We start from the raw sequence: 40501 nt of genomic DNA, 5'->3' as shown, positions 1-40501 counted from the left end.
AGGGCCACCGGCGCCTCGCCGAAGTCCAGTCCGCCGTCTACGCCATCGAACAGCGCATGCTCGACGCGATCCCACCCCACCGCCTGCCGGCGCTCCTCACCGACCTCAACCACCTGGCGACAGCGCTGGAGGAATAGCCCGTCAGCTTTTCGAGGAAGCCCCCATGGAGCCGTAGCGCGGACCCGACCGCGGCTCAGGCCGGCGGCGGNNNCCCGCCGCGCCGTCCGCCGTCGGCTCGGTCGCGCGCACCGGGAGTGGGAGACCTGGGAGGTACGCCACGACAAAGCCCCCGCCCGGAGAACCCGGCGGGGGCTTTGATCTGCTGTGCGCTCGGCAGGATTCGAACCTGCAACCTTCTGATCCGTAGGCGGGTGCCGCACGTTGACTACATGCGCCAGTCAGGGGCTCCGCGGCCTAAATCGGATGCAGCATGAAGGGCCGAAGTACGCCGATGTGCGTGCCCGTTGATGTCAACCACTGATGTCGCCGACACTCAGGGCCAGCTCGCCAGCCCACAGGGCGCCATGCTGCAACCCACCCAGCCGCCGAGTGGCCGTCTGGGACCTGGAGCGGAGGGTATGCCCGATTGGTAGCTCTCCACAGACACCGATTGGATAGCTCGTTCAAGCTTCGAACGCCAGCTCACCCTTGGACAAGCAGCCTTTCAGGCCATGCCCCCCTGAAGGTTCTCGTAAAGTCGCTGCACTCTATGCATTTTCTCGGTATTCTGGAAAGCTAAAGACTATCCATCCTCACCATGAAGAGAATTAAAAATTGACCAGCATCTCCCACTCCACAGCTCGACTGTGGAGGTCGCTACAGAAATTCCAGCCCACCAACCAGGTATTAAGCATTGAATTCTCTGAATCTGCAGGATTTCCGCAACAGAGAGTGGACCTAAACCCCTTCACCGTGATCTGCGGGCTGCACGGTTCAGGAAAGAGTTCTCTACTCGGATACATCGCCGAGTGCCTCAGAAGAGACACCATGCATCCGGACAACCCGCCGTTCTACGGAGTTGGGTCAAAACGCTACGGAAGTGATCGCCCTTCCCTCAGAGGAAGGTGCCAGGTCTCGTTGCGCCGTGGCACTCAAACCGTTGATTATGCGATCGATTTAGGCACACCCCGCGAGGAAGACGAAAGAACGCCACCCGAAATCTCAGTATCCGGGAAAGAGATCTACCCCGAGATCCTTAACACCCATACGCTATCGTCCGAAATCAACATGTTCTTTCAGGATTTCAAATTTTCCGATTTGGACGATGAGGAAATCGGCCCCCCAGAGCCTCAGAATCGCAAAGACCTAGACGCACTCCGCGATATTCTAGGGATGACATACGATGAGGTCATCTACACCCCTGTCCTAACTGACACGTATGCCCCCGTCTGGCCCTACGTTAGAGCCAGACGGGGTAATGACTGGATCGACTCCCACTCGATGAGCCAAGGGGAACTGTGCGTCCACTTCATCCGATGGACACTCAAAGAGTCAGTGGATGGAATTGTTCTGCTCGACGAACCCGAAGCCAACATTGCACCCCGCGGACATGCGGCATTGCTGGATGAGCTGGCTCGGCTCGCTCGCATAGCAAATGCCCAGGTAGTGCTCACGACTCACGCACCAGCATTCCTGAGTCGAGTACCATTGGAATGGGTCAGAATGTGCGTCCGCCCCTCACTGACACCTGTAGTGGTCACCCCTTCGCGAGCGACAGACTTACGCGACACACTGGGCGTTGAAAACCCCCTTAAATCCATCCTCGTGGTAGAAGACGGCGTCGCCGAGTACACCCTGAGGATGATTCTCGCAGCCCACCATTTCTCCGCCATGGCCGAGATTGAAATCATCACTGCTGGATCATGGAATGACGTCCTGACAACCGTAAAAGCACTCTCTAATTCACGCAGAGTGACATCTATTGCCATTCTCGATGGCGATCAGCAGGACAAGGTTTCCGACGATCCCCTGACGCTCTCTCTACCAGGAGAGGAACCTCCGGAAAAGGTATTTTTCAAGTACGCCGCCACTCAACCCTCAAAGATGGCGACAGAACTTGAATGCTCTCTAGCTTCCATGAATGCATATCTTGCAGAAATGCTGGGCCTGGAGCACCATCGCTGGCTCACTGTTCTTTCTCGCCGGACCGGCCAGGACTGGAAATACTGCCTTCGGGTAATTTTCAAAATCTGGCATAGCGATCCGGTCCATCGAGAAGAGTGTGAAGCCCTAGCCAAGCGCATCGAGGATGCCGTCTTGCATCCTGCAAGGCGATAGCGGTTCCAGGTCGGCCGTCATTCGCTGCACGCCATCCTTGGGCCGGTCGCCAACCTGCCGACTTAAGTGGCCGGAGCACCGTAGGACAACAACCGGCGCCCGTCATGGGCGCGCACCTGTGGAGCGCCTGCACCGAGCGCATCAAGCACCCGCACTGCGTAAGCCTCCACCATGTGGCCCTCCACCTCTTCGCGGGTGAACCAGCGCACGTCCACGGACTCGTCCGACGTGCGCTCCTCGCCGCCGACCGGCCGGCAGCGGAAGACCAGGGCGATGACGCCGCGCTTCATGTTCTTGTAGACGCCGGTCAGGCGTTCCGTCTCGACCTTGATGCCGGTCTCTTCCAGGACCTCTCGGCAGGCGCCTTCCTCAGGCCGCTCGTCCAGTTCGAGGACGCCGCCCGGGGCTTCCCAGGCGCCGTTGTCAGCACGCTTGATCACGAGAACGCGGCCGTCCTCGCGGACCACCACTCCGGCCACCGAAACCGAGTGAAGCGACATTGACCGGCCCTCCCGGTTAGCGTTACTCATGTACAGGAGCATAGGAGGACTGAAGGACATGGGCACAGCAGCCTCTAGAGACTCGGGTCAACCACGGTACCTACAGATCGCGGAAGACCTAGCTCAGCAGATCAGGTCCGGAGTCCTCCCCGCAGGAGCCAAGGTTCCCAGCGAGTCGGAGCTCATGGCCCGCTACTCCGTGTCGCAGGGCACGGCGCGCAAGGCTGTGGCGGAACTCCGGCCCACCGGCTTGATCGACACCCACCACGGCAAGGGCTCGTTCGTGAAGAGCCAGCCGCCGGTACGCCGTAAGTCGTCCGACCGCTTCCGCCGGTCCCACCGCAAGGCCGGCAAGGCCGCCTACCTCGCGGAGTCCGAGCAGGCCGGCAAGACCGCGGGCGTCACCGTGCTGTACGTCGGCCCCACCGAGGCGCCGGAGGAGATCGCGGAACGGCTGGGCGTCATCACCGGCACGAAGGTGCTGGCGCGTCGGCGTCTGTACTTCAGCAACGGGACACCCACGGAGGAGGCGACGTCGTACCTTCCGTGGGACATCGCCGAGGAGATCCCCGAGCTGCTGGCGGAGAACCCTGGGGGCGGCGGCATCTACGCCCGCCTGGAAGAGAACGGGCACATGCTGAAGGAGTTCACGGAGACCGTTCGCGCCCGGCTCGCCACGAAGCAGGAGACCAGCGCGCTGAGCCTGAGCCCCGGCTCGCCCGTAATCCACCTGGTCCGGAACGCGGAGAGCGAGGACGGCCGGGTGGTCGAGGTCTGCGACACCGTCATGGCCGCTGACCAGTTCGTTCTCGACTACCGCATCCCTGCCGGAGACTGACGAAGCCTCACCTCCTCCAGCCCGTCGCGAAGAAAGCTCTCGCGGCGGGTTGACTCATGTACAGGAGTTGGGCATTCTCATGGCAGCAACTCCTACACATAAGTACATGAGTGCAGGAGTTCAGGGGCCACTGGTCCCGTGCATTGCCTGCCTGGACGCCTTCACCGGCGCCCAGGTGCACCACCCAGGAGCCCCGCAGCGGACGGGGGGAGGCGACCCGGCGCCTTGTCATTCACCGGAGGGCTTAGACCGAAAGGTCATGTCTCCATACGCCTTCGCCAGGCATAGCGGCTCTACCTCGTACGGGAGTTGCTGGCCTTAAGGAGACACGCACCACCACACCCACCCGCCGCGCTCCGGTGCGGCGGCCGGTTGCCTCCTCCGCCCGAGCGGCTCACTGCCGTGCGGACGGGGTTGAGGGGAGCCGGACAGTCCGGATCTATCTCCCAAGGAGCCTCGATGTCCGCTACCGCGTTCGCTGCCGTGTTCATTGCCCTGTACGTCGCTCACAGCGTGGGCGACCACTGGGTGCAGACCTCCTGCCAGTCCGCCGACAAGGGCAAGCCGGGATGGAGCGGCCGCCTGGCCGGCGCCCGGCACGTAGCCACCCTGACCGCTACCAAGCTCGCCTTACTCCTCCCCGCCGCCGCCCTGTTGGGCCTGAACCTCTCGGTTCTTGGACTGACCGTCGGTATGGGCGTGGACGCGGTGACGCACTGGTGGGCCGACCGCCGCAGCACGTTGGCGTGGCTGGCCAAGGTCACCGGCAAGGCCGAGTTCTACAGCCTCGGCACCGCCGCCCACCCCGCGCACCCCGTCACCGCCAAGGGCGGCCCGGCCGCTCACCTCGGCACCGGCGCCTACGCGCTGGACCAGTCCTTCCACCACCTGTGGCTGCTGGTCGCCGCACTCATCATCGCCACCGTCTGAATCCACCCCACACGACGGCGCGGCTCCGGTGCTGGAACACCGGAGCCGCTGTTGGGCCGTCACTTCGAGAGGAACCACGACCCATGAAGCTCATTCTCCCCGCCCAGGACCTTTTCACCGCCACCGCGATCGACCTGGAGCCGACCGCCGCCGAACTCGACCAGATCGAGCGGGAAATGCCGGTCATCTCCGCCGAGGTCGAGTTGCTGGACGCGCAGATCATGACGCTCGACCGGCTCCCGAACGAGCTGGACGCCCGCCGCATCCGCCGGGCCCGGCGCAAGGTGCTCGCCGCTCGCCGTGAGCTGGCCAACCAGGCCGGGACGGGGGACGTGGCATGAACGTCAAGACCACCAAAACCGTCCTTCCCGCCGTCGCGATGACGGCGGTGTCCATGGTCCTGACCCTGGCCGTGGTCGTGATGTGGCTCGGCACCTCGGTGCCCTGGCCCGTGGCCCTGGTCGTCGGCCTCGGAATCGACGGGGGATGGCTGGCCACCCTCGCCTACGAACGCCGCCTGGCCGCCCAAGGCGACCACAACCGCGCGGTCACCGCCGTCGGCTGGTGCTTCGGCCTCCTCGCCGCCGGCGTCCTGGTCGCCCACGCGCTCACCGCCGAGGAATCCGCCGGCGCGTGGCTGGCCGTGGCGTGGCTGCCGATCGCGGCAAAGGCCCTGTGGCTGGTGCACAGCCTGTGGGAGCGCACCGCGCTCACCCCCGGCGCGCTCGGAGCGATCCGGGGCATCCAGCAAGAGGCCCGCGATGATGCGGCGGTGGCTCGTGCCCGGCTGCGGGCGCACGCCACCACCGAGGAGACGCGCCTGACAGCTGTGACGGCGGCCGGTGCCCGCGTCGCACGCGTCCAGGCGGAGACCGCACAGACGCTCTCGCGAGCCTGGTCGACGCTGAAGACGACGAGGGACGACGAGGAGACCGGACCGGCGCTGACCAGCGTGACGACCCCCGTCACACCCGACGTCACACCCCGTTGGGAGCTGCCCATCTGGGGCCCCACCGAGTCGGTCCCGACTCTCACGTTGGATGCAGCGCCCGTGCTGTCCGATGAGGCGCTGGACGCACTGGTCGATCAGATCCGGCACAGCGAAGTCCCCGCCCTGTCCTACCGCGAGATGGCTACCCGCTTCCGCGCGGCCGGCCACTCCGCCTCCGAAATCCGCCTGCGAGCCGCATGGAAGCGCCTCGCCGCGTGATGCGGCTCAGCCCAGCCGCCTACCCCAAGCCCTCCGATTCCTTGAGGAGCACCTGACATGGGTAACTCCGACCTGCGCCGTCTGGACCGCGAGATCCAGGCGACCACGAAGAAGCTGGAAGCTGTGCGCCGGGGCGAGTCGTGGCCGATGAACGGCCGCGAGCGCCGTGCAATGGCCCGCGCCCTGGCCAGCGGCTCCTACCGCGCCGCCCGGGGCCGCAGCACCGGCCGTGCCGAGGAGCAGATCGACTCCACCGGCGGCGGCGCCGAGATGCGGCTCAACGCGGAACTGACCGCCCTGCACGGCGAGCGTCAGCGCCTCATCACCGAGGCAGCTCGCGCCAAGGCCCAGAAGAAGTCGTCCGGCTGGTTCTGACCAGCCCATTCCTTGCGTCGGGGTGGCCGCCTCTTTCCACGGACACGGCCACCCCGGCTCTCCCTTACTCCCGCCCCCAAGGGGGCAGTCAGGAGAGCTTCCAGCATGTCTGAGAACGTCGTCCACCTCCACAAGCCCACCGACCCCCCGCCCCCCGGCACCTCCCCCACCGTCCTCACGGTCGTGCCCGACGCGCCGCCGATCGGGCCGGTGCCGCTATGGGTGCGCTCCGGACGCGCGGTGAAGACGGCCGCCACGCACGAGCGCACCCGGGCGGCCGCGCGTGCGGCGGCCCGGCACAGCCTCTACACCCTCAACGGCGGGCGGATCGTGGCCCGTCGGGCCTGGGATGGCCGTACCGGGTCCCGGTATGAGCGGATGATCCGGGCGGCGGAAGCCGCGGGGAACCTGGAAGCGGCCGAGGAGTGGGAGGAGCGGTTGCAGCGCTTCCGCGCCGCCCGCCACCACCGCCGCATGGACCTGCTCCACTCACCCGTAGAGGCCGCCAAGGGCGTGGCCGTCGGCGCCGGTGTGAGCATCGGCGTGCTGGTCGCCCTCGGCGTCGTGATGGCCATCAACACCAAGGACGTCGGGGACGTCATCACCCCTCTCACGGCGACGATCGACTTCATCGCGCTCCTGATCCGGATCGTGCAGGTGGTGTGGGGCCCGGCGCTCTCCATCGGCCCGCTCCTGGCGCTGTTCGCCCTGTGGTCGGTCGGCCGCAAGCAGCACGCCGCCCCCGCCTGGGCGCTGCCCGCCAACGTGCAGTCGGGCGAGGGTGAGCCGATCACCCCGTCCATCGTGGTCAAGGCCCTGCGCGACCTCGGAGTCCCGGCCCTGGCACGAGCCATCAAGGAGATGGGCGACGCCGGCGCCTCCATGCTGGGCCCGATCCGGATCGCAGGATGCGGCGTGGAAGTCGACGTCACCCTCCCCTCCGGGGTGTCGACCAACGAGGTGCAGGGCAAGCGCCGCAAGCTCGCCGAGAACCTCACCCGGCACGAGCACGAAGTGTTCATCACCATCCCCCAGGCCGCCCGGACCGTGCGGCTGTGGGTGGCCGACTCCGGGGCGCTGGACGAGCCGATCGGGCCGTCGCCGCTGGTCACCGACGACACGATGACCGCCGACTACGCCAAGGGCCGGGCGCCTTGGGGTCAGGACCTGCGCGGGGATGCTGCCGCGCTGAGCCTGTACCAGCGCCACCTGCTCATCACAGGTCTGTCGAACCAGGGCAAGACCGTTGCCCTGCGCTCCCTGGCCCTGTGGCTCGCGCTGGACAAGTCGGTGCAGTTCCTCATGGGCGACCTCAAGGGCGTGGGCGACTGGGCCATGTTCGACGGGCTCGCCAAGACCCTGATCCAGGGGCCGACGGATGAGCACGTGATCCAGGTGACCGAGATGGTCGAGGGCGCGGTGACCGAGATGAACCGCCGCATCCAGGCCCCGCCCGGCACCGTGTTCCCGCCGCTGATCGTGCTGGTCGACGAAGCGCAGGTGGCGTTCATGTGCCCGGCCAAGGACGAGGACAAGCGCCCCTACGGCGGCTCGAAGGCCAACTCCCGGTACTTCATGGCCGTCCGAAAGATCCACAACCAGGGGCGGGCCGTGAACGTCCTGATGTGGCAGGGCACCCAGGACCCGACCAACGAGAACCTGCCCAAGCTGGTCCGCGAGGGCGCCCACACCCGCGCCTCCCTCGCCCTGGGCACCGAATCCCAGGCCCGCATGGCACTCGGAGACAAGGCCGTTGACGGCGGGGCGGCACCGAACCTGCTTCGTCCCGGCCTGGACCGGGGAACCCTGGTCGTCGCCTCCGACGGCATCACCATCCCGGCCGGACAGTCGTCCATCACCGTGCGCACGCACTACATCGACGACGACGCAGCCGAGGCCATCACCGACCGGGCCAAGGCCCTGCGCGACGGCGTCACCACCCTGCACGCCATCGAGCGAGAAGAAGAGCACGACCCGCTCGCCGACATCGCCGCCGTCGTCGGCGACGCGCCCCGCGTGCGGACCAAGGACGTGCTGGCGCGGCTCGCCACGCGGAACGCGGACGCCTACGGCGGCTGGTCGTTCATCGACCTCAAGCGCCTCCTGGACGACGCCGGCGCCGAGCCCTACAAGTCCGACGGCGTCATGGTCGTCTCCCGCGACCGCGTCACCCGCGCCCTCGCCAACCGCGACACGGACGGTTCCGCTTCCGCCGACGGATGACAGGGAGCGCACCACCGACGAGTCAGGGAGACAGGGAGAACTCCCTGACCGCCTCCCTGACCCGCATCCCTGGCCCTGACCTGCACAAATAATCGTTCAGGGAGTCAGGGAGGCACGCAGGTCAGACCCCCGAAGACCCCCTCCGCAGCGCCCCCTCATGAGGGTGTCTCCGCCTCCCTGGCCACGCGCCGGAAGGAATTCCGCATGTACCCCGACCACACCCCGCACGTGCCCGTACAGCGGCCCGGGGAAGTCCACCAACCCACCCCGCTCCCACCCGCTGTCCCCGTCCCGGCGCCGGTCGTGCCGGTGCAGCCAGGCAGCGGACCGGCGGTGGCGAGCATCGTCCTCCCGGACGGCCGCGTCATCACCGGCTACGTCATCAACCCCGCGCAGCCCGAACCGCTCGTCGCCAAGCCGGCCGTCTCGCGCACGGCCGTGAACGTCGCCCTCGGGGGCGTCGGCTTCCTCGCGGTCTGCGGCGGGCTCATCCTGCTCACCTCGTTCATCGCCGCACTCACCGCGTTCATCACCCAGCTCATCATCCTGGCCGCCGTCATTTTCGGCGGATGGATCGCCGTACAGCTCTTCAGCACGAACGGCCACCAGGGCGGCACCACCGTCAACATCCGCCGGGCCGTGATCAAGCGCAACCACTTCCACGGCTAGCTACGCCAAGGGCGGCCCCGTCTCGCCAAAGTCCGGGGCCGCCCTTGTCCACCTGCCATCAACAGACCTGTGGAGGTCTCCCAGCATGACTCAACAGACCCCTATCCGGCGAGTGGCACTCAGCCTCGCGGCGGCCGGCGTGCCACCGCTGCCCCTGCGGGCGGGAAAGGTCCCGTTCGGCAACTGCCGAGCATGCAAGGGGAACGCGTGCGGCGGCCGGCCGAACATGAAGAACGCCGGTCCCTGCCACTGCCCCGGCATCTGCCACGCCTGGGCCGCAGCCACCACCGATCCCCGCGTCCTCACCTCGCCGGCATGGGCGTCCGCATGGCGTGAGGCGGCGGCCGTGGCCTACCACCCCGGTGGGGCCGGGTTGACGGTCGTTGACCTGGACGACGCAGCGGCCGTCACGTGGGCCCGCGCCGCCCTGCCCGCCACCTGCACGGTGCTGACGACACGGGGTGAGCACTGGATCTACCGGGGTGCGATGCGCTCCGCGAACGCTGTGCGGCCCGGCGTCGACATCAAGTCGCTCATGTCCTACGCCCGCTATCTCGGGCCCGGCAACGGCACCATGACCGCCCTCCCGGACGCGGTACGCGCCCTGATCGTCAAGGAGCCGTCGCCGGTCCGGTCCGCGCGGGGCGCCGTCACCGTGCCCGTGCCGGTCAGGGGCGGGGGATGCCCCCACCGCACGCCCACCTATCTGGCCCGGGGCATCGCGATGGCCGAGCAGCGCATCAACGAGGCGAGCAGCGCAGTGCACACGACCGTCTACCGCACGTTCCTCGCCGTGCTGTCCGCGCACGGCCGGTGCGGCTGCCTCACCGACGCCCACGTCACGCGACTGTTCACCGCCGCGCAGGCCAAGGGCGAAACCGCCCGACACTGCACCGACGCGTGGACCAACGCCCGCACCGCCCTGGGGATGTGAGCCATGTCCGAGGACGACAAGACCCCGGCCCGCCAGATCATCACCGACTACGCACAGGCGCACTTCCGGTACTTCCGCACCATCGACGGCACCGTCTACGCACAGAAGAACGGCCACCCGGTGGCCCGGCCCATCCGCTCCCAGGGCACGACGGGAAGCCACCGCCAGGAACTCATGGTCGGCCTGTACAGGGACGGGGTCGGCGTGTTCAACGGCACAGCACTCAAGGAGGCGTTGGACTTGATCGAAGCACTCGCACTGACCGAGGACGTACAGCCCACCCACATCCGCGTCGCCCCCGGATTCGACGGCGCGACCTGGCTCGACCTGGGCCGCGACGACGGCAAGTCCGTCCGCATCCACCCCACCGGCTGGGACATCCTCACCCCCGACCCACAGGAAGTCTGCTGGCGACGCACCCAACTCACCGGCGAACTCCCCATGCCCGCCCAGGACACCAACGGCAAGGGCATCGACCTCCTGCTCCGCCTGTGCAACTTCGCCAGCGCCGAGACCGAGTGCCTGGCCATCGCCTGGCTGATCGGCTGCCTGGAGCCGTCCGTGCCCGTGCCCGCCCCGTTCCTCACCGGCCCCCAAGGCGCGGGAAAGTCCACCGGCGGCCGGATGCTGGTGCGGATCATCGAGGGGATGAGCGGTGACCTGCGCCGGGCGCCGAAGGACGAGGAGAACATGATCACGGCCGTTGCCGCCGGATGGGTCACCGCCCTGGACAATCTCTCCCACCTGCCCCCGGACCTGTCCGACCTCATGTGCTGCATCGTGACCGGCGCCGAGAGCATCAAGCGCGCCCTGTTCACCGACGGGGACGTCGTCCGCTCCCGCTACCGGCGCCCCATGCTCCTGACCGGTATCGACGTCGGCGTCATCCGCCCGGACCTCGCCGAACGCCTCCTGCCGCTCCGTCTCGTGCGGCCCCGGGTGCGGCGAACCGAGGCAGAGCTGTGGACGGAGTACGCGGAGATCCTGCCGGCCGTGCTCGGCTCCCTGCTGGACCTGACAGTCAAGGTGCGTGCCGCCCAGGCGGACACCCCCACCGACCTGCGGATGGCCGACTTCGCCCACCTGTGCGCGCAGCTCGACACGGCCACCGGCGTCGGCTCGCTGGCCGCGTACCGGGCCAGCCTCGATGACCTCAACGACGACGTCATCGAAGGTGACCTGCTGGCGCAGACGGTTCTGAACCACGCGGCCGGACTCGACGCGGGTACGGAAGTCCGCATGACGTCCTCGGAGTGGCTGCACTGCCTCACCAGCCTCTACAGCGGCGAGGAGTGCCGTCCCCTGCCCAAGGGCTGGCCCACCACCGGCAAGGTCCTCTCCGACCGCCTCAAGCGGCTACAGCCGACCCTCGCCGCACGCGGCGTCCTCATCGACTGGGGCCGCACCAGCGCCGCCCGCTACATCGAGATGACCCACCCCGCGACACTGCCCCTACAACAGCAGGAAGCGGCGTTCTGACCCGCGCCACCACGGCGCCACACTGAACAAGCAAGAGGAGCACCCCCGCGCGAGGCGTGCTCCTCTTGCTGTTCCGGCGGCTTGCCGCCACTGCGCAAGGCGCGCCGCGAAGCGGCTCCTTCTACACGTCCTTAAACCGCGCCGCACCACCACAGACACCACCCCTCTTTTCCTAAGAGAAGAGATCCTGCGTCACCCACGTCACCAGCCACCCGATCGCGGCCCCTGACCAGCGGTGACAGCGGTGACGCAAACGGCCAAACCTGCGTCATCCCACGTCACCCGCGTCACAGGTGACAGAACTCCGGACCCGCCCCGTGACACGCCCCGAGCTGCCAGCGTCACCTCATAACCACAGGCCAGAGCCACAAATGACGTGCGTGACGCGATGACGCAGAAATCCACACCTCGGACAGGCGCGGGCCCCAAGAAGCCCCCGAACCAACTCCATTCGCAGGTCCAGCCCTCTTCCGGAGGTCTCAACGTGCTGACCGTCGTCGCGAGCGGCCCCCAAACCCTCACCGTCCCGGAGGTCATGACCGCTCTGAGGCTCAGCCGCAGCAAGGTCTACGACCTGATCCGCTCCGGCACCCTGCCGAGCTTCACCGAGGGCCGTGCCCGACGCATTCCCCTCGACGCGCTCCGCACTTACATCCGCAACAAGCTTGAGGAGGCTGCCTGATGGCCAAGAGGCGCGCCAACGGAGAAGGCACCATCACGAAGCGCACCGACGGCCGCTATCACGCAGCCGCGTACGTCTACCGGCCCGACGGCACGCGAGTGCGGAAGTTCGTCTACGGCAAGACCCGTGAGGAGGTGAGCGGCAAGCTCATCGAACTCCAGGAGAAGACCCGGCAGGGCATCCCGGCCGCCACCTCCGCCATGCCATTCGGCGACTTCCTCACCTACTGGCTCGCTGCCATCGCGCCCACCCGCCTCAAGCCCGCAACGCTCAACAGCTACGAGGGGCTCTCACGGCTCTACATCAAACCCGCCCTCGGCAAGAAGAAGCTCAACCGCCTCTCCCCCACTGACATTCGGCTGTTCTTGGCGGAGTTCAAGGGCGGCTGCCTCTGCTGCCTGCGAGGGGTCGACGCGGCACGCGGCAAGGACGACCGGACGTGCTGCGCCGTGAACAAGTGCTGCAAGCGCCGGCCGTCGGCCCGCACCGTCCAGTACGTCCACGCCGTCCTCCGCTCCGCACTCCAGCAGGCCGTCCGTGAAGAACTCATCGCCCGCAATGTCGCTCGCATCGTCGAGACGCCCACCATCGAACGCCAGGAGGTACGCCCGTTGGACGCCACCGAGGCGAAAATCCTGCTCAGGACGGCCCGCGACCACCGCCTCTACGCCCTGTGGCTGCTTCTCATCTCCACCGGCCTGCGCCGCGGGGAAGCCCTCGGCCTCACCTGGTCGGACATCGACCTGGCCGCCGGCCAGCTCCGGGTCCGGCGCAACCTCCAGCGCATCAAGCGCGAACTGCTCTTCGGCACGCCGAAAACGGCTCGGTCGCTCCGGACGGTGTCGCTGCCCCGGAAGTGCGTGGCGGCCCTCATCGCCCACCAGGCGCAGCAGGAGCAGGAGCGGAAGGTGGCCGGCACCAAATGGCAGCCGGCCCCCGGCCACCCGAACGGCCTGGTCTTCACCACCGCCACCGGCCGGGCCACGGATCCCCGCAGCCTCAATCGCATGCTCACGATCCTCTGCCGGGACGCCAAGGTGCGCCGCGTACGAGTGCACGACCTCCGGCACACGTGCGCCTCACTGCTGCTGGCCCAGGGCGTCGACGCCCGCACGATCATGGAGACACTCGGCCACAGCACCATCACGATGACGCTGGACACCTACGCGCACGTGATGCAGACCACTCTCAAGGCGGCGGCCGACCGGATGGACGACGCCCTGGGGGTTGACGAGCCGACCGAGGACGAGGAGGGCGGTCCGGGGTGCGCGCCGGCCGCGTGATGGACACCGACGCCCGCGTTGATGTCACCCGCTGATGTCAAAGGCCCCCTCGCTAGAAGCGAGGGGGCCTTTGACCTGTGTGCGCTCGGCAGGATTCGAACCTGCAACCTTCTGATCCGTAGTCAGATGCTCTATCCGTTAAGCTACGAGCGCTTGGCTTTCCGGCGGTTTTTCTTGCCGGTCGGCGTTGCGGGAACAACATTACATGACCTGCGCCGTTAGGCGAAATCCGATTGCCGCACCCCATCTGACCTGCGGAAATGCCCTTTGCGGCCGAGGAGAGGGTCAGCCGGGCCGGGCGGGGTCCCCGATGATCCGGACGAACTCCGGGCGGGGGACGCCGAGGCGGGCCCGGTAACGACGACAGCCTCGCTGAATCTCCGCCGGCACAATGCCGCCGCAGCCGGCTCCGGGAGACAAGACCAGGAGACCGGGAGACCGGTGAGACCGGTGAGACCGGGTGCCCGGCGCCCAGGCCAAGCCCTCTCCAGCCGGTCCCCGATTCCCCGCCCTCGCCTCCGCCCAATAAAAAACCAGGCCCGATCGCGATTGATCGGGCCTGGGATGAAACGTAAGAGCGGAGGCGGAGGGATTTGAACCCTCGATGGGCGGTAAAACCCAAACCGCATTAGCAGTGCGGCGCCATAGACCGGACTAGGCGACGCCTCCACACACCTCACGCGCGTGAACGCGATGTGGCGTGACCAGATGATGACACAGCTCGGTGGCCTGTCACCAATCGCCCTCTACGGTACTAGGCCCGCGGGCCGCCCGGCAAAGACGTTCCTGCGGCGCAACGTCGGGGGCGGCGGGGCGTTAGAGAGTCGGGGTCGCGGCGCCGCACGCGTGTCGTGCGCCTCCGGCGCGTACGGACCGCGTACCGCCGCCACGTCCCGTACGGGCCGTCCCGCGCATGGATCGGGTAGCGCCCGTACTCGCCCTCAGGAGCCCGTGATGTCCCGTCGCCGGATCCCGTCCCGGTCGCTGTCGCTGCTCGCCGCCGCCGCGGCCGCCGTGTGCGCGGTCCCCGCGCTCGCCATGGCGCCGGCCGCCTCCGCCGCCCCCATCCCGCTGCCGTACCACCACGACGAGCTGCCGATCCTGGGGCACTTCGCGCCGGACGCCGAGGTGCCCGGGCTGTTCCCCGACCGGCAGCGCCGGGATCACCTGACGATCACCGTCCGGGACTCCGGGGCGGAGCGTACGGACGGCCGGTTCGAGCTGTACTGCCATCCGCAGGGCGGGTCCCACCTCGACGCGCGGCGGGCCTGCGACCGGCTGGACCGGATGACGCGGTGGGGCAAGGACCTGTTCGCCCCGGTACCGAAGGGCGCGCAGTGCACGATGATGTACGGCGGTCCGGCGCGGGCGCATGTCAGCGGGATGTGGGCGGGGCGCCGCGTCAACGCCGACTTCCGGCGCACCGACGGGTGTGAGATCGACCGCTGGGGCCGCTTCGAACCCATGCTCCCCAAGACCGTTTCCTGACCCGGTTCGTGCCGGAGTAGCGCGCCAGGTCAGGACGAGGGGCACATGTCGGGCACGCGGCGAGTCGCGCCGGGGCGCGGCAATAGCGGGGCGTCATCCGCCGCCGCGTCCCCGGCATGTGCCCGTAGACTCCATCCCAGCGACCCGCCGTGGTGGGTCGGCAAGGTGCGGTAACAGGGAGGAAGCGTCGCGTGAGCAGCCGGCCATCCCGAGGCGCTGCTCGCCTCGCAGCCATACTGGACGCCCTCCCCGACGCGTTGCTGCTGGTGAACTGCAACGGCACCGTCGTCAACGCCAACGCCATCGCGCTGGAGATGTTCGAGGCCCCCGGCACGGCCCTGGTCGGGCGCGGGCTGCTCGATCTGCTGCCGACCTTCGACTCCAAGCGGATCCCGGGGTCGATGCGGCGCCGGGACGAAGAGGTCCAGGGGCGGACGAAGCCGACGCGGATGGTCGCGCGGCGGACCGACGGCGCCGAGCTGCTGGTCGAGGTGACCAGCGCCAATCTGGAGGACGGCCGCACCCCGTACGAGTCCTCCTTCGAGGCGGCCTACGCGGATCACCGCAACGGCTACACCGGCGACGAGCTGCTGATGCTCGTGGTGCGGGATCTGGCCGGGACGGTGGACACCGAGACCGAGCTGGCGCGCCAGCAGCGGCAGACGGAGATGATCCTGCGGGCCGCGGCGGAGGGCGTGGTCGGCGTCGACTCCGAGGGCCGGGTGGTCCTCGTCAATCCGTCCGCGGCGCAGATCCTCGGCTACCGGGCGAGCGAGTTGGGCGGCAAGGAGCTGCATCCGCTGGTCCACCACTCGCGGACGGACGGTTCGGCGCTGCCGTGGGAGGACACTCCGCTCGCCGACACCCTCAAGTCCGGGCGCAAGCACCGGGTGCGCGGGCAGGTGCTGTGGTCCAAGGACGGCCGGCCGGTCGCCGTCGATCTGACCACCGCGCCGGTGCGGGACGGCGATCAGCTGGTGGGTGCGGTGATGACGTTCACCGACCGGCGGCCGTACGACGCGCTGGCGGACCGGCAGGCCCAGCTGCTGGCGGTGCTGGGGCGGTCGCTGCGCGGCCCCCTGGAGGAGCTGAGCGGCGAGCTGGGCGCCCTCGCCGCCGACCCGGCGGGCCAGTTGTGGCCCGAGGCGAACCAGATCCTGCACCACCTCGCGGCCGGGCACGCCCGGATGACGACGCTGGTCGACAACGTTCTCAGCTACCAGCGGCTGGACTCCGGCCAGGAGAAGCTCAACCGCACCAAGGTGTCGCTGGACCAGGTGGTCGCGGCCGGTGTGGAGGGCGCCGTCGAGCTGATCGGGCCGGGCCGGGCGCAGTTCGCGGTGCACGCGCCGCCGATAGCGGCACTGGTCGACGCGGAGCGGCTGGCGCAGGCGCTGTCGCATCTGATCGCGGACGTGGCCGGGGTGGATTCCACCGGCCGGACGGTCGCCGAGGGTGCCGCCGGGCCGGGCGGGCGTCCGGTGCCCGGTGACTCGACGATCGTGGTGGCCGCGGCCAAGCGCGGCGAGGTGGTCCGTATCGAGGTGCGCGGGCCGTTCGGCGGCGGCGATCCGGTGCACGGGCCGATCGTCCGCGGGATCGTGCGGATGCACGACGGGCTGATCCAGACGCACGAGGTGCCGGGCGGTTCCGGCCCGGTCGGCAGTGCGTACGTACTGGAGCTGCCGGTGCTGGTCGACGAGCCGGAGGCGGAGTCCGCCGGGGCGGCCGCCGAGGGCACGGAGCCGGCGCCGGACGGTGACGGCGCGGCCGGCGGGGACGCGGGCGGTCCGGGGACGGACGGCCACGGGCTGCCCGGCGCCGCGGAGGCGTCGGCGGGGACGAAGACGGAGGGCGGTACGGGCGGCGCGCATCCGACCGGGCGGCGCCGTGCGCGGCACTCGGGCGGGGAGCCCGCGTCCGCGGCGGACGGTACCCAGGGTGCGGGGCTGCCCATGGGCGCCGAGGCGGGGCCGCCGAGCGGTCGCCGCCGGGCGCGGCCGGCGCCGGAGGGCTCGGCGCTGCCCGCGCTGCCGTCCGGGGCCGGTGGCGGAACCCCGGCCGGCGGTCCGGCGCACGGTCTGACGCCCGCGGTGGGCCCGGCGCTCGGGACGGTGCCGCCGCAGGGCCAGGCCCAGGGACAGCAGACGGGACAGCAGACGGGGCAGCAGACGAGGCAGCAAGCAGGACCGCAGGCGGGACTCCAGGCAGGTCAGCAGGCCGGGCCGTCGGCGGGGCAGCAGGCAGGACAGCTGCGGGGTGTGGCGCAGGGGGCGGCTCCGATGCCGGCCCAGGGTCCAGGTCCGGTGCCGGCCGGTGGCCGGCGGGCGCGGCGGGCGCTGGCCGAGGCGCCCGAGCGGGCCGCCGCGGCCGGTGAGCCGGGTGCAGTGGGCCCGGCGGGTGCGTCCGGTGGCGCCGCGCAGGCTCCGGCCGCGCCGCGCTCCCCGTTTGCACTGCCGCCCGCCGCGGCGGACCGGGTTCCGCAGCAGCCGTCGGCCGCGCAGCCGGCGCGGCCCGCGCTCTCCGGTGGGACGCCGGTGCCCGCCGGTGCTCCCGTACAGGCGGAGGCCGGGCCGCAGGAGGCGGCCGGTACGGGGCGGCGCCGGGCGCGCCGTCCGGTGGCCGGCGGCCCGGAGGCGGCGCCCGACGCCACGGCCGGGCAGCAGCCGTCCGGCGCGGCACCCGACGCGCCCAACTCACCCAACTCGCCTGATGCACAAGGGACTTGGGACGCCGAGCCGACCGGTCGGCGGCGGGCGCGGCGGGCCGCCGCCGAGCAGCGCGCGGCCGCGGCGATGGCCGACTCCGAGGCGTCCGGGACGTTCGTGGCGGGCCCCGAGGGCCTGGTCGCGCAGCCGTCCGCACCGGCGGGCGAGAACGTGCCGGCCGAGGCGACCGGTACGGGTACCGGGGCGGGTACCGGGGCGGCACCCGGTGTCGCCGGCGCGCCCGCTCCGGCCGCGCCCACCGGCCGCCGCCGGGGCCGCCCCAGCCCCGCCGAGGAGGCCGCGCCCGCGGCCGGCCCCGCCGCCGTGCCCGCACCGGGCGGCCCGGTGCCGCCGGGTGCCGCCGTGCCGCCGCAGGCCCGGCAGCCGCTGCCGGCCGCCGAGGACGCCGCCGGGCGGGCGTTCAGCGTGCGCACGCTCGGCCAGGGGGTGCCGTTCGCCCAGCAGTTGGCCGATCCGCAGCGTCCGGCACCGCAGCCCGGCGCCGCACCGCAGCCCGGCGCCGCACCGCAGACCCCCGCGCCCCAGGCCGGTGCGCCCCGGACAGGTACGCCTCAGGCCGGCGCGCCCCAGGCCGGTGCGAGCACGCCGCCGGGCGGCACCGCCACGGGTTCCGGCCGGCGCCGCAAGCTCGCCACGCCGCCGCCGGAGGGCGAGCGCGGCGCCGCCGCCGAGACCCCGCCGCCCGGGAGCCTGCCGCCGCAGGCCGCCGGTCCGCAGCCGCCCGCCCGGCCCAAGCAGCCGGCCCCGCAGCCGCATCTGATGGATGCCAGTGAGGGGCGTGCGTTCGCCATCTCGGCGCCCGACGAGGGCAGCGAGGGGCCCGAGCCGCTGGACGGGCCGAACGGCGCGGTAGAGGTGATGGAGCGTCAACAGCCGCCGATGGATGACGAGTTGCCGCCGGAGCCGCTGGACAACCCGCGCCGGCTGCTGGTCTGGCCGGCGCCCGACGTCGCCACCCAGCAGGCGCTCAGCGACCGCGGCTACCGCCCGGTGATCGTCAACTCCCGCGAGGAGGTGGACGCGCAGATCGCCGCGTACCCGGCGGCGCTGTTCGTGGACCCGCTGACCGGGCCGATCACCCGGACCGCGCTGCAGTCGCTGCGCCAGGCCGCCGGTGCCGCCGAGGTGCCCGTCCTGGTCACTGCGGGGCTGGGGCAGGCGACGCGGGAGGCCGCGTACGGCGCCGACCCGGCGGTGCTGCTCAAGGCGCTCGCCCCGCGGGACAGCGAGAACCACCCGCCGCGGGTGCTGCTCATCGAGCAGGACGACGCCATCGCGGGCGCGCTGACCACGTCGTTGGAGCGGCGCGGCATGCAGGTGGGCCGGGCCGGCGCGGACGCCGACGCGGTCACGCTGGCGACGCAGCTGCGGCCCAACCTCGTCGTGATGGACCTGATGCAGGTGCGCCGCCGGCGGGCCGGGATCGTGGACTGGCTGCGCGCCAACGGGCTGCTGGACCGCACCCCGCTGGTCGTCTACACCTCCGCCGACCTGGATCCGACCCAGCTGCCGGGGCTGGCCTCCGGGGAGACGGTGCTGTTCCTGGCGGAACGCTCCACCAGCGCCGAGGTGCAGACCCGGATCGTGGACCTGCTGGCGAAGATCGGCACCAACTAGGGCGACTGCCCGGGCAGCGGACCGGGAAGCCGGGCACCGGGGCGGGCTCGTGAAGGCCCGCCCCCGGCTTCCCCCGCGCAAGGTCACGCCCGGATTCACCCCGGCTTCACCCCAGCAGCGTCACGTCCAGCTCGCCGTCCGCGTACTGCCGCCGCAGCACCTTCTTGTCGAACTTGCCCACGCTCGTCTTGGGCACCGACGGGATCACCGCCCACCGCTCCGGCAGCTGCCAGCGCGCGATCCGCTCGCCGAGGAACGTCCGCAGCTCCTCGTAGCTGATCGCCGTGCCGTCCGTCAGCACCACGGTCGCCAGCGGCCGTTCGCCCCACTTCTCGTCCGGGACGGCGACCACCGCGGCCTCGGCGACGCCCGGGTGCGCCATCAGGTGGTTCTCCAGCTCGACGGAGGAGATCCACTCGCCGCCGGACTTGATGACGTCCTTGGCGCGGTCGGTCAGGGTGAGATAGCCGTTCGGCGTGATCGTGCCGACGTCGCCGGTGCGCAGCCAGCCGTCCGGGCTGAACTTGTCCTCCGGGCGCAGCGCCGCGCCCTGCGCGCCGCCGTAGTACGCGCCCGCGATCCACGGGCCGCGCACCTCCAACTCGCCGGCGGCGGTGCCGTCCCAGGGCAGTTCCTCGCCGGACGGGCCGATCAGCCGGGCCTCGACGGAGGCCGGGAAGCGGCCCTGGGTGGTGCGGTAGGCCCACTCGTCCTCGCCGCGCACACCGGCCGGCGGGTGGGAGACGCAGCCCAGCGGGGAGGTCTCGGTCATCCCCCAGGCGTGCACCACGCGGATGCCGTGGCGCTCCTCGAAGCCGCGCATCAGGGCCGGCGGGCAGGCGGAGCCGCCGATGACGACGGTCTCCAGACAGGCCACGTCCCGCTTGTGGGCGTCGAGTTCGGCCAGCAGGCCCTGCCAGATCGTCGGGACCGCGGCTCCTATCGTCGGCCGGACGGTCTCGATCATCTCGGCGAGCGGCGCGGGCTGCAGGAAGCGGTCCGGCATCAGCAGCGACGCACCGGCCATGAACGCGGCGTGCGGCAGGCCCCAGGCGTTGACGTGGAACATCGGGACCACCGGCAGGGCGATGTCCCGGGAGGCGAGGGCGAACGCCTCGGCGGTGTTGACCTGGAGGGAGTGCAGATAGAGCGAACGGTGGCTGTAGAGCACGCCCTTGGGCTCGCCGGTGGTGCCGGAGGTGTAGCAGAGCGCGGCGGCCTCCCGCTCGTCGATCTCGGGCCAGTCGTAGCGCTCGGGACGTCCGGCGAGCAGCTCCTCGTAGTCGTGGACCTCGGCGTGCGCGCCGGCCAGCGGGGCGCGGTCGCCAGGGCCGACGACGATCACGTGCGCCACCTTGGGCAACTGCGGCAGCAGGGGCGCCAGCAGCGGGATCAGGGTGCCGTTGACGAGGACGACCCGGTCCTCTGCGTGGTTGACGATCCAGGCGAGCTGCTCGGCGGGGAGCCGGAGGTTCAGCGTGTGCAGCACCGCCCCCATGGAGGGGATGCCCAGATACGCCTCCATGTGCTCGCTGTTGTTCCACATGAGGGTGCCGACCCGTTCCTCTGGGGCGACCGCGAGGGTGTCGCGGAGCGCATGCGCGAGCTGCGCGGCCCGGCGGCCGATCTCGGCGAAGGTGCGGCGGTGCGGCTCGGCCTCGCCGGTCCAGGTGATGACCTGCGACTCTCCGTGGACCGTGGACCCATGGGTGAGGATTCGCGAGACCGTGAGCGGTACGTCCTGCATCGTGCTGAGCACCGAGTGCCTCCGCTTTGTTACGGGCGGGTAGTGGTGCTGCGATTGTCGATGCATACCGCGTGGTATGTCACGCCTTCATGGCGTGTTCTTTTCCTCCCGGTGCGGGAAACGGCCGGGAACCGGCCACCGCGGGCCGCGGCCGCTTCACCCGTACGAGGTCGCCGGTGACCTGGCCCGATGACCTGCCCCCGGTGGGCCGCGGCTACCCCGCCGGCCCCGGCTTCGGGGCCACCGCCTGGAGGACGAGCACCGAGAGGTCGTCCTCCACCGGTCCGGTGCCGAAGTCGTGGGCGGCCCGCCGGATGTGTTCGGCGAGCGCCTTGGCGCCCAGCCCGAGGCCCTCCCGCAGCACCTCGACCAGACCGTCGTCGTCGTCCAACTGCCAGTTTCCGCACCGGCGTTCGGTGACCCCATCGGTGACGCAGAGCAGTGTCTCGCCGGGCGCGAGGGTGAAGGTGCTGGCGTGGAACTCGGTGCCCTCGTCGATGCCCAGCAGCATCTGCGGGTCGGAGGCCGGCTCCACGCTGCCGTCGGTGAACATGTGCAGCGGCGGCGGGTGCCCGGCGCTGGCGACCGTGCAGCGTGCCCCGGAGACGCCCGGATCGAGGGCCAGCTCCCCGTACAGCAGGCTCAGGAAACGGGAGCCGGCCTGTTCGCCGTCGAGTTCCACCGCCTCCGCGCTCTCCTCGGCCATGGCCAGATTCAGCCGCCCGAGGACCGACTCGACGCCGTGGCCCTCGCGGGCCAGCAGCCGCACCAGGTGGCGGGCGAGTCCGGTCACCGACATCGCCTCGGGGTCCTTGCCCTGGACGTCGCCCAGCAGGAAGCACCAGCGGCGCTCGCCCATCGGGAAGACGTCGTAGAAGTCGCCGCCGACGGTCTGCAGCTCGCCGTGCGGTTCGTAGACGATCGCGGTGTCCACGCCGGGGATGCTGGCCAGCGACGCGGGCAGCTGACGGCGCTGGAGCGCGAGGCTGATGCTGGTCTGGCGGGTGTACTGGCGGGCGGTGTGGACGGCCTGGGCGATCCGCCGGGCGACGTCCTCCACCATGCGGACGACGGTGTCGGTCATCTTCAGCCGGCCGGCCCGGCCCAGCAGCAGCACGCCCTGCAGCTCGCCGCGCGCCGTCAGCGGGAAGGCCAGCGCGGACCCGCCCGACGAGGACGCGCCGGCGACCGCGGGCCAGGGCCAGGCGGTGCCGCCGGCCCGCACGACGTCGGTGGGCGGCTCGCGCTCCAGGTCGGTCCGCAGCGGCGCGATCCGCCGCTCGTCGACGTGCCAGACCCGGGACAGCGCCATCCGGCCGCCCTCGACGCTCAGCCAGATCGCGCACCAGTCGGCGAGCCGCGGCACCAGCAGCTGGGCGGCGAGCGCGGTGACCATGTCCTGGTCGAGCTGGCCGGCCAGCAGCTCGCTGGTCTCCGCCAGGAACGACGGGCCGCCGCGGTCGGCCCACTCGGCGGCGTCGCCGGGCCGCGGGCCGCCGTGCCCGTGCGGCACCCGGACCGGCGTCGCGGCCCCGTGCGGGCGCCGCCCCGGCCCGCCCGGCACGTCCCCGGTCTCGCCCTCGGTGGCCTCCAGCCGGAACCACACCGTCTTGATCGACTTGCGGTACGTCACGCCCCAGGACTCGGCGAGCGCGCTGACCAGCTGCAGGCCGTAGCCCGGCGCACCGCTGCGGGCGTCCACGCCGCCGCGCACCACCCGCGAGGGGTGCCGGTCGGAGACCTCCAGGACGACGGCGACGGTGGCCGGGTCCGGCGGCGCGGGGCGGTCGCCGGGACGGGCTCCCGGGGCGCCGCCCGTCGCGGCCGGCTTGCGCCCGTACTCCAGCCGGCAGCTCACGTCGATGTCGGTGCCCGCGTATATCACGGCGTTGGTGACCAGCTCGCTGACGAGGAGGACGGCCTGGTCGATGAGTTCCCCGCTGATCGCCGCGGCGCCGGGGACGGTGTCCGCCGCCGCGGCCCGCTCGGTGAGCAGGGTGCGCACGAATCGGCGGGCCCCGGCGGCGGCCAGCTGGTTCGCCGGCAGCCCGGTCCGGGACACCGTCTCGGCCGCCTGGGCGGCCGTCGTCCGCGGGGACGGCGAGGTCACTGCGCCCCCCGAAGAAACCGGAGAAAGCTACTCATTACGGGCGCTTTATACTATGGCATATCCGCACAATTCGATCAGTTCCGGGCTGAGTCCGGGACCCGGACCGGTTCACGTTCCGTCTCGACCACTGGGGGGATGGTGTGCCATGGCTCCCGACCCGCCCCGGCCCGACCCCGCGCCACCGCCACCGGTCCCCGGCCCCGACGGCCGGTGGCTGCGCACCCGCGAGCTGCGCCCCCTGCTCGCCGCCATGAACGCCCTGCGGGACGGCGACTTCACCGCCGGCGCCCAGCCCGCCCCGGGCGACCCCCCGCCCGACGGCGTGCTCGCCGACCTGACCGACGTCTTCGCGCAGATCGTCGCCCGCAACGCCCACCTCGCCGGCGAACTCCGGCGCCTGCGCCACGAAGTCGTCCGCCAGGGCCGGCTGGACGAGCGGGTCAGCGCCAGCCCCGGCCAGGGCGGCTGGACGACCAACGTCGACTCCGCCAACGCCGTGCTGGAAGCCCTGGTCACCCCGGTCGCCAAGGCCACCCGGGTGCTGGACTCGGTCGCCGACGGCGATCTGACCCGCCATGTCGATCTGCACGACGGCTCCCGCCAACTCCGCGGTGACCTGCGCCGCCTGGGCAGCTGCGTCAACCGCGTGGTCGACCAGCTCTCGCTGTTCACCGGCGAGGTCACCCGGGTCGCCCGCGAGGTCGGCACCGAGGGCCGGCTCGGCGGCCGCGCCAAGGTCCAGGGCCTCTCCGGCGACTGGCTGCACGTGACCGAGGCGGTCAACACCATGGCGTCCCGGCTCACCGCGCAGGTCCGCGACATCGCCGTGGTCACCACCGCGGTGGCCCGCGGCGACCTCACCCAGCAGGTCACCGTCGAGGCCACCGGCGAGCTGCTGGAGCTCAAGCTCACCGTGAACACCATGGTCGACCAGCTGCGGGCGTTCGCCGACGAGGTCACCCGGGTCGCCCGCGAGGTCGGCACCGAAGGCCGGCTCGGCGGCCGCGCCCAGGTCCGCGGCGTCTCCGGCGTCTGGAAGGACCTCACCGACAACGTCAACTCCATGGCGTCGAACCTGACCTGGCAGGTCCGCAACATCGCGCAGGTCACCACGGCCGTCGCCAACGGCGACCTCAGCCAGAAGATCACCGTGGACGCCCGTGGCGAGATCCTGGAGCTGAAGTCGACCATCAACACTATGGTCGAGACGCTCTCCGCCTTCGCCGACGAGGTCACCCGCGTCGCCCGCGAGGTCGGCACCGAAGGCCGGCTCGGCGGCCGCGCCCAGGTCCGCGGCGTCTCCGGCGTCTGGAAGGACCTCACCGAGAGCGTCAACTTCATGGCGGACAACCTCACCACGCAGGTCCGCAACATCGCCCTGGTCGCCACCGCCGTCGCCGAGGGCGACCTCGGCAAGAAGATCACCGTCGAGGCGAAGGGCGAGATCCTGGAGCTGAAGTCGACCATCAACACCATGGTCGACCAGCTCTCCGCCTTCGCCGACGAGGTCACCCGCGTCGCCCGTGAAGTCGGCACCGAGGGCAACCTCGGCGGTCAGGCGCAGGTCCGCGGCGTCTCCGGGGTCTGGAAGGAGCTGACCGACAACGTCAACTCCATGGCCCTCAACCTCACCTCGCAGGTTCGCAACATCGCCCAGGTCACCACCGCCGTCGCCAACGGCGACCTCACCAAGAAGATCGACGTGGACGCCCGCGGCGAGATCCTGGAACTCAAGGACACCGTCAACACCATGGTCAAGCAGCTGCGGGCGTTCGCCGACGAGGTCACCCGGGTCGCCCGCGAGGTCGGCACCGAAGGCCGCCTCGGCGGCCGCGCCCAGGTCCACGGCGTCTCCGGCGTCTGGAAGAACCTCACCGACAACGTCAACTCCATGGCGGACAACCTCACTTCCCAGGTCCGCAACATCGCCGAGGTGGCGACGTCGGTGGCCCGCGGCGACCTCTCCAAGAAGATCGACGTCGACGCCCGCGGCGAGATCCTGGAACTCAAGACCACGATCAACACCATGGTCGACACCCTGTCCTCGTTCTCCTCCGAGGTCACCCGCGTCGCCCGCGAGGTCGGCAGCGAGGGCCAACTCGGCGGCCAGGCCCGCGTCGAGGGCGTCTACGGCACCTGGAAGCAGCTCACCACCAGCGTCAACGAGCTGGCCCTCAACCTCACCACCCAGGTCCGCGCCATCGCCGAGGTGGCCAGCGCGGTCACCCAGGGCGACATGTCCGGCTCGATCACCGTCGACGCCCAGGGCGAGGTCGCCGCCCTGAAGAACAACGTCAACCTCATGGTCGCCAACCTCCGCGAGACCACCCGCGCCAAGGACTGGCTGGAGTCCAACCTCACCCGCATCGCCGGCCTGATGCAGGGCCACCGCGACCTCGTCGAGGTCGCCGACCTCATCCTGCGCGAGCTGACCCCGCTGGTGAACGCCCAGTTCGGCGCGTTCTTCCTGGCCGAGGCGGGCGCCCGGCCCGGCGAGGGCCTGGAACTGATCGCCGGCTACGGCACCGGCCACCCCGAAGGCCGCCGGTCACCGCCCCGGATGCGGATGGGCACCCCCGGCTGGGGCCTGATCACCCAGGCCGCCACGGAGAAGAAGCGCATCCTCGTCGAGAACGTCCCCGCCGACTACCTCACCATCAGCTCCGGACTCGGCGCCGCCGCCCCCGCCAGCGTCGTCATCCTGCCGATCCTCTTCGAGGACCACGTCCTCGGCGTGATCGAACTGGCCTCCTTCAGCCGCTTCAGCGACGTCCACCTCGCCTTCATCGACCAGTTCGTGAACACCATCGGCGTCTCCATCAACACCATCATCGCCAACTCCCGCACCGAGTCCCTGCTCTCCGAATCCCAGCGGCTGACCGCCGAACTCCGCCAGCGCTCCGACGAACTCCAGCTCACCAACGCCGAGTTGGAGGAGAAAGCCGCCCTGCTGGCGACCTCGTCCCAGTACAAGTCGGAGTTCCTGGCCAACATGTCGCACGAGCTGCGCACCCCCCTCAACTCCCTCCTCGTCCTCTCCCGCCTCCTCGCCGACAACCCCGAGAACCACCTCAGCCCGCAGGAGGTGGAGTTCGCCGTCACCATCCACCGCGCCGGCTCCGACCTGCTCCAGCTCATCAACGACATCCTCGACCTGTCGAAGATCGAGGCCGGCCGGATGGACGTGCACCCCACGGCCCTGCCGCTGAAGAAACTCCTCGACTACGTCCACGCCACCTTCCGCCCGCTCACCGTCGACCGCGGCCTCAGCTTCGACGTCCGGGTCGGCGACGGCGTCCCCGACGAGCTGTTCTCCGACGAGCAGCGCCTCCAGCAGATCCTGCGCAACCTCCTCTCCAACGCGGTGAAGTTCACCTCCACCGGCGGCGTGGAACTCGTCGTCGAACGCGTCCCCGGCGGCCGGTTCGAGGAGGAGACGCTGCGCACCGCCGACGCCGTGATCGCCCTCTCCGTCAAGGACACCGGCATCGGCATCTCCCCGGAGAAGATCGCCGGGATCTTCGAGGCGTTCCAGCAGTCCGACGGCACCACCAACCGCAAGTACGGCGGCACCGGCCTCGGCCTCTCCATCAGCCGCGACATGGCCGCCTTGCTCGGCGGCCGCATCGAGGCCGAGAGCCAGGTCGACTTCGGCTCCACCTTCACCCTCTACGTCCCCGCCCGCTACACCGGCCCGTCCACCGCACCCACCACCGGCCTGGCGGCCCGCCCCGGCGAGAACGGCGAGGCCCCACCGGCCCACGGCGTCGGACCGGCCGCCCTCGCCGCCCTCTCGGGCCGGCCACCGGCCACGACTCCGCCGCAGCCCCTCCCCCCGCCGCCCTCCGACGTCTTCCCCGGTCAGGAGAGCCTCGCCCCCCGCGCCGCCCCCCGCCCCGCCGAGACCGGCGACGTCACCTGGCCCGAGGCCACCCGGCTGAAGGACTGGCTCGGCGGCCGCGCCGGCCGGGCCCTCGCCGACCGCCGGATCCTGATCGTCGACGACGACATCCGCAACGTCTTCGCGCTCACCCACGTCCTCGGCCGCGTCGGCATCAAGGTCAAGTACGCCGAGGACGGCCGCGAGGGCCTGGAGGTCCTCGACCGGACCCCCGACGTCTCCCTCGTCCTGATGGACATCATGATGCCGGAGATGGACGGCTACGAGATGATCCGCGCCATCCGCCGCACCCCCCGCTTCGCCGCCCTCCCGATCGTCGCCCTCACCGCCAAGGCCATGCCCGGCGACCGCGAGAAGGCCATCGAGAGCGGCGCCGACGACTACATCCCCAAACCGGTCGACGTGGACCGCCTGCTGTCGGTCGTCTGCGGCCTGCTCGACCCGCAGGCCGGCCCGCCGCCCGGCTCCCCGGAGCCCGCCGCCGACGCCACTGACGCGCCCGCCGCCGACACCTCCGAAGCCGCCGACACCTCCGAAGCCACCGAAGCCACCGAAGCCACCGACGAGGAAAGGGAAGGGCCGCCGCCATGACACCTCCCGGACCCGACACCGCGCCCATCCTCATCGTCGACGACATGGAGGAGAACCTCGTCGCGCTCGAAGCGGTGCTCAGCTCGCTCACCCCGAAGGTCGTCCGCGCCCGCTCCGGCGAGGAGGCCCTGAAGGCCATGCTCCGCGAGGAGTTCGCGGTCGTCCTCATCGACGTCCTGATGCCCGGCATGAACGGCTTCGAGACCGCCGCCAACATCAAGGGCCTGGACCAGACGAAGGACGTCCCGATCATCCTCCTGACCGGCGCCTCCGTGGACCCCAACTACGCCTACCGCGGCTACACCGTCGGCGCCGCCGACTTCCTCATCAAGCCCTTCGACCCCTGGCTCCTGCGCACCAAGGTCAACGTCTTCCTCGACCTCTACCGCAAGAACCACCAACTGGCCACCCAGGCGGAGCAGTTGACCCGGCTCCTGACCGGCCCCAGCGCCACGGAGAGCCCGGCGGAGCCCACCGAACCCCGCGGCCCCGCCCACGCCTCGCACGCACCCGAGGACGCTCCGACACCGGCACTCCCCGTCGGCGACGCGGCCCTCGCCGACATCGCCGGCCGCCTCGCCCAGCTCGAACTCCTGCTGCGCGAAACCCAGGACACCGGCACCGCCACCTCCGACCTCGCCGACCGCATCGCCGCCCTGGAACAGTCCGTGGAACGCCTGATGGCGGGGCGGGAGGCGTAGGCCCGGCAGCTACCTCCGGCTACTCGCCTGTGACGCCGTCGGCAAGCTCCCGGACGACGTCGAGCTGCCCGACATGCCGCGCGTACTCCTGAAGCAAATGGAACAGCACCCAGATCAGCGTCGGCCGCTCCTCCTCGGGCGGGACCCGGCCCCCGAGCGTGGCCATCCGGTCCTCCAGCCGCGCGCCGGCGACGATCGCGCGGGACCGCTCGCACTGGGCGCGGAAGAACGCCGTCACCTCCTCGACGGACTCACCCGCCTCGACACGCCATCTGCCGCCACGGGCCTCCATATCGCCCCACGGCTGTTCGACCTGTTGGCCGGCGAAGCCCCACTGCAACCAGCGCAGTTCCACATAGGCCAGATGCTTCAACAGCTCCAGCGGCGCCCAGCCGGATGGCAGCCGGCTGCCCCGCAGTTCCCCGTCGGTGAGGCCGGCCAGCTTGCGCAGCACGGCGTCACGGTAGAAATCCAGATAGCCCGCCAACAACTCGGCCGGGCTGGTGAGCGTGGCATCGGGCTCTGCCGGGGGCTCGGCTTCAGCAGTCATGGCAGGTGATGCTAAGGCCAGGTGACGCCGGGCGGGGCCCGGCCGACGCGGCTAGGCGTACCGCGGCAGATCCCCCGTCGAGATCGTCCACTCGGCGATGGTCACGTCCTCGCCGTAGACGAAGTCCTTGCGGACGGCGTAGCGCGGGCCGTCCGGGGTGGAGTGGATGTCGGTGAAGACGGCGCCGGTGCCGGTGCGGGGGTCGAAGATCGCGTAGACCGGGATGCCCATCAGGGGGTAGTCGCGGACCTTGCCCACCCAGTCGTTGTCCGGATTGGAGCGGGAGACGACTTCGGTGACTCCTCCCCCCGGATAAATCCGGGGGGCTTCTCCTGTCGGTGGCTATGCCACGTCGGGAAGGACCAGCCCGGCCCTGAGTGCGACGTTCCAGGCGCCCACGCGGTCGGCGTGGTTGATGTGCTGGCATGAGGTGCACTGGAACTTTTCACCATCGCGGTTCTCGCTGTCTACGTGCTGGCACTTCGGGCACGTGCGGGAGGTGTTGCGGGGGTCCACCGGGATCAGTACACGAGCGGCGCTTTCAGCCTTCTGCGCGAGGATGCCCAGGAACACCCCCCAACCCGCATCAAGAATGCTGCGGTTGAGTCCGGCCTTCGAGGCGGCGCCGTTCGGGAGGAAGCTGCCGGGTGTCTCGGGGTCGGGCTTCGGCTTGGGGGTGCGAACCATGTTTGCGATGTTCAGCCGCTCGTGCGCAATCTGGTCGTAGTCGCGGACCAGGGCGAGCGCGGCTTTGTGCGCGTGGTCGGTGCGCTGGCGGCGCACCTTGCGGTGCAGATTGCCTACCTTCTCCACGGCCCGGCGGTGCTTCGCCGAGCGGTCGGCCCGCTTGCGGCGCGGGAACGCCTTGAGAGCGCGCTGAGCATCGGCCAAGGCTTCCGCGTTGCGCTTACCGTGCCGGGGGTTTTCGACGTGCGCGCCCTCGGAAGTGGTCAAAAAGTGCGTGACGCCCACGTCGATGCCGGTCACGGCCCCCGTGGCGGGGAGCGGTTCGGCGGGGACGTTGTCACAGGCGAGGACGACGTACCACTGTCGCCCTTCGCGCTTGATGCTGACGGTCTTGACGTGGCCCTTCACCGGCCGGTGCTGGTGCACGCGGACGTGTCCGACACCTTGCAGGCGCACACGGGTGACGGGATCATGCGGGGTGGAGTCCCAGCGGCAACCGTCGCCGTCCTTGGGGAAGTCCACCGTGTCGAACCAGTTGACGCCCCGGAACCGAGGATAGCCAGGCTTCTCCCCGGCCTTCACGCGCCGGAAGAACGCTTGGAACGCCTTGTCCAGACGTCGCAAGGTCGCCTGCTGCGATAAGCGCGTATCACGCCTTCCCCTCCTCCTGCTCCTTGGCCCAGGGCCGTTCCCACTGGGTGTTTATGTACTTCTCCACCGTGTCCGCCGAGACGGCGCCGACCGAGGCGAGGAAGAACGACGACGACCACAAGGTGGGCATCCGACTCTTGAGGTGTGGGAACTCCTCGCGCAGAACGCGGGAGATGAGGCGGTGCGCAATCAGGCCCGCCGGACTGCGGACGGGGTCCGGGAGATCCGCGCTGAGCGCTCTTCGCACGGCCTCCGGGGACACCCCGCGTTCCAGCCAGGCGGCCACGCAGGGCGCAAGGCGGTCGATGTCCCCTACGGGGAGCAGGAGGCGGGCGTCGTCCCGGCGCAGGTTGGCGAGGAGGGCAGTGGCGGTGGTGAGGTGCTGTGGGCTGCGGGGGCGGGGCAGCGGGGGCCTGGGTGCTGGTGAGCGTCGCGGCGCATCACCCCGAGGCGGGCGGGGCGGTGTCACCAGACGGCCATCGTCTAATCGCCTGGTTACCCTCTTCAGGTACCCGTGCCGCTCCAACTCCCTTAAACCGGAGGCAATCCGCTCCCGCCCTTCGGGGAACCTCTTCGACAACGAGTGGATGTCAACCTGCGAGCCCTCGGGCAGCGACAGGATGTACACCGCAAGGCCGATCGCGCCGAGCGACAACTCGTGGTGCTGAGTGAGGTGATCGCCGACGATGGTGTAGTCGGCTTCCTGGAATTCGGTCACCTTGTGCAGTCCTGCGGGGGACCGACGAACCACGTGCGGCGTGCCAGCGGGCACGTTAGAATCCTGCTCAGCCATCGGGAAGCGCTTTCTTCCTAGGTGGTCAGGCCCTCGACCGGGATGCCAGTCCCGTCGGGGGCCAATTGCTTGTTCGGGGTTGCTCGTTCGGGGTTGCTCGTCGCCGAGCCTGCACCGCGACGCCACCGGAAAGCCAGCCCAGAGCCACCGGATCACCCCACCGGGTGACACAGGCGTGCGAACCCGGGCGGTTCGGTTCGGTTGGTTGGTTTTTCCCTTCCGGTTATGGGTTCTTGGAGCGGCCCGCATCGCCGGAGCCCGACTCCCCGGCTCCCGGTCAGTCCCACATCGGCAGGTCGAACTCGGCCCACACCGTCTTGCACGGGAACGGTCCCCGGGCCGTCCCCCAGCGATTCGCGAGCGCGCCGACGATGAGTAGCCCGTGGCCCGACTCGCCTTCCGCCGGGGCCCGTTGGGACGGGATCCGGTCACCGCGTGCGTCCGTGACGCCGATACAGAGCGTGTCCGCGTCAGCCGCCAACGCGAGCCGGAAGTCCCGACCGGGAACGCGACCGTGCGAGACGGCGTTCGCGGCCAGCTCGGCGATCACCTGGCCCGGCTCCTCGAACGGCAGCCCCCAGGAACGGAGTTGCTCGGTTCCGAGGAGCCGGGCGAGACGGGCGCCTCGGCGGGTGGCGGACAGCTGAACGCGGTAGAGCAGCTTGGGCTCGGCAATTTGCTGGTTCACATCACGCAGCGTGGTCGCCCACACCTACTCTGAACAGTGATGACGCCGACACGTTAGGTGATGTCCAGGAGCTGGACAGGACGTCTCGGCTGTCCAGGAGGTGAGGCACATGCACGGCGATGTCGCGGACGACTCAAGCTGGGCACTCGATCCCGAGGACGACGCCCAGCCGTCGGTCGAGCTGGTCGGTCGTCAGCTGAAGCTGTGGAGGATGGCGGCCGGTCTGCGCGCCGCCGACTTCGCGAAGTTGATGGGCTACAGCGAGGGCCTGATCTACAAGATCGAGCAGGGGGTACGGATTCCGCGCCCGGAGTACCTGGCCAAGGCGGACCAGATCCTCAAGGCGGGCGGGAAGATCGCCGGGATGCGGGACGACGTGGAGAAGGCCCGGTACCCCAAGAAGGTCCGGGACCTGAAGCGATGGGAGGACGAGGCAGTCGAGCTGGGTTCGTACGAGAACCACAACCTGTACGGCCTTTTGCAGACGGAGGAGTACATGCGGGCGCTGTACGAGATGCGGCGCCCTGCCTGGTCACCGGACGACGTGAATCGCCTGGTGGCAGCCCGAATGGCCCGATGGTCGATTTTCGAACGCACCCCGGCCCCCGCGCTCACATTCGTCCAGGAAGAGGTGACCCTCAGGCGTCCCCTCGGGGGGAGAATGGTGCACCGGCGACAGCTCGAACATCTGTTGGAGGTTGGCCAGTTGCGGAACGTTGAGATCCAAGTGATGCCGACGGATCGCGAGGACCACGCAGGCATGGGCGGACAGATCGAGGTGATGAAGTTTGCTGACGGCGGCGCCGTCGGCCACTCACTGCACCAGTTCGGCACGCGACCAGTCTCTGACCCGAAGCTGATCCGAATCCTCGAACTGCGCTATGGAATCATCCGCTCTCAGGCCCTCACGCCCCGGGAATCGCTCGCCTTCATCGAAAAAGTGCTGGGAGAAACATGACTGACAAGCCTTCTGCCGGGACTGCGTCCAAGCTGGAGTGGTTCAAGAGCAGCTACAGCAGCGGCAACGAGCGGGACGACTGCATCGAAGTTGCCTGGGCCAAGAGCAGCTACAGCAGCAGCAGCGACATCAACGACTGCATCGAGGTCGCAAGCACCTCCGCCACCATCCACATCCGCGACTCCAAGGACGCGGACGGGCCCCATCTGCACGTCCCCCCGGGCGTCTGGGCCGACTTCGTCGCGTTCGCCCGGCGGTAGCCGTCAGGCGGCTATGCGGCTCAGGCCCAGGCACGTCAGTGCCGGGTCGTCCCTGTCAGCTGTAGGGGCGGAGCACGCCGGTGTCGAAGACGAACGCGAAGGGCTCGGGAATGTGCACACCTTCGCCGAAGTCGGCGTCCTCACGCAGCCTGTAACGGCCGTTCTCCACCTCGCTGAACAGCGTCACGACCTTCTGCCGGGCATCGACGACGAGGTAGAGCGGAATGCCCATCAAGGGGTAGTCGCGGAGCTTGCCGACCCAGTCGTTCTCCGGGTTCGAAGGGGAGACGACCTCCACCGCGATCAGCGCCAGCTCGGCTGCAACGCTGCTGTCCGTGGTGGCCATCGCTTCCTCGGGCAGATACGTCAGGTCCGGATTCCGGACCTTAGCCGTCTGCGGCGATGCCAGATCCGTGTTTCCGGTGTCGGTGTATCCCTCTGGAACGTGAGCGTCGAACTGGCGGCGCACCTTGCTCAGGTTCAGCTGGTGCATGGCCGAAGGAGACGCCTGCATAACGATGATGTCGCCGGACAGCTCGACTTTGAAGCCCTCGGGCGCAGCGCGGCGGGCCTGTTCGAGCAGCTCGAAGTGCTGTCGATTCATCATGTGCTCCACGGAGAGGAAGAGAGGCACCCGCGTTCAGGGTACGTGACCGGCCAGACCGGCCAGCGGGTCCGACGCGGACGTCCGCACCCCTCCCCCCGCCGCTAGGCGGCGATGCGGCTCAGGCCCAGGGACGTCAGTTCCGGGTCGTCCCTGAGTTTGGCCAGGGCGCGTGAGACGGCGCTCTTGACCGTGCCGATCGAGACCTCCATGACCTCGGCGGTCTGGGCCTCGCTGAGGTCCTCGTAGTACCTGAGGACGACCATCGCGCGCTGCCGCGCGGGCAGCCGCATGATCGCGCGCCACATCGCGTCGCGCAGGCCCTGCAGCTCGGCCGGGTCGGGCGCGGGCGTCGGGTCCGGCTCGGGCAGCTCGTCGCAGGCGAACTCCTCGACCTTGCGCTTGCGCCACTGGGAGGTGCGGGTGTTGATCAGCGCGCGGCGGACGTAGCCGTCCAGCGCGCGGTGGTCCTCGATGCGCTCCCAGGCCACGTAGGTCTTGGTGAGCGCGGTCTGGAGGAGGTCCTCGGCGTCGTTGGGATTCGAGGACAGGGACCGCGCGGCGCGCAGCAGAACCGGCCCCCGGGCCCGTACGTAGGACGCGAACGACGGGAATGTCGCGGGCGTCGAGGCGCTTGTGCACGCAGTCGTGGTCATGTGTTCCACGCTAGGAGCGGGGGCGGGTCGCGGGCGTCGGCCCAAGGTGCCGAAGCGGCGTCCGCCTCAAGTTGTACGGGCGGGGCCCTCCGCACCTCCTCAGGGGGGAGCGTCCCGGGTGCTCCCCTAGGGGCGCAAGGGGCCGGACCCGCCCGCTCCACCGTTCCCGGCTACCCCTCCCGCCCCAGGATCAGCCCGGACGTCGGTACGCCCGTGCCGGCCGTGACGAGAGTGTGGGCGGGGGCGTCGGCCTGGTTGGTGCTGGTGCCGCGGAGTTGGCGGACGGCCTCGGCGATGCCGTTCATGCCGTGCAGATACGCCTCGCCGAGCTGGCCGCCGTGGGTGTTCAGGGGAAGGGTGTCGGCGGCGACGAAGTCGGCGGCCTCGCCGGGGCCGCAGAACCCGAACTCCTCCAGCTGCATCAGCACGAAGGGGGTGAAGTGGTCGTAGAGGACGGCGACGTCGATGTCGGCGGGGGTGAGGCCGGAGGTGCGCCAGAGCTGGTCGGCGACCACGTGCATCTCGGGGAGACCGGTGAGGTCGTCGCGGTAGAAGCTGGTCATCTGCTCCTGGGCACGGCCGGCGCCCTGGGCCGCGGCGGTGATCACGGCGGGCGGGTGCGGCAGGTCGCGGGCCCGTTCGACGGAGGTGACCACCAGTGCCTGGGCGCCGTCGGTCTCCTGGCAGCAGTCCAGCAGCCGCAGCGGTTCGACGATCCAGCGGGAGGCGGCGTGGTCGGCGAGGGTGATCGGCTTGCCGTGGAAGTAGGCAGCCGGGTTGCGGGCGGCGTGCCGGCGGCCGGTGACGGCGACGTGGCCGAAGGCGTCCGGGGTCAGGCCGTGGGTGTGCAGATAGCGCTGGGCGGCCATGGCGACCCAGGAGGCGGGGGTGAGCAGGCCGAAGGGGAGGTTCCAGCCGAGTGCGGTGCCCTCGGCGGACGGTTCACGGTGCTGGACGCCGGCGCCGAAGCGGCGGCCGGAGCGCTCGTTGAAGGCGCGGTAGCAGACCACGACGTCGGCGAGGCCGGTGGCGACCGCGAGGGCGGCCTGCTGGACGGTGGCGCAGGCCGCGCCGCCGCCGTAGTGGACGCGGGAGAAGAAGGTCAGTTCGCCGATGCCGGCGGCCTGGGCGACGGTGATCTCGGGGTTGGTGTCCATGGTGAACGTGACCAGGCCGTCCACGTCGTCCGGGGTCAGCCCGGCGTCCGCGAGGGCGGCGTGCACGGCCTCGACGGCGAGCTTGAGTTCGCTGCGGCCGGAGTCCTTGGAGAACTCGGTGGCGCCGATGCCGACGACGGCGGCGCGGCCGCCGAGGGTGTCGGGGCGGTGGCGGGTCATCGGGCGTCCGCCGCCGGCTCGACGGTGACCGTGACCGTGCCCGTGACGTGGTCGCCCAGGCCGTTCCTGCCGACGACCCGCACTTCGGCCGTGGTGTCGTCGAGGACTGCCGTGACGGTGCCGCTCAACACCATGGTGTCTCCCGGGTAGTTGGGCGCACCGAGGCGGATGGCGACCTTGCGCAGGACGGACCGCGGGCCGAAGTGGTCGGTGAGGTAGCGGCCGACGAGGCCGTTGGTGGTGAGGATGTTCATGAAGATGTCGGGCGAGCCCTTCTCGCGGGCGGCCTCGGCGTCGTGGTGCACGTCCTGGTAGTCGCGCGAGGCGACCGCCCCGGAGACGATCAGGGTGCGGGTGAGGGGGACGGTGAGGGGCGGAAGCTCCAGGCCGGGGCGGAGCGCGAGGGCCGGGGGCGTGTCCTGGGCGGGGTCCGGGGCAGGGTCCCGGCCGGTCTTCCGGTCCGCGTCCCGGGGGGCGTCGGCTGCGGGCGCCCTGCCCTCTGCGGCCGCCCTGCCCTCTGCGGCCGTTGCGCCCTCCTCGGGGCGGAAGACCGGAAGCGTCAACTCCTCGTCCACTCGCAGGAATTCCAGCCGCACCGGCATCCCGATCCGCACCCGGTCGTACGGCACCCCGACCACATTGCTGACCATCCGCACCCCCTCCACCAGCTCGATCAGCCCGATGGCATAGGGCCCTCCCGCGCCGGCCTCGCGACCGGCGCCACCTACGACACCGGCGCCACCGACGGCACTTGCCTCACCGACGGCGCTTGCGGCACCGACGGCACTGGCGACGGTCGGGGCGAAAGCCGGGAACGGCGGGTGGTGCATCACCACGTACGAGTACACGGTCCCCGCGCCGCTCGCCTCGACGGTGTCCCAGTCCGCCGCGCCGCACCCGTTGCACCCCGGCAGCCAGGGAAAACGCAGCCTGCCGCAGCCGCCACAGCGCTGGATGAGCAGCTTGTGGTCGGCCACGCCCGCCCAGAAGCCGGCGTTGTCCCGGTTGACGACCGGCCGGGGGCGCTTCCCCGAGGCGGGGGAGCGCCCGCCCGAGGCCGGGGGACGTCCGCCCGAGGCCGGGGAGCGCCCGCCCGCGTCCCGCCCCTGGGCGCCACGCCTGGCCGCCGGCGCGTACTTGAGGATCCGGAAGCGGTGCGTCCCCGCCGTCTCCCCGTTCGCCCGGACGTCCATCCGGGTCGTGACGAAGTGGCCGGTGCCCAGCTTGGTGGTCTTGCGCGCCGACACCGACTCGATCACCGAGTCGAAGGTGATCACGTCGCCGGGGCGCAGCGGACGCAGATACTCCTGCTCGCAGTCGGTGGCGACGACGGAGGTGTAGCCGGCGCCGTCGAGCAGCGCGAACAGCTCGTCGTGCGCGGGGTTGCGGCCCTGGTGGCCGGAGAGCCCGCCCATCGTCCACGCCTGGAGCATGGTCGGCGGGGCGACCGCGTCCGGCCCCTGGTAGGCGGGGTGGGCATCGCCCATCGCCTCGCACCAATGCCGGATCATCGCCGCGTTGACCGGGTCCTTTCCCACGCCCTCGACCGCGGCCCCCCGCCCCTCGAACGCCTTGAGCGCCCGCTCGTACGCGTCGCCGCCGCGCGCATCACCGTCATCGGACGCGCCGCCCCCAGGCGCACCATCCACCCGTTCGCTCCCCTCGCCACCGTCCCCACTCACCGCTGCCGCCCCTCCGCATCCGTATCCGTATCTGCCTCCGCAGGCGCATCCGCAGTCGCAGTCGCAGTCGCATCCCCGTCGCATCGTGGCCACGGTCGCCCTCTGCACCTCGCCGCCCCCGCCCCCGCCCCGACGGTGTTGAGGCGAACTGTGACGGGCCGGGCGAACGAGCAGCGAGCGGGTTTCTGACTGTCCGTCAGAAACCCGCTCGCTGTCAAGGTCTGCGCGATGAACCCCAGAGCGGCCCACCGGCCCACCGCGCGGCACCTCGTATCACCCTCCGGTCAACCGCCGCACCCGGGTGCGGCGGCCCGGCTCACCAGATCTGGTCGAAGTCGACGTTGGCGTTGTCCTGGTCGATGACCGTGAAGCCGTGGCCGTTCACGCTGGCGGTGTTGTTCTGGTTGGACGCCCCGGGGCCGTTGGCCACCTGCTGGCCGGTGGTGGAGTTGCCGAGGTTGTTGTGGCCGACGCCGGTGCCGGTCTGGCTCGTGGCGGCCGAGCTCGACCCGTTGTTCGCAAAGCCACCGTTGTCGGCCTGCGCCACGCCGGTGCAGAGCGCCGCCGCGAAGGGCAGCGCGAGAGCGACCGCGATGACACGGGCGGTACGGGTGCTTGCCATGGCTCTTCCTCCTACGGAACGCAACTTCTGGGTTATGACGTGCTGGTGGGTTCTGACGTGCTGGATTTCTGCCGTGCTGGATTTCTGCCAGTCGTGGTGGATTTGGGTAAGTCGTGCTGGATTTTGGGAGTAAGCGGACCGGCGCCGGATCGTCTCCCGGACCGCGGCCCGACCTCCTGGACCCCACTCCGGACGACCGGTTCCAGCCAGCCGGAAGGCACTAACTCTGCTCGTTCACCGGGCAGTTGGCCGACCACCGCGGTGCCTTTCTCGACGTCGCGACCTCAGGATTGCCCACCGACCCACCGGAGAAGCACTGGCCGAGCCCGATTCCCTCGCAAGCATGAGGAACCCCGGGTAAACCCCGACGCCTCCACTCGCAACCCCGAAACGCCCCGCGATCCCCCCGTGGTCCACCACAACCCGCTCCCCGCCAGGGCGGCGCACCCCACCCGCCCCTTCCGCCAGACCCGGCGCGTACGTGATCTTCACCGCACAGCCGCTCCGACCCTCTTCCTTTCATCGAACATCCGTACGAAAATAAATCCATGGCCACGCCCCACCGCCATACCGCACGGCTCACCGCACCCCCGGCCCAGGCCCTCCCGCCCGAGGCCCCCGCCGCCCCCGCACACGGCACGGGACCCGACCCTGACCCCGGACCCACCCCCGGCCCCGGCCCCGGCCCCGGCCTCGACTCCGGACGCACCCCCGGCCCCGCCCCCTGCCCCGCCCTCCAGCCCGCGCCCGAAGCACCTCCGACCCCTCTCCTCGCCCCGGCCGACGCCCACCACACCGCCCTCACCCACGCCCTCCTCGCCGCCGAGCGCGGCTACCCCGTCATCCCCCTGACCCGCACCAAACTCCCGGCCCTCCGCTCCCCACACCACGACGACGCCCACCGCGTCCCCGTCCCCGTCCGCCACACTCCCAACGACGCGCACCACACACCCGGCCGTACCCCCTACTCCCCCACCGCCCCGCCCTGCCACGGCGCCTGCGGCCGCCTCGGCCACGGCGTCCACGACGCCGCCACCGACCCGTTCGCGATCCGCCGGATGTTCGCCGCCGCCCCCTGGGCCACCGGCTACGGCATCGCCTGCGGCCGCGCCCCGCACCACCTCGTCGGCATCGACCTCGACACCCGGAACGGCGCCGACGGCCCCACCGCCCTCCGCCTGATCGCCGAAGCGCACGGCTTCGCGCTGCCCCCGACGGTCACCGTCCTGACCCCCTCGGGCGGCCGCCACCTCTGGTTCACCGGCCCGCCGGCGCCGCCCGTCCACAACTCCGCCGGCCGGCTCGCCCCAGGCATCGACGTCCGCGGCACCGGCGGCTATCTGGTCGGCCCCGGCTCCCTCACCGTCCACGGCCGGTACACCCTCGCACCGGACACCCCCCGCCACCCCGCACCGGCCCCACCCGCCCTACTGGCGCTCCTGCACCCCTCGCTCACCACCCCGCCGCACACGGAACACCCGGAGCCCCCCTCCCCGCCCCACCGCGCCCAGCCCCCCGCCGCCGCCCTCCTCCGCTTCGTCCGCGCCTCCCCCCGGGGCCAGCGCAACACCCGCCTCTTCTGGGCCGCCTGCCGCGCCTACGAATCCGGCCTCGGCCCGGAACTCGCCGAACGCCTGGTCGCCGCAGCCCGCCACACCGGCCTCCCCGAGGCCGAAGCCCGCGCCACCGTCACCTCCGCGGCCCGCCGCTGAAAACGGGCCACCGGGCGAACCCCCAGAATCGAACGAATGAACGGGGCGAGCGGTATCCTTCCGTTGTGGCTGACAAGCAGAAGACCTACGACTTCCCCCAGGACCTGCGGGAAGCACAGCTGGAGCTGCACCAGGTCCAGTCCGCCCTCGCGGACCTCTACAAGCGCCTGCCGTGGTCGGTCGAACCCCTCCCCGGCTGGAAGCACACCAAGGAAAACGGTCGCTTCCACGAGACCGAACGCGCCGACTCCCCGGGCTGGACCGACGAGGAGCAGACCGAGGTCGCCACGCTGCGCGCCCGCACCCTCGAACTCGCCGAACGCGTCGTCACCCACGACTTCTGGACCACCTGCGACGACGCCCCCGCCGCCCGCTCCGCCCTCAAACACCTCCACGAACAGGAAGAAGAGGCGGAACTGGAACAGGCCCTGGGCGAATAACCCACCCCCCGGCGCCCGCCCCACCCACCGCAAGCCAGATCCCCTCACCCGAGGGGACAATCCGGCGAACAAGGACGGTCTTGCCGGTCTTCGTCGGGCCTGACACCGACAGGATGCAGTGCCCCTCATCCAAGTAGACCTGGATCTGCTCCTCCAGGTGCAATTCGCTGCGGGGGTGTAGGTGACTGTGGGCAAGCCACCAGCAACGAAGACCTGACCTGCACGAAGCCTCTCGCCGTCCATGAACTGACAGTTGTGGCACGCGCGTTGCTCGCGGCCTTCTCTCAGTGGGCGGTTCGTGAGTCTTTGAGTCGTTCTGTGGTCGCCCGATGGTGTGAGGTGTGGGCGGAATCCGCGGGTCCGTCGTGTGGGGTCTGCTGGGGTTGGCGGGGTGAGTGAACGCAAGTCATATCCCAGCGACTTATCGGACGGGCAGTGGTCGTTGATCGAGCCGGTGATCACCGCGTGGAAGGACCGGCACCGCTCGGTCAGCGGTCATCAGGGCGCCTATGCGATGCGGGAGATCGTGAACGCGATCCTCTACCAGGGGCGGACCGGCTGTCAGTGGGCCTACCTT

Annotated in this window: 32 protein-coding genes, 2 tRNA genes and 2 pseudogenes; 21 read left to right on the top strand and 15 right to left on the bottom strand. The window is 70.5% G+C overall.

All coding sequences use genetic code 11. The features are described from left to right. Window positions 1–774 precede the first annotated feature (774 nt). A complete protein-coding gene (locus B073_RS44720) occupies window positions 775–2277 on the top strand; it encodes an AAA family ATPase (protein ID WP_158690268.1) in 1503 nt (500 codons plus the stop codon). A 62-nt stretch (window positions 2278–2339) separates the two neighbouring features. Here B073_RS44720 and B073_RS0131240 read toward each other — a convergent pair whose 3' ends face one another. After that, window positions 2340–2819 carry an NUDIX hydrolase gene (locus B073_RS0131240; protein WP_026247897.1) on the bottom strand — a complete coding sequence of 160 codons (480 nt, stop codon included), beginning with the start codon at window positions 2817–2819 and terminating at the stop codon, window positions 2340–2342. A gap of 16 nt (window positions 2820–2835) precedes the next feature. Here B073_RS0131240 and B073_RS0131235 point away from each other — a divergent pair, with 16 nt between their 5' ends. The 11 genes from B073_RS0131235 to B073_RS0131185 all read left to right on the top strand — a co-directional run bounded on the left by B073_RS0131235 (window position 2836) and on the right by B073_RS0131185 (window position 13400). Next, window positions 2836–3615 carry a GntR family transcriptional regulator gene (locus B073_RS0131235; protein ID WP_026247896.1) on the top strand — a complete coding sequence of 260 codons (780 nt, stop codon included), beginning with the start codon at window positions 2836–2838 and terminating at the stop codon, window positions 3613–3615. A gap of 459 nt (window positions 3616–4074) precedes the next feature. Further along, complete coding sequence (locus tag B073_RS0131230; protein WP_018542015.1) at window positions 4075–4545, top strand: hypothetical protein; 471 nt, start codon at window positions 4075–4077, stop codon at window positions 4543–4545. Window positions 4546–4628: 83 nt separating this feature from the next. Further along, window positions 4629–4886 (top strand): DUF6284 family protein, encoded by a 258-nt coding sequence (locus tag B073_RS0131225; protein ID WP_018542014.1) that lies wholly within the window; start codon window positions 4629–4631, stop codon window positions 4884–4886. Continuing rightward, window positions 4883–5755, top strand: a complete 873-nt coding sequence (locus B073_RS0131220) for a hypothetical protein (RefSeq protein WP_018542013.1) — start codon at window positions 4883–4885, stop codon at window positions 5753–5755. Before B073_RS0131225 ends, B073_RS0131220 begins: the two co-directional genes overlap by 4 nt. Window positions 5756–5812: 57 nt before the next feature. Then, window positions 5813–6130, top strand: a complete 318-nt coding sequence (locus B073_RS0131215) for a hypothetical protein (protein ID WP_018542012.1) — start codon at window positions 5813–5815, stop codon at window positions 6128–6130. A gap of 105 nt (window positions 6131–6235) precedes the next feature. Continuing rightward, window positions 6236–8353 (top strand): FtsK/SpoIIIE domain-containing protein, encoded by a 2118-nt coding sequence (locus B073_RS0131210; RefSeq protein WP_018542011.1) that lies wholly within the window; start codon window positions 6236–6238, stop codon window positions 8351–8353. Between the two features lie 204 nt (window positions 8354–8557). Further along, window positions 8558–9022 (top strand): hypothetical protein, encoded by a 465-nt coding sequence (locus B073_RS0131205; RefSeq protein ID WP_018542010.1) that lies wholly within the window; start codon window positions 8558–8560, stop codon window positions 9020–9022. Window positions 9023–9107: 85 nt separating this feature from the next. Next, complete coding sequence (locus B073_RS0131200; protein WP_026247895.1) at window positions 9108–9956, top strand: bifunctional DNA primase/polymerase; 849 nt, start codon at window positions 9108–9110, stop codon at window positions 9954–9956. Window positions 9957–9959: 3 nt separating this feature from the next. After that, window positions 9960–11435, top strand: a complete 1476-nt coding sequence (locus tag B073_RS0131195; protein WP_018542008.1) for a hypothetical protein — start codon at window positions 9960–9962, stop codon at window positions 11433–11435. 484 nt (window positions 11436–11919) lie between these two features. After that, window positions 11920–12117, top strand: coding sequence for a helix-turn-helix domain-containing protein (locus B073_RS48370; protein WP_018542007.1), 198 nt, complete (start codon window positions 11920–11922; stop codon window positions 12115–12117). Further along, window positions 12117–13400: a tyrosine-type recombinase/integrase gene (locus B073_RS0131185; RefSeq protein ID WP_018542006.1), complete on the top strand. Its 1284-nt coding sequence runs from the start codon at window positions 12117–12119 to the stop codon at window positions 13398–13400. The genes B073_RS48370 and B073_RS0131185 overlap by 1 nt, the downstream gene beginning before the upstream one ends. An 80-nt stretch (window positions 13401–13480) precedes the next feature. On the opposite strand, the gene B073_RS0131180 is transcribed toward B073_RS0131185, so the two are convergent. Both B073_RS0131180 and B073_RS0131175 read right to left on the bottom strand, forming a co-directional pair. Further along, window positions 13481–13553: transfer RNA gene (locus tag B073_RS0131180), tRNA-Arg, on the bottom strand. A gap of 425 nt (window positions 13554–13978) precedes the next feature. Beyond that, window positions 13979–14069 (bottom strand) — tRNA-Ser (locus B073_RS0131175). A 285-nt stretch (window positions 14070–14354) separates the two neighbouring features. On the opposite strand from B073_RS0131175, the gene B073_RS0131170 reads away from it, so the two are divergent. Both B073_RS0131170 and B073_RS0131165 read left to right on the top strand, forming a co-directional pair. Continuing rightward, window positions 14355–14888, top strand: coding sequence for an SSI family serine proteinase inhibitor (locus tag B073_RS0131170; RefSeq protein ID WP_018542005.1), 534 nt, complete (start codon window positions 14355–14357; stop codon window positions 14886–14888). A gap of 191 nt (window positions 14889–15079) precedes the next feature. After that, window positions 15080–19234, top strand: a complete 4155-nt coding sequence (locus tag B073_RS0131165; RefSeq protein ID WP_026247894.1) for a PAS domain-containing protein — start codon at window positions 15080–15082, stop codon at window positions 19232–19234. A 106-nt stretch (window positions 19235–19340) separates the two neighbouring features. On the opposite strand, the gene B073_RS0131160 is transcribed toward B073_RS0131165, so the two are convergent. Then, window positions 19341–20993: a long-chain fatty acid--CoA ligase gene (locus tag B073_RS0131160; RefSeq protein WP_018542003.1), complete on the bottom strand. Its 1653-nt coding sequence runs from the start codon at window positions 20991–20993 to the stop codon at window positions 19341–19343. 202 nt (window positions 20994–21195) lie between these two features. After that, on the bottom strand, window positions 21196–23091 hold the full coding sequence (locus tag B073_RS0131155; protein ID WP_018542002.1) for a SpoIIE family protein phosphatase: 1896 nt from the start codon (window positions 23089–23091) through the stop codon (window positions 21196–21198). Window positions 23092–23236: 145 nt separating this feature from the next. Here B073_RS0131155 and B073_RS0131150 point away from each other — a divergent pair, with 145 nt between their 5' ends. Both B073_RS0131150 and B073_RS0131145 read left to right on the top strand, forming a co-directional pair. After that, window positions 23237–27583, top strand: a complete 4347-nt coding sequence (locus B073_RS0131150; RefSeq protein WP_018542001.1) for a HAMP domain-containing protein — start codon at window positions 23237–23239, stop codon at window positions 27581–27583. Beyond that, window positions 27580–28284: a response regulator gene (locus tag B073_RS0131145; protein WP_018542000.1), complete on the top strand. Its 705-nt coding sequence runs from the start codon at window positions 27580–27582 to the stop codon at window positions 28282–28284. Before B073_RS0131150 ends, B073_RS0131145 begins: the two co-directional genes overlap by 4 nt. A gap of 19 nt (window positions 28285–28303) precedes the next feature. Here the strand turns inward: B073_RS0131145 and B073_RS0131140 are convergent, their stop codons facing one another. The 5 genes and pseudogenes from B073_RS0131140 to B073_RS0131120 all read right to left on the bottom strand — a co-directional run bounded on the left by B073_RS0131140 (window position 28304) and on the right by B073_RS0131120 (window position 31653). Then, a complete protein-coding gene (locus tag B073_RS0131140) occupies window positions 28304–28834 on the bottom strand; it encodes a DinB family protein (protein WP_026247893.1) in 531 nt (176 codons plus the stop codon). A 51-nt stretch (window positions 28835–28885) separates the two neighbouring features. Beyond that, window positions 28886–29128 (bottom strand): annotated as a pseudogene (locus tag B073_RS41725) (Uma2 family endonuclease); the annotation flags it as partial. 48 nt (window positions 29129–29176) lie between these two features. Then, window positions 29177–30160: pseudogene (locus B073_RS41720) on the bottom strand (RNA-guided endonuclease InsQ/TnpB family protein); the annotation flags it as partial. 10 nt (window positions 30161–30170) lie between these two features. Next, window positions 30171–30890 carry a transposase gene (locus B073_RS49440; RefSeq protein WP_051094277.1) on the bottom strand — a complete coding sequence of 240 codons (720 nt, stop codon included), beginning with the start codon at window positions 30888–30890 and terminating at the stop codon, window positions 30171–30173. A 352-nt stretch (window positions 30891–31242) separates the two neighbouring features. Then, entirely contained in the window at window positions 31243–31653 is a 411-nt protein-coding gene (locus B073_RS0131120; protein WP_018541996.1) for an ATP-binding protein, read from the bottom strand. Between the two features lie 109 nt (window positions 31654–31762). Here B073_RS0131120 and B073_RS0131115 point away from each other — a divergent pair, with 109 nt between their 5' ends. After that, window positions 31763–32611, top strand: a complete 849-nt coding sequence (locus tag B073_RS0131115) for a helix-turn-helix domain-containing protein (protein WP_018541995.1) — start codon at window positions 31763–31765, stop codon at window positions 32609–32611. Beyond that, a complete protein-coding gene (locus B073_RS0131110; protein ID WP_018541994.1) occupies window positions 32608–32871 on the top strand; it encodes a DUF397 domain-containing protein in 264 nt (87 codons plus the stop codon). The genes B073_RS0131115 and B073_RS0131110 overlap by 4 nt, the downstream gene beginning before the upstream one ends. A 55-nt stretch (window positions 32872–32926) precedes the next feature. Here B073_RS0131110 and B073_RS0131105 read toward each other — a convergent pair whose 3' ends face one another. From B073_RS0131105 to B073_RS0131085, 5 genes are all read right to left on the bottom strand, one after another. Next, window positions 32927–33478: a Uma2 family endonuclease gene (locus B073_RS0131105; RefSeq protein ID WP_234025215.1), complete on the bottom strand. Its 552-nt coding sequence runs from the start codon at window positions 33476–33478 to the stop codon at window positions 32927–32929. A gap of 101 nt (window positions 33479–33579) precedes the next feature. Next, the gene (locus B073_RS0131100) at window positions 33580–34131 is read right to left on the bottom strand and encodes a SigE family RNA polymerase sigma factor (protein ID WP_018541992.1); all 552 of its coding nucleotides are present in this window, start codon (window positions 34129–34131) and stop codon (window positions 33580–33582) included. 170 nt (window positions 34132–34301) lie between these two features. After that, window positions 34302–35468: a lipid-transfer protein gene (locus B073_RS0131095; RefSeq protein WP_018541991.1), complete on the bottom strand. Its 1167-nt coding sequence runs from the start codon at window positions 35466–35468 to the stop codon at window positions 34302–34304. Beyond that, window positions 35465–37150 (bottom strand): OB-fold domain-containing protein, encoded by a 1686-nt coding sequence (locus B073_RS49435; protein WP_420706474.1) that lies wholly within the window; start codon window positions 37148–37150, stop codon window positions 35465–35467. The genes B073_RS0131095 and B073_RS49435 overlap by 4 nt, the downstream gene beginning before the upstream one ends. 316 nt (window positions 37151–37466) lie before the next feature. Continuing rightward, on the bottom strand, window positions 37467–37772 hold the full coding sequence (locus tag B073_RS0131085) for a hypothetical protein (protein WP_018541989.1): 306 nt from the start codon (window positions 37770–37772) through the stop codon (window positions 37467–37469). Window positions 37773–38320: 548 nt separating this feature from the next. Here B073_RS0131085 and B073_RS41705 point away from each other — a divergent pair. The 3 genes from B073_RS41705 to B073_RS41700 all read left to right on the top strand — a co-directional run. Next, window positions 38321–39484: a bifunctional DNA primase/polymerase gene (locus tag B073_RS41705; protein WP_018541988.1), complete on the top strand. Its 1164-nt coding sequence runs from the start codon at window positions 38321–38323 to the stop codon at window positions 39482–39484. 65 nt (window positions 39485–39549) lie between these two features. Continuing rightward, window positions 39550–39924, top strand: coding sequence for a hypothetical protein (locus B073_RS0131075; RefSeq protein WP_018541987.1), 375 nt, complete (start codon window positions 39550–39552; stop codon window positions 39922–39924). 391 nt (window positions 39925–40315) lie between these two features. Continuing rightward, on the top strand, window positions 40316–40501 hold a 186-nt coding region (locus tag B073_RS41700; RefSeq protein WP_037812342.1), incomplete at its 3' end, for a transposase.

Origin of the sequence: Streptomyces sp. MspMP-M5 (assembly GCF_000373585.1) — a bacterium.
Classification (GTDB): Bacteria; Actinomycetota; Actinomycetes; order Streptomycetales; family Streptomycetaceae; genus Streptomyces.
The sequence above is the reverse complement of the archived record's forward strand: the minus strand, read 5'-3'. Positions and strand labels throughout refer to the sequence as shown.

Coding starts and splice junctions, on each gene's coding strand:
- B073_RS0131230 (WP_018542015.1), top strand. CDS start 4,075: ATGTCCGCTACCGCGTTCGCTGCCGTGTTCATTGCCCTGTACGTCGCT.
- B073_RS0131195 (WP_018542008.1), top strand. CDS start 9,960: ATGTCCGAGGACGACAAGACCCCGGCCCGCCAGATCATCACCGACTAC.
- B073_RS0131095 (WP_018541991.1), bottom strand. CDS start 35,468: ATGACCCGCCACCGCCCCGACACCCTCGGCGGCCGCGCCGCCGTCGTC.
- B073_RS0131140 (WP_026247893.1), bottom strand. CDS start 28,834: ATGACTGCTGAAGCCGAGCCCCCGGCAGAGCCCGATGCCACGCTCACC.
- B073_RS0131115 (WP_018541995.1), top strand. CDS start 31,763: ATGCACGGCGATGTCGCGGACGACTCAAGCTGGGCACTCGATCCCGAG.
- B073_RS0131145 (WP_018542000.1), top strand. CDS start 27,580: ATGACACCTCCCGGACCCGACACCGCGCCCATCCTCATCGTCGACGAC.
- B073_RS0131220 (WP_018542013.1), top strand. CDS start 4,883: ATGAACGTCAAGACCACCAAAACCGTCCTTCCCGCCGTCGCGATGACG.
- B073_RS0131185 (WP_018542006.1), top strand. CDS start 12,117: ATGGCCAAGAGGCGCGCCAACGGAGAAGGCACCATCACGAAGCGCACC.
- B073_RS0131100 (WP_018541992.1), bottom strand. CDS start 34,131: ATGACCACGACTGCGTGCACAAGCGCCTCGACGCCCGCGACATTCCCG.
- B073_RS0131215 (WP_018542012.1), top strand. CDS start 5,813: ATGGGTAACTCCGACCTGCGCCGTCTGGACCGCGAGATCCAGGCGACC.
- B073_RS0131205 (WP_018542010.1), top strand. CDS start 8,558: ATGTACCCCGACCACACCCCGCACGTGCCCGTACAGCGGCCCGGGGAA.
- B073_RS41705 (WP_018541988.1), top strand. CDS start 38,321: ATGGCCACGCCCCACCGCCATACCGCACGGCTCACCGCACCCCCGGCC.
- B073_RS0131240 (WP_026247897.1), bottom strand. CDS start 2,819: ATGCTCCTGTACATGAGTAACGCTAACCGGGAGGGCCGGTCAATGTCG.
- B073_RS0131105 (WP_234025215.1), bottom strand. CDS start 33,478: ATGATGAATCGACAGCACTTCGAGCTGCTCGAACAGGCCCGCCGCGCT.
- B073_RS0131170 (WP_018542005.1), top strand. CDS start 14,355: ATGTCCCGTCGCCGGATCCCGTCCCGGTCGCTGTCGCTGCTCGCCGCC.
- B073_RS0131210 (WP_018542011.1), top strand. CDS start 6,236: ATGTCTGAGAACGTCGTCCACCTCCACAAGCCCACCGACCCCCCGCCC.
- B073_RS0131200 (WP_026247895.1), top strand. CDS start 9,108: ATGACTCAACAGACCCCTATCCGGCGAGTGGCACTCAGCCTCGCGGCG.
- B073_RS0131235 (WP_026247896.1), top strand. CDS start 2,836: ATGGGCACAGCAGCCTCTAGAGACTCGGGTCAACCACGGTACCTACAG.
- B073_RS0131085 (WP_018541989.1), bottom strand. CDS start 37,772: ATGGCAAGCACCCGTACCGCCCGTGTCATCGCGGTCGCTCTCGCGCTG.
- B073_RS0131150 (WP_018542001.1), top strand. CDS start 23,237: ATGGCTCCCGACCCGCCCCGGCCCGACCCCGCGCCACCGCCACCGGTC.
- B073_RS0131110 (WP_018541994.1), top strand. CDS start 32,608: ATGACTGACAAGCCTTCTGCCGGGACTGCGTCCAAGCTGGAGTGGTTC.
- B073_RS0131225 (WP_018542014.1), top strand. CDS start 4,629: ATGAAGCTCATTCTCCCCGCCCAGGACCTTTTCACCGCCACCGCGATC.